Origin of the sequence: Streptomyces sp. NPDC056452, from assembly GCF_042796085.1 — a bacterium.
In the GTDB taxonomy this organism is placed as follows: Bacteria; Actinomycetota; Actinomycetes; order Streptomycetales; family Streptomycetaceae; genus Streptomyces.
This window is the reverse complement of sequence record NZ_JBHTRI010000013.1, coordinates 1-55,624: the sequence shown is the minus strand read 5'-3', so window position 1 is coordinate 55,624 and position 55,624 is coordinate 1. Positions and strand designations below refer to the sequence as shown.

58 protein-coding genes and 1 tRNA gene are annotated in these 55,624 nt (G+C 67.5%); 31 read left to right on the top strand and 28 right to left on the bottom strand.

Going from position 1 to position 55,624, the window contains the following annotated elements; all coding sequences use genetic code 11:
- The first annotated feature begins 90 nt into the window (after positions 1-90).
- Together ACFQ6X_RS15330 and ACFQ6X_RS15325 are read left to right on the top strand one after the other, a co-directional pair.
- Positions 91-1,350, top strand: a complete 1,260-nt coding sequence (locus tag ACFQ6X_RS15330; protein WP_383181564.1) for a hydrolase — start codon at positions 91-93, stop codon at positions 1,348-1,350.
- A 34-nt stretch (positions 1,351-1,384) separates the two neighbouring features.
- Positions 1,385-2,041, top strand: coding sequence for an SDR family oxidoreductase (locus ACFQ6X_RS15325; protein WP_383181561.1), 657 nt, complete (start codon positions 1,385-1,387; stop codon positions 2,039-2,041).
- Between the two features lie 82 nt (positions 2,042-2,123).
- Here ACFQ6X_RS15325 and ACFQ6X_RS15320 read toward each other — a convergent pair whose 3' ends face one another.
- Positions 2,124-2,699 (bottom strand): histone deacetylase, encoded by a 576-nt coding sequence (locus tag ACFQ6X_RS15320; protein ID WP_383181826.1) that lies wholly within the window; start codon positions 2,697-2,699, stop codon positions 2,124-2,126.
- Positions 2,700-3,292: 593 nt separating this feature from the next.
- Here ACFQ6X_RS15320 and ACFQ6X_RS15315 point away from each other — a divergent pair.
- A complete protein-coding gene (locus ACFQ6X_RS15315) occupies positions 3,293-3,718 on the top strand; it encodes a hypothetical protein (protein ID WP_383181559.1) in 426 nt (141 codons plus the stop codon).
- Positions 3,719-4,088: 370 nt separating this feature from the next.
- Here the strand turns inward: ACFQ6X_RS15315 and ACFQ6X_RS15310 are convergent, their stop codons facing one another.
- On the bottom strand, positions 4,089-5,549 hold the full coding sequence (locus ACFQ6X_RS15310) for a PIN-like domain-containing protein (RefSeq protein ID WP_383181556.1): 1,461 nt from the start codon (positions 5,547-5,549) through the stop codon (positions 4,089-4,091).
- Positions 5,550-6,433: 884 nt separating this feature from the next.
- Here ACFQ6X_RS15310 and ACFQ6X_RS15305 point away from each other — a divergent pair.
- The 3 genes from ACFQ6X_RS15305 (at position 6,434) to ACFQ6X_RS15295 (ending at position 9,704) form a co-directional block, all read left to right on the top strand.
- On the top strand, positions 6,434-8,035 hold the full coding sequence (locus ACFQ6X_RS15305) for a DGQHR domain-containing protein (RefSeq protein ID WP_383181553.1): 1,602 nt from the start codon (positions 6,434-6,436) through the stop codon (positions 8,033-8,035).
- A 665-nt stretch (positions 8,036-8,700) separates the two neighbouring features.
- Positions 8,701-9,282, top strand: a complete 582-nt coding sequence (locus ACFQ6X_RS15300; RefSeq protein WP_383181550.1) for a hypothetical protein — start codon at positions 8,701-8,703, stop codon at positions 9,280-9,282.
- Complete coding sequence (locus ACFQ6X_RS15295) at positions 9,279-9,704, top strand: HIT family protein (RefSeq protein ID WP_383181547.1); 426 nt, start codon at positions 9,279-9,281, stop codon at positions 9,702-9,704. The genes ACFQ6X_RS15300 and ACFQ6X_RS15295 overlap by 4 nt, the downstream gene beginning before the upstream one ends.
- A 132-nt stretch (positions 9,705-9,836) precedes the next feature.
- Here ACFQ6X_RS15295 and ACFQ6X_RS15290 read toward each other — a convergent pair whose 3' ends face one another.
- Positions 9,837-10,841 carry a hypothetical protein gene (locus ACFQ6X_RS15290; protein ID WP_383181544.1) on the bottom strand — a complete coding sequence of 335 codons (1,005 nt, stop codon included), beginning with the start codon at positions 10,839-10,841 and terminating at the stop codon, positions 9,837-9,839.
- An 854-nt stretch (positions 10,842-11,695) separates the two neighbouring features.
- Between ACFQ6X_RS15290 and ACFQ6X_RS15285 the strand changes: the two genes are divergently transcribed.
- The gene (locus ACFQ6X_RS15285) at positions 11,696-12,745 is read left to right on the top strand and encodes an HNH endonuclease (protein ID WP_383181541.1); all 1,050 of its coding nucleotides are present in this window, start codon (positions 11,696-11,698) and stop codon (positions 12,743-12,745) included.
- Between the two features lie 79 nt (positions 12,746-12,824).
- Here ACFQ6X_RS15285 and ACFQ6X_RS15280 read toward each other — a convergent pair whose 3' ends face one another.
- Positions 12,825-13,481, bottom strand: coding sequence for an HNH endonuclease family protein (locus tag ACFQ6X_RS15280; RefSeq protein WP_383181538.1), 657 nt, complete (start codon positions 13,479-13,481; stop codon positions 12,825-12,827).
- A 128-nt stretch (positions 13,482-13,609) separates the two neighbouring features.
- Positions 13,610-13,987, bottom strand: coding sequence for a hypothetical protein (locus tag ACFQ6X_RS15275; protein ID WP_383181535.1), 378 nt, complete (start codon positions 13,985-13,987; stop codon positions 13,610-13,612).
- 313 nt (positions 13,988-14,300) lie between these two features.
- Between ACFQ6X_RS15275 and ACFQ6X_RS15270 the strand changes: the two genes are divergently transcribed.
- Positions 14,301-14,813 carry a hypothetical protein gene (locus ACFQ6X_RS15270; protein WP_383181532.1) on the top strand — a complete coding sequence of 171 codons (513 nt, stop codon included), beginning with the start codon at positions 14,301-14,303 and terminating at the stop codon, positions 14,811-14,813.
- 175 nt (positions 14,814-14,988) lie between these two features.
- Here ACFQ6X_RS15270 and ACFQ6X_RS15265 read toward each other — a convergent pair whose 3' ends face one another.
- The 4 genes from ACFQ6X_RS15265 to ACFQ6X_RS15250 all read right to left on the bottom strand — a co-directional run bounded on the left by ACFQ6X_RS15265 (position 14,989) and on the right by ACFQ6X_RS15250 (position 17,546).
- The gene (locus ACFQ6X_RS15265; protein ID WP_383181529.1) at positions 14,989-15,252 is read right to left on the bottom strand and encodes a hypothetical protein; all 264 of its coding nucleotides are present in this window, start codon (positions 15,250-15,252) and stop codon (positions 14,989-14,991) included.
- A 593-nt stretch (positions 15,253-15,845) separates the two neighbouring features.
- Complete coding sequence (locus ACFQ6X_RS15260) at positions 15,846-16,319, bottom strand: lamin tail domain-containing protein (protein ID WP_383181526.1); 474 nt, start codon at positions 16,317-16,319, stop codon at positions 15,846-15,848.
- A 526-nt stretch (positions 16,320-16,845) separates the two neighbouring features.
- On the bottom strand, positions 16,846-17,187 hold the full coding sequence (locus ACFQ6X_RS15255) for a DUF6233 domain-containing protein (protein WP_383181523.1): 342 nt from the start codon (positions 17,185-17,187) through the stop codon (positions 16,846-16,848).
- A gap of 2 nt (positions 17,188-17,189) precedes the next feature.
- Entirely contained in the window at positions 17,190-17,546 is a 357-nt protein-coding gene (locus ACFQ6X_RS15250; protein WP_383181520.1) for a hypothetical protein, read from the bottom strand.
- A 662-nt stretch (positions 17,547-18,208) separates the two neighbouring features.
- Here ACFQ6X_RS15250 and ACFQ6X_RS15245 point away from each other — a divergent pair.
- Entirely contained in the window at positions 18,209-19,255 is a 1,047-nt protein-coding gene (locus ACFQ6X_RS15245) for a DUF3800 domain-containing protein (protein WP_383181517.1), read from the top strand.
- A 73-nt stretch (positions 19,256-19,328) separates the two neighbouring features.
- Here the strand turns inward: ACFQ6X_RS15245 and ACFQ6X_RS15240 are convergent, their stop codons facing one another.
- Positions 19,329-20,156 (bottom strand): DUF4231 domain-containing protein, encoded by an 828-nt coding sequence (locus tag ACFQ6X_RS15240; RefSeq protein ID WP_383181514.1) that lies wholly within the window; start codon positions 20,154-20,156, stop codon positions 19,329-19,331.
- 349 nt (positions 20,157-20,505) lie between these two features.
- Between ACFQ6X_RS15240 and ACFQ6X_RS15235 the strand changes: the two genes are divergently transcribed.
- The 3 genes from ACFQ6X_RS15235 to ACFQ6X_RS15225 all read left to right on the top strand — a co-directional run bounded on the left by ACFQ6X_RS15235 (position 20,506) and on the right by ACFQ6X_RS15225 (position 22,275).
- Positions 20,506-20,937: a hypothetical protein gene (locus tag ACFQ6X_RS15235; protein ID WP_383181511.1), complete on the top strand. Its 432-nt coding sequence runs from the start codon at positions 20,506-20,508 to the stop codon at positions 20,935-20,937.
- A 301-nt stretch (positions 20,938-21,238) separates the two neighbouring features.
- Positions 21,239-21,706, top strand: a complete 468-nt coding sequence (locus ACFQ6X_RS15230; protein WP_383181508.1) for a GntR family transcriptional regulator — start codon at positions 21,239-21,241, stop codon at positions 21,704-21,706.
- The gene (locus ACFQ6X_RS15225; RefSeq protein WP_383181505.1) at positions 21,703-22,275 is read left to right on the top strand and encodes an HD domain-containing protein; all 573 of its coding nucleotides are present in this window, start codon (positions 21,703-21,705) and stop codon (positions 22,273-22,275) included. The genes ACFQ6X_RS15230 and ACFQ6X_RS15225 overlap by 4 nt, the downstream gene beginning before the upstream one ends.
- Here the strand turns inward: ACFQ6X_RS15225 and ACFQ6X_RS15220 are convergent.
- Both ACFQ6X_RS15220 and ACFQ6X_RS15215 read right to left on the bottom strand, forming a co-directional pair.
- The gene (locus tag ACFQ6X_RS15220) at positions 22,263-22,736 is read right to left on the bottom strand and encodes an NUDIX domain-containing protein (RefSeq protein ID WP_383181502.1); all 474 of its coding nucleotides are present in this window, start codon (positions 22,734-22,736) and stop codon (positions 22,263-22,265) included. The genes ACFQ6X_RS15225 and ACFQ6X_RS15220 overlap by 13 nt on opposite strands.
- A gap of 2 nt (positions 22,737-22,738) precedes the next feature.
- Positions 22,739-23,497, bottom strand: coding sequence for a helix-turn-helix domain-containing protein (locus ACFQ6X_RS15215; RefSeq protein ID WP_383181499.1), 759 nt, complete (start codon positions 23,495-23,497; stop codon positions 22,739-22,741).
- 622 nt (positions 23,498-24,119) lie between these two features.
- On the opposite strand from ACFQ6X_RS15215, the gene ACFQ6X_RS15210 reads away from it, so the two are divergent.
- The 12 genes from ACFQ6X_RS15210 to ACFQ6X_RS15155 all read left to right on the top strand — a co-directional run bounded on the left by ACFQ6X_RS15210 (position 24,120) and on the right by ACFQ6X_RS15155 (position 35,484).
- Entirely contained in the window at positions 24,120-24,428 is a 309-nt protein-coding gene (locus tag ACFQ6X_RS15210) for a hypothetical protein (RefSeq protein ID WP_383181496.1), read from the top strand.
- Positions 24,425-24,637, top strand: a complete 213-nt coding sequence (locus ACFQ6X_RS15205) for a hypothetical protein (protein ID WP_383181493.1) — start codon at positions 24,425-24,427, stop codon at positions 24,635-24,637. Before ACFQ6X_RS15210 ends, ACFQ6X_RS15205 begins: the two co-directional genes overlap by 4 nt.
- Positions 24,627-25,505: a hypothetical protein gene (locus ACFQ6X_RS15200; protein WP_383181490.1), complete on the top strand. Its 879-nt coding sequence runs from the start codon at positions 24,627-24,629 to the stop codon at positions 25,503-25,505. Before ACFQ6X_RS15205 ends, ACFQ6X_RS15200 begins: the two co-directional genes overlap by 11 nt.
- Complete coding sequence (locus tag ACFQ6X_RS15195; RefSeq protein ID WP_383181487.1) at positions 25,505-26,317, top strand: phosphoadenosine phosphosulfate reductase; 813 nt, start codon at positions 25,505-25,507, stop codon at positions 26,315-26,317. Before ACFQ6X_RS15200 ends, ACFQ6X_RS15195 begins: the two co-directional genes overlap by 1 nt.
- Positions 26,314-26,622: a hypothetical protein gene (locus tag ACFQ6X_RS15190; protein WP_383181484.1), complete on the top strand. Its 309-nt coding sequence runs from the start codon at positions 26,314-26,316 to the stop codon at positions 26,620-26,622. Before ACFQ6X_RS15195 ends, ACFQ6X_RS15190 begins: the two co-directional genes overlap by 4 nt.
- Before the next feature lie 96 nt (positions 26,623-26,718).
- Positions 26,719-28,293 (top strand): hypothetical protein, encoded by a 1,575-nt coding sequence (locus ACFQ6X_RS15185; RefSeq protein WP_383181481.1) that lies wholly within the window; start codon positions 26,719-26,721, stop codon positions 28,291-28,293.
- A gap of 1 nt (position 28,294) precedes the next feature.
- Positions 28,295-30,364, top strand: coding sequence for a hypothetical protein (locus ACFQ6X_RS15180; RefSeq protein ID WP_383181479.1), 2,070 nt, complete (start codon positions 28,295-28,297; stop codon positions 30,362-30,364).
- 203 nt (positions 30,365-30,567) lie between these two features.
- Positions 30,568-30,870: a hypothetical protein gene (locus ACFQ6X_RS15175; protein ID WP_383181476.1), complete on the top strand. Its 303-nt coding sequence runs from the start codon at positions 30,568-30,570 to the stop codon at positions 30,868-30,870.
- 201 nt (positions 30,871-31,071) lie between these two features.
- Entirely contained in the window at positions 31,072-31,911 is an 840-nt protein-coding gene (locus tag ACFQ6X_RS15170; RefSeq protein ID WP_383181473.1) for a bifunctional DNA primase/polymerase, read from the top strand.
- A 2-nt stretch (positions 31,912-31,913) separates the two neighbouring features.
- Positions 31,914-33,389: an ATP-binding protein gene (locus tag ACFQ6X_RS15165; protein WP_383181470.1), complete on the top strand. Its 1,476-nt coding sequence runs from the start codon at positions 31,914-31,916 to the stop codon at positions 33,387-33,389.
- 457 nt (positions 33,390-33,846) lie between these two features.
- Positions 33,847-34,038, top strand: coding sequence for a helix-turn-helix transcriptional regulator (locus ACFQ6X_RS15160; protein ID WP_383181467.1), 192 nt, complete (start codon positions 33,847-33,849; stop codon positions 34,036-34,038).
- Between the two features lie 66 nt (positions 34,039-34,104).
- Entirely contained in the window at positions 34,105-35,484 is a 1,380-nt protein-coding gene (locus ACFQ6X_RS15155; protein ID WP_383181465.1) for a tyrosine-type recombinase/integrase, read from the top strand.
- A gap of 88 nt (positions 35,485-35,572) precedes the next feature.
- Here the strand turns inward: ACFQ6X_RS15155 and ACFQ6X_RS15150 are convergent, their stop codons facing one another.
- Positions 35,573-36,088, bottom strand: a complete 516-nt coding sequence (locus tag ACFQ6X_RS15150) for a hypothetical protein (RefSeq protein WP_383181462.1) — start codon at positions 36,086-36,088, stop codon at positions 35,573-35,575.
- Positions 36,089-36,397: 309 nt separating this feature from the next.
- Positions 36,398-36,479 (bottom strand) — tRNA-Tyr (locus ACFQ6X_RS15145).
- A gap of 164 nt (positions 36,480-36,643) precedes the next feature.
- On the opposite strand from ACFQ6X_RS15145, the gene ACFQ6X_RS15140 reads away from it, so the two are divergent.
- From ACFQ6X_RS15140 to ACFQ6X_RS15130, 3 genes are all read left to right on the top strand, one after another.
- Positions 36,644-37,132, top strand: coding sequence for a YajQ family cyclic di-GMP-binding protein (locus ACFQ6X_RS15140; protein ID WP_056796691.1), 489 nt, complete (start codon positions 36,644-36,646; stop codon positions 37,130-37,132).
- A 186-nt stretch (positions 37,133-37,318) separates the two neighbouring features.
- Entirely contained in the window at positions 37,319-37,834 is a 516-nt protein-coding gene (locus ACFQ6X_RS15135) for a methylated-DNA--[protein]-cysteine S-methyltransferase (protein ID WP_383181458.1), read from the top strand.
- A gap of 14 nt (positions 37,835-37,848) precedes the next feature.
- Positions 37,849-38,562: an alpha-ketoglutarate-dependent dioxygenase AlkB family protein gene (locus ACFQ6X_RS15130; RefSeq protein WP_383181456.1), complete on the top strand. Its 714-nt coding sequence runs from the start codon at positions 37,849-37,851 to the stop codon at positions 38,560-38,562.
- Between the two features lies 1 nt (position 38,563).
- On the opposite strand, the gene ACFQ6X_RS15125 is transcribed toward ACFQ6X_RS15130, so the two are convergent.
- The 14 genes from ACFQ6X_RS15125 to ACFQ6X_RS15060 all read right to left on the bottom strand — a co-directional run bounded on the left by ACFQ6X_RS15125 (position 38,564) and on the right by ACFQ6X_RS15060 (position 51,130).
- Positions 38,564-38,836 (bottom strand): GlsB/YeaQ/YmgE family stress response membrane protein, encoded by a 273-nt coding sequence (locus ACFQ6X_RS15125; RefSeq protein WP_383181453.1) that lies wholly within the window; start codon positions 38,834-38,836, stop codon positions 38,564-38,566.
- Positions 38,837-38,916: 80 nt separating this feature from the next.
- Complete coding sequence (locus ACFQ6X_RS15120; RefSeq protein WP_383181450.1) at positions 38,917-39,309, bottom strand: YccF domain-containing protein; 393 nt, start codon at positions 39,307-39,309, stop codon at positions 38,917-38,919.
- Positions 39,306-40,169, bottom strand: a complete 864-nt coding sequence (htpX, locus tag ACFQ6X_RS15115) for a zinc metalloprotease HtpX (RefSeq protein ID WP_329208378.1) — start codon at positions 40,167-40,169, stop codon at positions 39,306-39,308. The genes ACFQ6X_RS15120 and htpX overlap by 4 nt, the downstream gene beginning before the upstream one ends.
- A gap of 265 nt (positions 40,170-40,434) precedes the next feature.
- Positions 40,435-40,899 (bottom strand): large conductance mechanosensitive channel protein MscL, encoded by a 465-nt coding sequence (gene mscL, locus ACFQ6X_RS15110; protein ID WP_383181447.1) that lies wholly within the window; start codon positions 40,897-40,899, stop codon positions 40,435-40,437.
- A 90-nt stretch (positions 40,900-40,989) separates the two neighbouring features.
- Positions 40,990-42,525 carry an NADH-quinone oxidoreductase subunit N gene (locus tag ACFQ6X_RS15105; RefSeq protein ID WP_383181444.1) on the bottom strand — a complete coding sequence of 512 codons (1,536 nt, stop codon included), beginning with the start codon at positions 42,523-42,525 and terminating at the stop codon, positions 40,990-40,992.
- Positions 42,522-44,090 carry an NADH-quinone oxidoreductase subunit M gene (locus ACFQ6X_RS15100; RefSeq protein ID WP_383181825.1) on the bottom strand — a complete coding sequence of 523 codons (1,569 nt, stop codon included), beginning with the start codon at positions 44,088-44,090 and terminating at the stop codon, positions 42,522-42,524. The genes ACFQ6X_RS15105 and ACFQ6X_RS15100 overlap by 4 nt, the downstream gene beginning before the upstream one ends.
- Before the next feature lie 27 nt (positions 44,091-44,117).
- Positions 44,118-46,112, bottom strand: a complete 1,995-nt coding sequence (locus ACFQ6X_RS15095; RefSeq protein ID WP_383181441.1) for an NADH-quinone oxidoreductase subunit L — start codon at positions 46,110-46,112, stop codon at positions 44,118-44,120.
- Positions 46,109-46,528, bottom strand: a complete 420-nt coding sequence (nuoK, locus tag ACFQ6X_RS15090) for an NADH-quinone oxidoreductase subunit NuoK (protein WP_329208384.1) — start codon at positions 46,526-46,528, stop codon at positions 46,109-46,111. Before nuoK ends, ACFQ6X_RS15095 begins: the two co-directional genes overlap by 4 nt.
- Positions 46,528-47,085, bottom strand: coding sequence for an NADH-quinone oxidoreductase subunit J (locus tag ACFQ6X_RS15085; protein WP_383181438.1), 558 nt, complete (start codon positions 47,083-47,085; stop codon positions 46,528-46,530). The genes nuoK and ACFQ6X_RS15085 overlap by 1 nt, the downstream gene beginning before the upstream one ends.
- Positions 47,082-47,696: a NuoI/complex I 23 kDa subunit family protein gene (locus tag ACFQ6X_RS15080; RefSeq protein ID WP_383181435.1), complete on the bottom strand. Its 615-nt coding sequence runs from the start codon at positions 47,694-47,696 to the stop codon at positions 47,082-47,084. Before ACFQ6X_RS15080 ends, ACFQ6X_RS15085 begins: the two co-directional genes overlap by 4 nt.
- The gene (locus tag ACFQ6X_RS15075) at positions 47,696-48,664 is read right to left on the bottom strand and encodes an NADH-quinone oxidoreductase subunit H (RefSeq protein WP_383181432.1); all 969 of its coding nucleotides are present in this window, start codon (positions 48,662-48,664) and stop codon (positions 47,696-47,698) included. Before ACFQ6X_RS15075 ends, ACFQ6X_RS15080 begins: the two co-directional genes overlap by 1 nt.
- Entirely contained in the window at positions 48,661-50,106 is a 1,446-nt protein-coding gene (locus tag ACFQ6X_RS15070) for an NADH-quinone oxidoreductase subunit C (RefSeq protein WP_383181429.1), read from the bottom strand. Before ACFQ6X_RS15070 ends, ACFQ6X_RS15075 begins: the two co-directional genes overlap by 4 nt.
- Positions 50,103-50,738 carry an NADH-quinone oxidoreductase subunit B gene (locus tag ACFQ6X_RS15065; RefSeq protein WP_383181426.1) on the bottom strand — a complete coding sequence of 212 codons (636 nt, stop codon included), beginning with the start codon at positions 50,736-50,738 and terminating at the stop codon, positions 50,103-50,105. Before ACFQ6X_RS15065 ends, ACFQ6X_RS15070 begins: the two co-directional genes overlap by 4 nt.
- Positions 50,729-51,130, bottom strand: coding sequence for an NADH-quinone oxidoreductase subunit A (locus tag ACFQ6X_RS15060; protein WP_383181423.1), 402 nt, complete (start codon positions 51,128-51,130; stop codon positions 50,729-50,731). The genes ACFQ6X_RS15065 and ACFQ6X_RS15060 overlap by 10 nt, the downstream gene beginning before the upstream one ends.
- Before the next feature lie 167 nt (positions 51,131-51,297).
- On the opposite strand from ACFQ6X_RS15060, the gene ACFQ6X_RS15055 reads away from it, so the two are divergent.
- The 4 genes from ACFQ6X_RS15055 to ACFQ6X_RS15040 form a co-directional block, all read left to right on the top strand.
- A complete protein-coding gene (locus ACFQ6X_RS15055) occupies positions 51,298-52,488 on the top strand; it encodes a sensor histidine kinase (protein WP_383181420.1) in 1,191 nt (396 codons plus the stop codon).
- A 180-nt stretch (positions 52,489-52,668) separates the two neighbouring features.
- Positions 52,669-54,024 carry a sensor histidine kinase gene (locus tag ACFQ6X_RS15050; protein WP_383181417.1) on the top strand — a complete coding sequence of 452 codons (1,356 nt, stop codon included), beginning with the start codon at positions 52,669-52,671 and terminating at the stop codon, positions 54,022-54,024.
- Between the two features lie 229 nt (positions 54,025-54,253).
- Complete coding sequence (locus tag ACFQ6X_RS15045; protein ID WP_383181414.1) at positions 54,254-54,913, top strand: LuxR C-terminal-related transcriptional regulator; 660 nt, start codon at positions 54,254-54,256, stop codon at positions 54,911-54,913.
- A gap of 247 nt (positions 54,914-55,160) precedes the next feature.
- Positions 55,161-55,624: 2-oxoacid:acceptor oxidoreductase family protein (locus ACFQ6X_RS15040; RefSeq protein ID WP_383181411.1), on the top strand; the 464-nt coding region annotated here is incomplete at its 3' end.

The window sequence follows — 55,624 nt, the reverse complement described above, 5'->3', positions numbered from 1 at the left end:
GGTACGACTATTCGGCTCCTCCTCGAAGCGCACCCGGCGCCCCCATAGGCTCGGCCCACTCTGCGTGATCTTGTCTCCCTCTGGAGTGCGATGGCCCACAGTGAGCCGCACCGGCCGGACACCAACGCGGCGGGCCCCGGAGCCACCCCCGGCGCAGCCGCACTCCTCCTCAGCGGCGCCCGGCTCACCGACGGGCGCACCGTCGACGTACGGATCCGTGGCCACCACATCGAGTCCGTGGCCGCGGCAGGCACCCTGACCGCCGACGGAACGCGCCTGGACCTGCGCGGCCACCTCCTGCTCCCCGCGCCTGCCGAACCCCACGCACACAGCGACACGGCACTCACCGCCGACAGCCCCGGCCCCGCGTCGCACCTCGTCGAGGACATCCGGCGCCGCACCACCGAAGCCGCCCTGATCCAGCTCAGCCAGGGCGCCACCGCCGTGCGCAGCCATGTACGCATCGGGGACGGGCAGGGCCTCGCGTCCCTCGAAGCCGTCCTCCAGGCCCGCCGCTCCCTGCGGGGGCTCACCGAGATCGTCGCCGTCGCCGTACCCGGGCTCCTCACGGGCACCGCGGGCGCCGACAACCTCGCCATGCTCCGCGACGCCATGGACATGGGTGCGGGCGTCATCGGCGGCCGCCCCGGCCTGGACCCCGACCCGGACGGCTACACCGAAACGGTCCTGGACATCGCCGCCGCCCACGACCGCCCCGTCGACCTCCACACCGACGGTGACGACCCCGGCCGGCTGACCCGCCTCGCCGCCATGGCCCAGGGGCTGCGCCAAGGCGTCTCCATCGGCCCCTGCGCGGCCCTCTCCCGGCTCCCCGCCGACACCGCGGCCCGCACCGCCGACCGGCTGGCCTCCACCGGCGTGGCGGTGGTCTGCCTCCCCCAGGGCGGCTGCTCGGGCGCCGCACACCGCGGAACCGCGCCCGTCCCCCTGCTGCGCTCCGCAGGGGCACGTGTCGCCGCAGGCAGCGGGGCCCTGCGGGACGCCACGAACCCCGTCGGCCGCGGTGACCCCCTGGAGGCCGCCTACCTCCTCGCCTCGCAGCACGGCCTGAGCGCCGAGCACGCGTACGACGCCGTCTCCACCGCTGCCAGGTCGGCCATGGGCCTTCCGGGCGTACGGATCGAGGCCGGCTTCCCGGCCGAACTCCTCGCCGTACGCGGAGAACGGCTCTCCGGGGTGCTCTCCCTCGCGTACAGCCGGATCGTGGTGCACCGGGGACGCGTGGTCGCGCGGACCAGTGCGGTGCGCGAGTACTGCGACTCCGAGACCACCCCCCTGGGCCTCCCCCGCCAGGGGCGCACCGATTCCGGCCCCGGCGGCGGACCTTGAGCGCGAACGCGCGCTCCGGCGTACGGTCGTGAGCATGCGCATTGTCATTGCAGGCGGACACGGTCAGATCGCGCTGCGGCTGGAGCGGCTGCTCGCTGCGCGCGGAGACGAAGCGGTGGGCATCATCCGCAACCCGAAACAGATCGAGGACCTCCGGGCCGCGGGGGCCGAACCCGTGGTCCTCGACCTCGAATCGGCCTCCGTCGAAGAGACCGCGGAGGTCCTGCGCGGGGCGGACGCGGTGGTCTTCGCCGCCGGTGCGGGCCCGAACAGCGGCAGCGAACGCAAGGACACGGTGGACCGCGGTGCGGCGGTGCTCTTCGCGGACGCCGCGGAACAGGCAGGGGTGCGCCGCTACGTCGTCGTCTCCTCCATGGGCGCCGACCCCGACCACCCGGGCAACGAGGTGTTCGACGTCTACCTGCGTGCCAAGGGCGCCGCGGACGCCGACGTACGCTCCAGGGCCGCACTCGACTGGACGATCCTGCGCCCCGGGATGCTGACGAACGACGCGGGCACCGGCCAGGTGCTGCTCGCCGCCTCGACGGGCCGCGGCCCGGTCCCGCGTGACGATGTGGCAGCGGCTCTGCTGGAGTTGCTGGACACGCCCGCGGCTGCGGGCCTGACCCTGGAACTGATCTCCGGGAGCGTGCCGTTGACGGTCGCGGTGAAGGACATCGCCGGGAACTGATCCCCCGGCAGCCCCTACGACGCCCCGGGCGCCCGGGAGTTGGGCCCGGGGAGTTGAGCGAGTCGAGCCCGCGCACGCCCGCTCACTCGATCAGCTCCCGGATCGCGCGCTCGGACCATTGGCCTGCCGCCCCTCGCGCAGAGGCGAGGTAGGCAGCCACCGTTGCCGCGTCCCAGGCCCCCGCGTCCAGCAACCCCGAAGCGATGAAGCGCAGATAGTCACGGGACGGCGGCACCGGGGCCACTTCGTCCGCGCTCCACGGGGCCGTGAAGGTGAGCACCGGCAGCCCGTCCAGCCGGCCCGCGCAGATCAACGTCTCGTACCGCCCGACCCCGAGCCCGGCCCTGCCCTCGGCGAGCACCTCACCGAGGTCCAGGTCCTCCCCGGGCTCCCGGTACATCTCCTGGGCGGCGATGTCCGCGAACTGCGACGCCGAGACGAGGTGGGCGCGGGCGTGGAGCCGCCCTTCGCCGTACGGGTCGTAGAAGGCCCGCCCGCCGCCCCAGACCGGCGACACGGTCGCGAAGTAGAGGGCTCCCGTCAGCTCCACAGGTACGGACCGACCGGGCAGCCGCTGGTCCCGGCACCCCGGATACGCCCTGCCGGCCCCGGGCGGCCGGCCGCCCTTGATGTAGCAGGCAAGCCGGTCCAGGTGCATGTTGGAGCCGTAGGAGGCGTACCAGACGCGCCGCGGCGCGGCCTCCTCCACGAGCGCCGGCTCGATCCGATGTGCGCCAACCACAGTGCCTCCCGCCGATCGGCGTGGTCCACCGTCACACTTGCACACACGCAGAAACCCCGCCCGACCTGTTGTTTAAGCAGGTCGGACGGGGTTTCCCGTCCTGTGGCGGCGCCAGGGTTCGAACCTGGGTAGGCTGAGCCGGCAGATTTACAGAGGGCTACCCCTGGTACATCTGAGCTGCGGTTCCTCCGCTGGTGAGCGTTCTCGGGACACACCTGGGGGAAGGCACAGCCCGAGAAGGTGCACCCTCGGCTGGCCAGGAGCCAGAAATACCGTCGCCCGGCTCATGCCGACGGAGAACAATGCCGGGTATGGGGACAGACATACACGGCTTCATCGAGTGCCGCTGGGATCGCTGGCTGGACGAGGACGACCGCGCGTGGAACCAGGTCATCAACCTTTCGCACCTCTACAACGGGCGCGACTAGGTTGCCTTCGGATCCCTGTTCGGGGTCCGCGACACCACCTCATTCCGCGCACTTGCCGATCACCGGGGCCTCCCCCATGACGTGTCGAAAGAGGTCCTCGCTGACTTCGAGCCCTGGAGTGACGAGCTGCACGGCGAGTCATGGATCACCTGGGCGGAGCTGGCAGCCGCCAACTGGGGCGAGTTCTCAAACGAGGTCGACGGCTGTGTCCACGAGTACCACCGGAACACTGACGGCAGCTGGAAGATGCACGGACGGAACTCCGGCCTCAGCCGCTTTGCCGAACTCTCCGGCCTCACCGATGCCCGGCAGCTCTACTCCGCGGGCACCGTCTATCCCGAGGACACCGAGTGGCCGGACGGCGACCGACTCTTCCGCGTCGGCCGCCTACAGCGAAAGGACGCCGTACCCGACGGCGAATGGGGTGCCGTCTGGTCGGTCATGCGCACGCTGGCAAACCTGCACGGCGACGAGGGAGTCCGCCTGGTCGTCTGGTTCGACGGCTGACTCCACCAGAACACTGCCCGGTAACCGGCTGCGCCAAGAAGGCTGGCCCAGCGCTGAACTGGGGCACGTACCGATCGTGGCAGACCTGTGGTGGCTCGCTGCCACGACGGCATTACAGTCAGCGCCCAGCGCACCCAGAGACCAGGCACTTCTGCATCCGCTGGATGCAGCGCCCCACACGAACCCCACAGGGCACCATGAGAAGTTGCAGAGCGATACGTCAGGACCCACTTGCACACGGGGTGCCGGTGACTCAACCCACCAGCGTCCCCCTCGGTTGCCTGACCTCTGAAGTTCGGCGTCAGCCGCATCGGCGGAACTTCGGATGGCGTACGAGCTGCTGGTTGTGCCGGGCTTTAGTTGCGCTGGGTCACGTGGTCAGGAGTTCCAGCTTTCCCATCCACCTCAGCAAGAGCTCGCTTTGGGTGGCACTGAGTTCCAGGTCCGGCTGCTGGTCCAGCAGGTGCTTTACCTCAGCCACCGAGGCTCCTGTGTCAAGCATCTGGCGGGCTTCCTGAGCTCCGAGGATGCGTTCCATGAATAGCCGGCGCAGCAGCTGCGCGTCGCGATTCCCAACGAAGTTGCGACCATGGGCGGTGAGAAGGATCTGCTCGCCCTGCACGACGGCCAATCCGAGTGAGACCAGGTTCATGAGCCTTCTGCGCGCCTCGGGCTCAAGAGTGACACTCGTGAAGAATTCCATGAACTTCTCAAGGCAGGTCTTCAGCTGAGGGTTCTCTTCGACCAACTGGGCCATGAGCCATAGCGTCTCGACGTAGTCGTTGCTGCGGCCTCCGGGTACTTGGGCTAGCCGGTAGCGCGAGCGGGTCGCAGCATGTCGCAGTTCGTCGGCGTCGGCTTCGACTGTCTCAAGGTGACGCAAGGCGTCCACAGAGTTTCGGTCGACCTGCTTTTCGAGATGGAAGACAGTGCTGACCTGCTGCATCAAGGTGCTGGGCTCAACCATGAAGAGTTGCAGGCCAGTGAGATCACGCAGCTCATTCACCAGTTCAACGCGCGGAAGCCGGACGGCCTTAGCGGAGGCCTTCCGCCACCAGTCCTCCTTCAGGTCCCGAGTAACGAACAGGATGTTCGTCTCATGGATCCGGGCCGCGTCCATCAGCTGACGCCAGACCAGATAGTCGCCGGCCGCTTCCTCGTCTTCCTTCTTTCCGCTCTCAAAGTCCTTGTAGCCAGGCGGTACTTGCTGGTCAGCTCTCTCCTTAGCCCGCTGCACCTCCTGAGCGTACTGCTGTGCGGAGTAAGGGGATCCGACGCGCTGGTCGAGGAGCTGCTCCAGTGCCTTGATGACCGGGTCGGTGTGGGTGTGACGGATCCCGGGGACCGTGTCCTTGCTTGCCTGGTGCTCCAGGCTGTCGACGATGTCCTGGTAGAGCTTCTCCGCGCCACCGAGCTTCTCGTGCATCGGTGAAACAATGTCAATGTTGTCGCCTATGTGAACATTCCTAGCCCACTCGTCTAGAGCGCTGCGCGCCCGATTGATGGAGTTCTTCAGGACCTCTGCCGCGGTAGCGGCCTTCTTGTCGTGGTAGGTGATGAGCTCTTCGCTCTGCCGGTTGCGCCAGAACTCGACCAGCACTTGGTGGGGGACCCACAGGCGTTCGGAGATCGTCTTGAGGACGGTCAGCATGTCCTCACGAACGCGCGCGTTCATGCGATACAGGTCAAGCAAGACGTTGGTGTCTAGGACGACGAGGCCTTGCTGTAGGACACACCGGTAGTCGCGCTCGGCGGGTGTGCGGTAGGCCTCGAATCCGTCGAACATGCCCCGTGCGGTGGTCACAACGCTCCCCTCCCCCAGAAAGTACATGCCCATGATCCCAGAGGCGCGAGGCCGAAGTCCGGGTATTTTCGGTGCCGTACGCGCGATCTGGTCTTGCCAGCGGGTGCGCCCCGGGCGCTTCCGTGGGCTGGCCCGAGGTGCCATCGCGCGGACCTCCAGCCGACCAGCAGCTATACAGCAGTCCGATTCCGCGCGCTCCTGAGCAGCCGCCACACCAAGCCCGTCGACTCAGGGGGGCACCTGAGGGCAGCGCCGACCGCTCCGTGCGCAACGCCACTCCCCTACCAAATCCGCCCTCGGGGCACCTGCCGCTCACGACTTAGCCCTGCCTCTCCCATCACCGGATCGCGGCGCCGCGCCTCTATGGGTTGAGCGCGCCATCACCCGCCCACCGGCCCGGCGCAGCAGGCGCAACTGCCGCACCGGTTCTGTGGGAACCCGAACGTTTAACATCAACTTGGCGCATTTTTTAAAAACTTGACGCTGCGCCAGATGTGCTGCCATGCTGATGGCATGTCACTGGGGGGAAGTTTCCAAAAACTTGACTGGCGCAGCACTCGCTCAGTCGCACTGGCTCACAAGGTGGTCCCGGACGCTCCCGGCGTCTACGCCTACGTAGAGCTCGCAGAGCTCAGGGGGCTGACCGTTACACAGACGTGGATGTATGTGGGTCAAGCCCGGTCGCTCTCTGTCCGGTTGAGTCGACACCAGGTGCACATGGAGACCAACCGCCATCTCCGCGACTGGTTGCACCGCAATGGAGAGCGGCAGTTGCACTACGCAGAGGTCGACGTCGCCATGCTCGACCAGGTGGAGCGTGACCTCATCAGTCAGCTCCGGCCGCTCTTCAATCGAAATCTCTTCCCCCAGCACTCTCTGTCGACCTGAGCACTCACCGTGCAGGAGGAAAAATGGACATGCCAGTGGCTCTCAGCCATGCCACAGACATCGAAGCGATTGCAGCAGCCCGCAGGAAACACGATGAAGTGATCGCCGAGCTGCTCGAGGCCTCTATCTCCAGGGAGGATGCACTGTTCGTCGAGGTGGCCCACATGGGTGGGACCCCCTCCTACATCGCTTCTGTGTCCCTTGAGTGGATTCGCCGCCAGGTCAACCTCACCGACACCATGCCGCTACTTAAAAGGAGCATCGACAAGGAAACGGGAAAACTTCGGATCGACGAGGAAAGTATCGAGATCATCTCGCAGCGGTCCATCGACTGGTCCCGGGAGGCGGTGCTCGCCAAGTACCTCATTGAGCGCGATACCCATAAGTTTCCGCCCATCCTGGCCGTCCTCAGTCAGCCATGGGTGGATGACCCGGACAGCCAGATGTGGGACGAAGAGGGGTGCGCCAAGGAGGCGTCCGTCGCTTTCAGGGCTCTCGACCTTCGTGGCCGCCTGGGCCTGATCGACTTGAGTGCCAAGGCCAGGTTGTATGCGCTTGATGGGCAACACCGGGTGATCGGCATCAAAGCAGCTCTCGAGCTGATCAGCACTGGGCGCCTGGATGTCAGGGACAAAGATCGCAAGGTCAAGCGCGACGAGATGCTGAGCCTAGACGATCTCATCTCTGACAATGGGCTTGACGAGGCACAACTTCAGCAGCTCGGTGACGAACGGATGGGCATCGAGATCATTCCAGCCGTGCTCAAGGGGGAGTCACGGACGGATGCCCAGCTCAGAGTCCGGACAACGTTTACCCACGTCAACAAGCAGGCGTCTCCACTGACTCCGGGAGAGATCGCTCAACTGGACGAAGACGACGGCTTCGCCATCGTCGCACGACGGGTGGCAGTGAGCCATCCCTTCCTCAGCAGCGTCAAGAGCGCAGTTAACTTCAAGAACAGCACGATCTCTTCACGCTCTGTCCCCATCACCACGCTGCAGACTCTGACATGGATGGCGCGGACCTACCTCCTCGCACACAACGATTACGCGAGCTGGGGAACCAAGGGTAAGGAACTGGCACGCCGGCCCGGGAAGGCCGATCTGACCCGTGGCGTTGCCGACTACACCGCGCTGTGGGACCACATTGCGGAACTGCCGACGTTCCGTGCAATCGCAGCTGGAGAGTCAGTGGTCCTCCACAGGCGCTTCGCTCACGAGGACAAGAGTCAAGGAGTTGGCGGCGGCCACCTTCTACTACGGCCAGTAGGCCAGCAAGCGTTGGCCCAGGCAGTCGGACTACTCCACGCCGAGGGCATGGCCCTGGACTACATCTTCGCCAAGCTGGGCACTCTCGATCGCGAAGGAGCACTAAGGCTCGATGCTGTCGAGAATCCCTGGTGGGGGGTCCTCTACGACATGAATGGCAAGCGCATCAGCATCAAGGGGCGCGATACCGCGGTCAAGATCCTCCGTCACGTCGTCGGTGGGCTTCCAACCGACAAGGAGCGGAAGGTGCTGCGTGAGGCGATCGCTGACGCCCGCTTCATCGGCGATGGCGATTACCGCGACTACAACAACAGCATCGTCTCCAAGTCCAAGATCAGCTTGCCGGATCAGCTGTAAAAGTGACGCGGCTTCGACCCTGATACGACCTGCCAGCAACAGCGGCACAGGGTCGAAGCCAACCACATCGCGCCCTCGCAGATCCTCTTGCGTGCCCCCAACCGGACACTCTCGCCCTCAGGAGGCGATCAACGCTAAAACGAACCTCCCCGGAACGAGCAGCGCGGGCGGCAGGCGCCCGGTCATGGTGCGTTCCGTGCTCTAGTAGTAACGGTCTGGGCGAGTTGCTAGTGGAAGCGGATTGGCCTCAAACCCTCTGATCAGCCGTTGCCTCGAGTCCGCCAACTTCTAGGGGGAGCCTGGGGACATCTGCGACGCCTGCTCAAGAGCTCGCAGGTATCTGTCGTAGACGAAGCGGCGGAACCAAGAGATATGACAGGCAGTCCGCGGTAGCGCACTGCGGCGCGACAGCAAGCGTCGCCTATCGCAGAAAGAGCCCATCAGACGCGTAGGCGTGCGGGCCCCGCCGGCGCCATAGTCCGCACGCCTCGATGCCATGGTCAGAGCCCGCCGCGCCTTGACGCCTGCGGCCAGGCACTCAAACGCGAACATTGCACACAGACATGGCGATACGAAGTGCGCTGCGATGGGTAAGTTTTGATTACGGGACGACGCGGCTCCCCCTGCGGGGCCGCCCTGTCAGTCCTTGACGCTAACTTGAAGACATGATCACCGCACTTGCCGCCACCGGTGGGACGACTCCACCCCCCGAGGGCATCTCAGCGCCCACCGCAACCATCATCAGCGCCGCCATCGCCTTCGCCACGGCCGGGATCGTCAGCCTGGTAACCAATGCTTTGACGCACAAGAGGGAACGAAATTCCTACCGCAGAGAATTGAATCTCAAGCGACTCAATGAGCTTTATGGCCCGCTGAAACTGCTCCTGGATCAGAACAGAGTTCTGTCTGGCCAACTAAAGGAAGGGAGGCCCGAAGACTGGCACATCCTTGACCACGTACCTGAAATCCAAGCAAGCGCTGACGACAAGGCAATCGTTGATCAGATCTTGGCCATCAATAAAAAAATTGTGGACATCTTGGAGGGTAAGTCCGGACTCTGCCTGATCCCGATCCCAGATAGCTTCTCCAAGTTTCTCGGACACTACGGCATGCTGTCCCGCGCCTTTGCCGGTCAAAATATTGTACGCAATTCAAACTTCGAGTACTTCCCTAAGGCATTTGAGGTCGATGTAGCGAAGGGTTACGAAACACTCGCAGCCAAGCTCAAGAAGGAGAGCGGAGAATGAATTCCTCGTTTGCGTTGAGTAATCGATGCCTGAGCGACACGGCCACTCCGTGCACGTTCTGCCGCATCGTTCGCAATGGCACAGAGGAAATTCATGACTTCGGAACGATGGTGGCATTCCTGGACTCATACCCAGTGTCCCAGGGGCACTTCTTGGTCGTACCGAAGAGGCATCTATCGGACTACTTTGAACTGAGCGACGACGAGCTGCGCGACAGTAATAGGGCCCTGAGAGACCTTCGCGTTAATCTTCTTAGTGGAGATTCAAGCATCGCCGGATTCAACATTGGCGTCAATTGCGGAGTCGCTGCCGGACAGACAGTCGAGCACGCGCATATCCATCTGATTCCTCGCAGGCAGGGCGACACCCCGAACCCGCGCGGTGGAGTCAGAGGAGTAATCCCTGCCAAGATGACCTACTGACCGGCGCACCCGGCAGCTCCACGCCGTTTCGAAGGCCATCCATCTCATGCCCGAGTAGTCACTCATGAGCTTGCCATGATTGTCAGCCTCGGGTTAGTCACACTGACTGCCATCCTGCCTGATGCGAAGCAGTCAGCTATTGACTTGGCTTGGTGCCAGCGCTCCGAGCTGGAATGTATGAGATCGGTGCCACGCAAAGTAGGGCTCGCGATCGGTCGACCACCATGCAATAGAGCGGCCCGCCAGGTGCTCATCTATGTACTTGGCCACAGCTGGGGCGCTTGCCGCGACGGGGCTAACTTGGAGCCGGCCTCCGTCTTCGACAGCGACGAAGCCGTGCTCAAAGAGGCTGTCGCAACCGAGAAGGCACGCGAGCATTGCAACATTGTTGAGGTCCCATCGCTCCTCCTCGCTGCACGCCGCACGCTTCTTGATGTGCGCGGCGACGAGGAAGGCTCGCGGGAGGGTGCGCCCGCAGAGCGCGCAGTCCCCTTGCACCCCGGGCAACAGCGCCCTCTTCAAACGGCCTTGCTCCGCACGTCGTTGAGCTTCCGCGACTGCGTCAGAGGGAGCCAGCGGCGGCGCCGGGGGTTCCACCGTGGCTGAGGGCGAGCTGACATGAACGCTGTCCTCGAAGCCGATCAGATCTTTGAGGACCGCACCGTCCTCGTCGCGTAGAGCAACAAAGCCCTGGATATTGCGGTTGGGTTTCCACTTCAGCAGGGAGCGGATCTCCTCCATCGGGAAGTCAATGCCGCGCACTCCGGTCAGTGCGTACATGTACTCCCAAGTCTGCTTCGTCCTGTCGTCGACTCCCCATAGACGGAGAGCGAAGTCCGGGTTGTGCCAGGTTGCAGCGACGGTCCCGACAAGGTAGAGACGCTTGCTGCCAGAGAAGAAGACGACGTCGCCAGGTAGCATTTTGCGAATTTGCGGCAGATTTGCGCCCTCGATGCCGGGCGTAACGCCCCACATCTGCGCTTGGCCAGATGGGAAGAGTGCGCTCAGCGTCTGCATGACCTGGGGGTCGATGAGATCCACGTGGTCTGCCAGGTCAACAGGTTGCAGGATGGTGTCTTCGTAATGCTCGCGAACGGTCGGACGCTTCAGGCTTGCTGGTTGGGCAAAGACGGTCACGACGCGTCCCCTCATGGTCTGTACGCCACCAACGGCTATGAGATGACGCTTGGTTGGTAGATCTATCAGCTGGCACTGACACACCACCACTCGCCGCGGGCTCGCCAAAACCAGCGCTCATTCCCCGGCTGTGCCCCCTGGGCCTGTCGGTCACCTCAACGCCGCTCCCCAGGTTCTAGCCGACAACCGCTCCGGCGGCGGGCGCTTCCAACCAGAGGGCCCCCGTGCTGCCAGCCAGCGGCAGACCGAGCACCCGCTGCACGGGCCTGCGCATCGTGGTTCGTAGTCGTTCGTGGGCTGGGCTTCTCGGCTGCCAAAGGAACGCTGAACGTCCGCGAATGAGACTGCTGGCACCTAGGGCTGCAACCGAGCGTGCAAGCCCGGTCAGAGGTCTGAGAACCACTTTAGGAGTTCGACCGCCCGCACCACCTAACAGCTCTCGAGCCGACGACACGACGTAGTGCGCACTGCGGGAAGCAGCCAGGATCCGCTCGCGTCTGCGGACGTTGCCGTCAGGGACTGCCGTCAAAGGCGCGACGAACCGGCATGCGGGCCCCGTCGCCGCGCCCACCTTCACCCACCCGACTGCTCACACGCGACTCGGCTCTAGCCTGCACGCCTCGGCGGGCACCAGCACGCTTTCCAACTGTGCGAGTGACTGTTCGCTGGTCAACCGTGACGGCTTTCAAGACCGCCCCCATCCGCGGCGAACGCCTGGCCCTCTGATCTGCCCATTCGCTGGGACTGCGCCCCAGGGGTGCTTCACTGGCCCACACATGGCCCCACGGCACCCGCCCAACGAGGTCGGTGACGCGACCAAGTGCGGTGTCATACCCGCCCCGTAGGCTCAGCTCATGGAAAAAGGGGCCATCTCCCGCGACGACATCCTGAAGACCCTGCAGGAGTACGACGATCTGGGAGCGGAGTCGTTCCTCAGCCTGTACGGCTTCAAGCCAGCCCGGAAGTTCCTCATCCTGCACAACGGCAAAGCGTACGACTCGAAAGCGGTCGCAGGGGTAGCCCACAAGCATTCCCACGGGAGGGCGCTGGAATGGGACGAGCTCAGCGGCGGCGTCGGCCATGCAGTCGACTGGCTCAAGCGCGAAGGCTTCCAGGTCGGGGTATCCCGGAGTCCCAAGTGGACCCGTGACGAGCTGATCCTCGCGTGCGATGTCGTGACCCGGAACGGCTGGCGAGGGCTTTCTTCTTCGGACCCGCGGATCGGAGAGCTGTCCGACCTTCTGCAACTGCTCGGCGCCTACCCGCCCGAGCAGCGCGCGGCCGAGTACCGCAACCGCAACGGGGCGGCGCTCAAGACGCACAACATCGCCAGCTTCCACCCTGACTACCAGGGCAAGCCCACGAACGGCGGAAAGCTGGACCGTGAAGTGTTGCAGGACTTCCTGGAACGGCCAACAGAAATGGCACGGGCGGCTGAGCTGATTCGTGCAGGACTGCGATCTGGCGAACTCCAGCCAGCGCCGCTCACCGAGGATGAGGACCTGGACGACAACGTCGGCGCACCCGAGGGACGTGTCCTCTACCGTCGCCACCGCACCCGCGAACGCGACAAGGGACTACGCAAGAAGAAGATCGCGTCGGTCCTCAAGCGAGGAGGCGCACTTTCCTGCGAGGCGTGCGGCTTCAACTTCGGCAAGGTCTACGGGGAGCGGGGCGAGGGCTACATCGAGTGCCACCACGTGGTGCCGCTCCACGAAGCTGGAGAGGGCACTACGAAGCTGGCGGACCTCGCACTGATCTGCTCGAACTGCCACCGCATGATCCACCGCAGCGCGCCTTGGCCTACGCCGGCCGAACTGCGCCTGTTGGTTCTGGAGCAGACCAGTGGCCGGGAGGCGCGTCTGCCCATGCCGCGGACTGCGACAGAGGTCGTTGAGGCATGACCGCTACGGACATCTGCGTGGCCTTAAGCGAGGACGTGCCACCCCACACCAACCCCACGAGGATGGGGAGCACTTTTGGCTACTCGACCGCGGTCTCGAACTCGACAGGCTGGTTGCCGCAGGTTTCGGCGAGGGTGGTGAGGGCTTCGGCTTCGGGCTGGTCGACGGTCAGGCCCCAGCGCAGCTTGGTCGCGACCCAGTCCGCTGCGTAGGTGCAGCGTGCGTCGGCCAGCGGAGGCAGCCAGGTGGCGGGGTCCTGGTCGGCCTTGCTGCGGTTGGTCTTCGCAGTGACGGCGACGAGGGAGCGCTCAGCGTCCAGGTCGTTGGCGTACGCCTCCCTGCGAGCCGGCGTCCACTGCGAGGCGCCGGAGTCCCAGGCTTCAGCGAGGGGCACCATGTGGTCGATGTCCAGGCCGCCCGGGGCCGTCAGGGCGAGCCCGTCGTAGTACGAGTACCACTCCCCCGCGGTCACCTTGCACCCCGCTTCGATGGTGGGCGCGATCCGGGACTCTGCGATCAGGACCTCCATACGGCTGTTACATGAGTCCTTGTCGGCGTCGACCCAGTGCTTGAAGGACGAGCGCTCGTAGCCGGTGCGGGACTCCGCAGCCAGCGGCAGCGCCTGGACGCCGTCGGCAAGGGGAGTGACTTCGGCGGCCTGGACCGGAGCGGCGGCGAGCAGGGGCACGAGGGTGAGAGCAGCGGCGGCGAGGCCCCGCGCAACGTTGTTGATCACGAGGATCTTGTACGGGCGATCCACCTCGTTGAGGTGCCGGACGTGCCGTCACATCACTCGGGAGGCTGGTAAGTCGTACTACCTTCCTCGCCCGTGTGTCGGCTGTCCATGTTGGCGCAGGGAGGTTCTCAGCGCTTGATCGTGACGCAGGGCATCCGCTCAGGGTGTCCCTCGAATTCGACACAAAGTTTGGAACGGTGCGGGAATCTCTTGTTGATCTTCCATGTCGCGATTTCGAACTTGTGCCCGGAGGCTTGCTTGGATGTGGTGTATTTCCACCCCCGCACTTGACGGACATAGGTGTCGCCCTTCCAGAGGCTGACCCGGGCCCGGGCGCCTGCCTCCCACCCGTCCAGGAGCGCCCGGACTTCGTTCACCTTGAGTCCTTCGCCGATGACACCGATGCTGACCGGCCCGTCATCGGCGCCACCGCTGGCGTGGGCGGGCGCTTGGCCGAGGCAGCCCAGGGCCATCAGGGACGCCGCAAAACACGTGATCCTTCGCATGATGTGCCCAACGTCGCTCTCCCCCGCTAAGGCATCACTGGAGGCAGCTTCTCACTCATGCGGGCGACCTGGCCGGTGCGGCGAACCGAGTCTCAAAAGCCCCCGCTGACCTGATGAATGGCGCGGGGGCATCTTGAGTGCTCCATCCAGTCCTCGCCCGCGGGGACCCTTATTCATGTGGGCTGCGGTGCACGTGTTCCTGCCCCTGTGATCCGGATAGCTGCGGGCCACGGCCGCGCTCCGGATCAGCCGGGGCCGCAGTGTCTTTCGTCAAGTCACTGTCCGGACGGCGGGCGGGCTGCATGCTCCTGAGGTGCCAATCCCCTTCCGCCGCAAGCACGGGGCCCCCGGGGCCGGTTACACACCGAACCTCTGGCCCGTCTGGATCGTGGCCCCCGTGGCGCTGATAGCTGCCGGTGCCCTCGCCTGGGTCAGCTACCACTACGCCTACGACCACTTCGCCCAGGCGGCTGCCGACCAGAAGCCGCCCAAGTCGGTCAACATCAATGACGTCCTCAAAGCCGCCGTCACCGCACTGACCCTGATCGGTGCCGTCCTCGCCGGTCTCTACGCCTACCGCAAGCAGCTCCTCGCCGAGGGCGACGCACACCGCGCAGACGCAAACCAGCTCGCCGAGCGGTACACCACCGCCGCCGAACAACTCGGCCACGACCAGGCCGCCGTCCGCCTCGCCGGCGTCTACGCCCTCGCCCGCCTCGCCGACGAACTGGGAAGAACAACGCCAGGTGTGCATCGACGTCCTGTGCGCCTACCTCCGCATGCCCTACGAATCCGACCCGACAGCCCCCGAGCACAAGGCCGGTGAGCTGGAAGTCCGGCAGACCATCATCCGCGTCATCCGTGACGTTCTGGTCGAAGGGGGCCACGGAGGCCCTCGGAGACTGGCGCGACCATGACGTCCGCCGGGAGCGGCCCACGAAGTGACTGAGCCCTCCGGGAGTCCTCCGGTGCTTCCTCCCGGAGGACTCCGTGCCGGGTGGTCAGGGCACGTCGCCCTCCCATACCCAGGGGCCGTCAGGACGGCTGAAGGTCGGGCCGTACGAGGTTCTCCCGCCTGGCCCGTACGCGCTGTGAGGGGTGAGCAGCTGTGCGCCGGTGGTGATCTCCTCGTCCGTCCAGGCGGTCACCTCAACCAGTTGCCCGTCCAGTGGCCCGCCGACAAGTTGGCGGTAGGAGTGGCCGGGCTGCGGCCCGGTCGCTGGCGCGTCGTGGTCGGTGCCGTACACCCGTGGTGCCTGTGTCATGCGGGCAGTCTGGCGCAACGTGGGGTGAGGCAGACATGTGTTGAGCGCTGATCGCACTCTCGTTGCTCATGAACGAGGAACCTGCGGATGGGCTCACCGGTTTCGCCCGACGACAAGGTCGATCCCATCGAGTGCTGCTGCCGCGCTGAGCGCACATCAGCCATGACGACGCAGTCGCCTCGCGGCATTGGTGACAGCAAGAATTGTCCCAGCGCTCGCCCGTACTTCCACCCGCACGCACGGGTACGGGGCGCCGCAGGCGAGGTACCCGCCCCGGGCCCGCTCCGTGTTCACCCCGAACGCATGGATCTGCAGGAGCACCTCGGTCGCAAGAGCCCGGCCAGCGGCGAACCTTCCGACGCCATCTTCACGAGAACGGACAGCAGATGTCGGCGGGCCGGAGTTCGACCGATCACGGTCGTGCTCAGTCCCGGCTACGTCGGTGGTCAGCATGGCCGCCGAAATGCCCGCACCGGACGGTGCGGGCATTTGATGATGAGGATGGATCCCGGCTCCGGCGGGGCACATACCTGCCCTCACCCCTCGTGGGGCCCAGCAGGCAGGAGCCGGCTTTCAGCCCGCCATGCCGTTGATCAGCGGCGGTGGTGGTTGCGGCCCCAGGAGTCGGTGTCGATGGTGCGGCCACGGTCGTTGCGCAGGACGGCGGTGTCGGAGTAGTTGTCCCAGACGTAGGAGCGCCGGTCCTGGAAGAGGTCGGTGCGGGTGTCGCGGCCGATGCCGGTGTGGACGCGGACGGTGGCGCGTCCGGCGAGGCGGACGTCGTCGAAGCGGTAGCGGTGACCGTCCTCGTCGCGCAGGGTCCATCCGTCCAGGTTGACCGCGCGGCGGCTCTGGTTGGTGATCTCGACCCACTCGGCGTTCAGCGACCGGTTGCTGCGGTTGTCACGGCCCGGGCTGTCGGCCTGCACGTCACTGATCACGACGCGGGGGCCGGGGCGGTGGCGGTCGCCGTCGTCGGCGGAAGCCGGCAGCGCAATGGCTGAGACAACGGCACCGGCCGCCAGGACGGTAGCGGCTGCGCGGCGGACGGTCGAAGAAGCAGACATAGGTGATGTCCCCTCAATCACAATGCCCCGGGCCCGGTTCAAGGCCCAAGGTCGGTACGAGTTCCCGACCCGTCCTGGGCCGAGAACACACACTCTGCGACCTCGACCGGGACGTCGGGACACCAACCCGACCCCGGTAACCAACTGCGGACATTTCCGTAACGATCGCCTGCATCGGTCAATCGATTGATATCGACATGAACTCGACATTCGATGAGAGCTGCACCCACCCAGCAGTGATCGGCAGCAACCGGTTGCGCACCCCGGCGCACAACCGGTCCACCTACAGGCGCGTCGTCCCCCCGGACGCCACTCAATCGGTAACAAGCGGCCTCCACTGATTCTCGAACACGTGCCACGGGAGTCACACACACGCACGAACTGGTATTCACCACCGTCCAAGCACTGAGGCTCCAAGCCCGGGCGAACTCGCAGTTGTGGTCACAGGCCTGGTGACAGCTTTCTTACCGGCACCCCATCTCCGGCGGCGGTGCCAGACACGACACCACCGGGCGTGATAGTGCCCCTAGCCGTCCTGCAGGTCCGACTGCGGGGCACAGATCTCACACATCACGATGTAGGTCTCATGTGTCACCGCAAGCCGCGCCTGCACTCTGTCCAGCAGAATCCCGTCCTTGGCCCTGTATGTGGCACAGCCACCCCGGTGCAGCACCGGCGGCGCCTCACCGCGTTTCGGTTGGATCTTCCACCCCTGATCCGCGCGCGCCTGCTCCGCACGGTGCCGGTTCCGCTCCTCCTGGGCCGCCAGCTCCCGGATCACCGTGTCCGTCCGCTGCAGCTGATACGCCAGGTACTCGCGCGTGATCCGGAGCTTGTCCAGGCGCGATATCTGGGATGGGTCGGCCATGGCTATCCCTCCGACGGCTGCTCATGGGCGTGCAGGAGTGCCGTGCGGGCCTGTACTACGTCCTCACGGTCGACGTCGCCCCAGAACGGATGCGTCGCCACGGCAATGGACAGGCGCAACAGCTCGGCACGCAACCGGACGATCTCGGCGTGCTGCTCCTCGGTGTAGCCGGGGCTGTCGGGCTTCCCCGACCTGTAGTCGGAATGCAGCTTCTTGTCCGTTTCCCATCCGGGCATCGGCTCCGCCGACCAGGGCAGGGTGCGGGCGTACTCCTCGCACGCGGCGCGGGTGCGATGGAGGGCAACCTGGGCGTCGCGCAGGTCCTGCGGGAAGGGGAAAGCGGGGGCAGTCTTGGGCACGTCCTAATGGTACGTCTGTTCGATTTTGGGATGCGAGCGGGCGCGCCGACCTTGAGGCCACCCGCACCAGTGCGGCGGCAACACGGGGTGCCGCGAAATCTGGCGCCGAGTGGCGTGCGGCGCAACCTGCTGGAGCCCATGACCAGGCGGCCCGGACAGTCCAGGACTGTCCGGGCGTGGCCGCCATGCGTCGTGGTCAGTGGCTCCCAAAGTGGGGCTGGGGGTGCCGAGATGTCCCTCGGCGCTCATGCTGATGACGGCGTCACGGCGCTTTGCCGGGGCTCCCCTCAAGCATCCTCACCCGTGGCTTCTCGATCGCTACGGCCCTCTAGGCACGCCGGGAAGGGCATTGAGAGCACCGCTTTAGGAGTTCGACCTCCCGTACTACTTGCCGGCTGCCGAGCCGATGACACGGCGTAGTGCACACCTCGGGAGGTGGTCAGCGTTCGCTCGCATCTGTGGACGTTGCCGTCAGGGACTGCTGTCAGGCCTGCGACAGAACGACTTTCAAGACCTAACTAGGCCGCCTCGCCCGCCGTCCCGGAAGCGAGATGACCTCGGCAGGCACGCTGTGGCCCACTCCTGGCTGCTCTTCTTGGCCAGAGGTTGGCCAAGAGGGCTGCGGATGTGCCCGGAAAGGCGTCGACAGCACCAGTGTCAGGATGGATGCTGCACTCATGCCAGGAACTCGTACGGTATACGCGGATGAATCGCACTCAACTGGGGAAAACCTTCTCGACCCGGCGCAGCCCGTCTTCTGTGCAGCAGCCGTCTATGTCGACGACGAGCTTGCTCAGCAGATCGTGGACGACGTCAAGGCGAAGCTTCCCTCGGGTCATGGCGAACCGAAGTACACCTTGCTGTCCAAGACACCCAAGGGTCGTGCATCACTCCTATCGGCCTTTGAGTCACTGTCCGACGCAACGATCCAGGCGTACATCGCACACAAGCGGTTCATGGTCACGACCAAAATGATCGATGTCTTGGTCGTAGAGCTGGCACACGAGACCGGTTACAACATGTACGCCGACGGGGCCGCTATCGCCCTGGCGAACCTGCTCTACGCCGGTGGTGGGCTGATGGGGGACGCAACCAGCTTCGACCGGCTCCTTCAAACATTCGTCGATGCGGCCCGTAAGCGCACGCGGGCCAGCGCTGACGACCTGTTCGCTGCGATTTCCGTCTACCAGGCCACTACGCGTCCTGAGTTCTCCGAAGTGTCCGACGTCCTGCAGTACACCCGGACGCAGGCGGACAACATCTTCGCGGAGATTGCCTCCGGAAGGGTGTTGGACAACTTGGACCCCGCATTGCCGTGCTTGGTGGAGGCCTGCCGCGGCATGGGCCGGGCCGTCGGTGACTTTGCCCTGATCCACGACGAGTCCAAGACGTTGGCGCGTCACGCGCAGCTGCTTCTCGCAGTGCACGAGCTGGAGGATCCGGCCCGACCGGGGCGATTGCTTGAGCGCCTGCCCATGACCAGCATCGGATTCTCTGACAGCAGCGCTGTGCCGCAACTACAGATCGCAGACTGGGTGGCGGGTGCGGTGCGCCAGTGGGCTGCGCAGAAGGTCACAGAGCTAACTGATCCCTTTACTGAGGAGTTGGAGGCCGTGGCCATGGAGTGGTGTGTTGGAGGTATCTGGCCCGATCTGTCTGTCGTCGAGAACCCTCGGCGACTGGAGCATGATCCGTTGGATCAGGCCTAGCCGAATCGGCCAGCAGAGCCACCTCGCGTACATCGATCGGGACCGCCGAGAAAGCCTCTACAAGCAGCAGCAACTAGATAACCTGTTGTTGCCCTTGCTGGGGCTGGTCAAGCTGTTGCTCGCGCATACGCTGCTCCGCACGCATGCCCTCTACCGTGGTAGCAAATAGTTCGAGATTTTGAGCTTCGTCAGGCGCATTGTATGGAGCAATTCCCAACTCAAGCGCAGTAGCATGCTGCTCAATGCTGTCGGCCGTCTGCTGAAGATTGAAAGCTCGCTCACGAGGCTTAAAGTATCCCGCTGCTGCCGTGATTACTGTGACAGTGAAGCCGAGACAAATGAGCACCCCTTTAGCGGGCTGGGGAGGGTCATACCATGCAGTTACTGCAGAAATGGCCGCGGAGGTAACGAATAGCAGCCACTGCATTAAGAGATGCAGGCGCCGGTAGTGTCGGGACTCCATGCGCAGCCGGACGACCTCAGGCGGAAGCCTCTCCTTGTAGGATGCCTGCCGATCGGTTGACGGAGGGGTGTGCCGCCTGGTTTCAAGAATATGGTGCTCCTCGGCCAGGGAAAGGTCGAGCCTAAGCTCCCTGACTGATGTCTCAGAATCCTCCCAAACTTGCCCATAGAACTCCGCCCAAAACTGCGCAAATGCAGCAAGCGCCGATAGGGCGGCAATGGCGAAGAAGACGCCATTTATCGCGGTTGGTGTATCCGAATCCAGCCAGATGAAGATTTTCAAGCTGGCCCACGCGAGGAGTGTCAGGGCAAGGAATATCGGTGTTCCGCATAGCCCCAGAACCTGTAGGCGACGATTTTTGATGCGTTGCTTTAAGTCTGCAATATCGCGGCGATGCTGGATCAACACATCAGTGGTCGTCGTGCTGGGAGTACTCACCGGTTCCGCCATCTGTTGCCCCCTCCCCTCGTTCCACGCTGCGCGAGATCTGGGGTAAGAGTCTCCTCGCCTCGACGGCTTGCCGTCCGAATCAGAGCAATAGGCATGGATCGAATCTTACGGATGCTCCGGCCGGCAGGGGTGGGGGTTGGTGCAATTACCCTTCACGGCGCGGCGCCTGCCCCCAACGGGCAAGACGGCTGGGCCTCGTGCCGCCCGTAGGCGGGGACCAGGCTCACCGTCGATTAACCCCAGTATTGGGCAAATCGGTCAACGCGTAGTGGGTGCAGCTCGTGACCTTTTTTGCGGAAGATGAAACAAGGAGAGCCTCGAGACTTATTATCGGCGCATGTCTACTCCAGTAGTGATCGCCAGTATCGCCCTGGCGCTCAGTGTTGCATCGCTCTCATGGCAAGCTTGGAGCTGGTGGTGGTCAGGGCCGATCATCAAGGTCACTGGAGCCTCCGATAGCCCCATTTTTGAGGGACAGCAGAGCGACCTCGGGTATCACTACATTCAGGCCGTGAATACCGGGCGCGCCGCCGCCACGATAGAAGCCTTCGGTATTGTTCTTCCGAGCGGCCTCAAACCTGTCCGGCACCGGCAGGAGGAACTTGATGCCGTAGAGCCGTGCACGCTGCCCTACCGGATTGAACCGCATTCCTCGGCGCGCTGGTACTTCACCCCTCAGATCTTCCAAGGTGAAAACCCGGAAGAGACGCGACCATTCGTGGTGGTAGCAGGCAAAGGTGAACGTGAGGGGAAGAAGTTTTTTCACTGAGAACGCCGCTGCTCTGGCACCAATGAAGGCGCGAGATGGCTCAGCGCCTTAGGTACCAGTTTCAGTTGGTGCTGGGGCTCCAGCAGGGCGAAGCGCTGGGGATCATATGGAAAGCCTCTACCTTGACGCCGGGTACATCCGGATTTCGCAAGAACAGGCTGCGGCCGCTGACCTGCCCCCGCGGCCAAAGTATGGCCCACCGCACGGCTTTGCAGCCTCTGCGGATCGCGCACCTGCCGAGCAGGCGGTCGAGGAGAGGAGCATGGCAGGCTTGAGACAACTACGGAGAGAGGGGGAGCGCGTGTCGCAGCAGGCCAGCCCTCGGGGAACCTTCCTGAAGATTGCTGATGTTGTCCGGGCGCAGATCGATGCTGACGACGAGATGGTTGAACTGCCGTCGGCAGCAGACTTGATGCGCGACCACGGTGTCTCCCGCGGTGTCGCGCTCAGAGTCTTCGGTGTTCTCCAGAAGCAAGGCATCGCGGAGCCAGTACCCGGTGGACGTTGGCGAGTGGTTCGCCGCGAGCAATCCGTCGACCGCCGGCCGTTGGCCGAACGCCTCGCTGATGTGATCACGGATGACGAACTTGGCGTGGGGGCAGCCTTCCCGAGTGCTTCACAGCTGTGCACACGTTTCGATGTCTCACGGCCGACGATCAGCAAAGCGCTCGACAAGCTGCAAGCCGCCGGGCTGCTTTCGGAAGGGAAGCAGGGGAAACAGAGGACTGTGTTGGCCCTGCCGAACCGAGAGGAGAGTTCCAAGCCTTGAGTACTACGGAACTGACCGAGTGGGCCTACCCCCTTGCAGAGTCACTGCTCGCCGAGCCTCTGCCTCGCAGGTGGGCCCATTCTCAAGGGGTCGCAGAGAGGGCCCAGACGATTGCTTCGATCCTGGGTAAGGATGCCGATCTGATGGAGGCCGCCGCGGTGCTGCACGACATCGGGTACGCGCCAGACCTCGCCAAGACCGGCTTTCACCCCCTGGACGGCGCGCGGTACCTCCGGGACGTGGCCCACGCTGATGAACGAGTGGTATGTCTCGTCGCGCACCACTCGTGCGCGTGGATGGAAGCCGAGGCACGCGGGCTGAGCGAGGAGCTGGAGGACGAGTTCCCGCGGTCGCATCCCCACCTTGCCGATGCGCTCTGCTACTGCGACATGAACACGACCCCGGACGGCGCCCCGACAAACCCGGTGGACCGGGTGAACGAGATCGCTGGGCGCTACGGACCGGACAGCCTGATCGGTACGTTTATTCGCCGCGCCGAGCCGGAGATTCTCGCCAGCACTGCGAGGGTCGTCGAGAGGCTCGCCGCTACCAAACGTCAACCGATGTAGGGCGCTGTTCGTCCCTGGTCCATCGCATGCTCGATCCTGAGCCGCATGGTGGGGTGGACATCGAAATCGTTCAGGTCCGCTGGGGACACCCAGCGGACCTGTGTCGTTTCGTCGCTCGTGCGGACATCCCCACCGACCGGACGTGCACGGAAACAGATGCTGAATTGCTGCCGCGCTTCACCGTCGTCGTACAGCATCACGTGGCCTGGGTCGGTGTAGATCCCGGACATGTCGATGACTTCGGCTTTGATCCCCGTCTCTTCCCAGACCTCGCGCACCACGGTGTCGCTGATGGACTCGCCCACGTCGTGGCCCCCGCCGGGTAGGGCCCAACGGCCGTTGTCGGAGCGTTGGATGAGCAGGACATCGCCTGCGTCGTTCTGTACGAACGCCACGACGGACGGCACGACCGAGTTGGCCGGTGGGGCGTCGGGGTCGTGCAGGTAGTCGATGCGTCCCATGCTCAAGCTCCCGTGATGTCGTGATCCGCGACCGGGCGTGCGCTGCCCCAAGTCTGGTCGATGCTATTCGCGTAGGTGTCGAAGAGCCCACCGCCGGGGAGCCGCCGCAGGTGCAGGACAGGCGCCATGTACGCCCCGATTCCGTAGACGTGGGTGTTCACGAGCATCTCGTTGTCGGACCGGAAAAGGGAGTTGTAGAGCGTCCCGTCGTGCAGGCGAAAGCCGATATCGGGGTGGCTCGTGAAGAGGGGGCGGTAGTTCACCAGAGCATTGCGAATCTTGCCGTCCATGATGCGGTGGCCCTCGTCTATGCCGCGTTGGTGGACCGCCGCGCAACCGGGGTCTCCCAGCAGGATTCGGATCTGGGTCGCCCTCTGGACCTTCTTCCTCAGAAGGTCATGGAACAGCGGGTCTTCCGATAGCCACAGGCCGGAGTAGACGAGAACGTCGATGCGCGTCTCCGCGCGTTCGTAGATCTCACGCCACAGGGTGGTGGGCACCATGTGGCGGTGCGGATAGATGGTGACGATCTCCGCTTTGCTCAGGTCAGTTGCCGTGTCCACGCTGCGGGAGTCGTCCCACAAGGTGGTGACATCCACCTTGAGCAGGGACGCCGTGGCGTACTGGTGCCGCCGGTACGGAACCTTCCCCTGAGTGATCCAGCGTTCGACCGTCTTCGGGTTGACCTCGATCGAATCGGCCAGTTCCTGCACGGTCATGCCCTGCGCGAGCAGCGCCGACCGCAAGCGTTCGTTGGACATCGCAACCTCTGGTGGGACGTCTAGGGACTCTCGAAGGTAGCCAGATGAACCCGAGCTGTCTACGTATCGGGTAACCAACGCCCCTGGCCTGCACCGATGCTGATGGTGCGCCAGAAATTCCCGGCGCAAAGCCAAGAAGCTCCACTGCGCTGCTTGACGAACCGTCATGCAGAACCTGTAATACAGGTACCACATTGGTTCGCCGAGTCGGGATCGCTCAACAACTGCACAGCGTGATCCACCGCAGTACGACGGCCGTGACAGCTCCGGCCGGTGGCGAGTGGAGACCAGCCGATCGAGAACGGGCCCGGAGTCACAACCGGGCCCTACACCCCACATGGGGGACACGCCACCGGCTCTAAAGAACCGCACGGCACACCTGCTGCGATGACTTCCGGGACTTCGGACCTCCCCGGAACGAACAGCACCGTGCGCATCGGAGATCCGAAGTACCAGCGCTCACGGTGCCCGGCATTCGGGCCTGCCTCCTCGGCGGGCTGCGGTGTCGGGTCGCCGCGGTCGCTCGTAGTCCACGACCGACCCTCAGACGGCGCGCGGCCCCGGTGGTGACACACCGGGGCCGCTGTTTTGGGCCGTCCACCGACTAAGGAGAAAACGACCCATGAAGACCATCGTTGCTGGTCGCGAGCCCGTTACCCCCGCTGAGTTCATCGAACTGGCCCTGGGTATCGACCTGGAGTTGTTCACCGGAACGGCCACCGAGTCCCTGATGGACCGGGCGGCCCGTCTGGACGTCGCCCACGAGGTTCTCGCAGAGTTCCGCGAGAGCGACCCGGAGACCGCCACGTACGCGGAAAGCCTGCTGCGGACCCTCCCGCTCAAGCAGCCGCACCCGTCTGGCCGGCGCCCCCGCCGCACGGCCCGCCGATCCCTGAACGGCCGCGCGGCCGGTACGGCGGTGGCGGCATGAACGCCCCGAATACCGCCCTGGGTGCATGGTGGCTGCGGCACGGTGGTGCGCTGCTGGTCGCGGCGGCCGTGCTGTCGTGGCTGCTGCCACTCCCGTCGTGGGTTCAGTTCCTGGGGAACCTGCTCGTGGTGGCCGGCTGCTTCCACCTGATGGCCTCACACCGGGCTCACCGCAGCCGAGGCGGGGACGGGGGCGGTGATGAGGCATAAGTCGAGTCCAGCCGAGCAGATCGCCGCCCTACAGGGCATCCAAGCGGGCCTGACGAAAGTGCTCGTGGCGGTCGCGGTGGTGGCTTTGGCGTTCACCGCGACGAACGTGACGCTGTTCGCGATCGACCACCACATCAGCGTATGGATCGCCTGGCTCCTGGACCCCATGGTCGCGGTCGCTCTTGGGGCGGTCCTGATCGTGGACGGCCGGTTGTCGGAGCACGGGGTGCAGCCGTCCGGCTGGGCCACCGGGTTGCGTTGGTTCGCCGGGTTGGGCACGTGGTTGATGAACTGCTGGGGCTCGCTCTGGCCGGCCGGTACCCCGTTCGGGGTACCCCGGGAGATCGACCCGGCCGGCCTCGTCCTCCACTCCATCCCCCCGGTCCTGTTGATCGTTCTCGCCGAGGCGATCACGTACTACCGGCGCGCGATCCTCGACCGGATCGCCGAACTCCGCCACCAGATCGACCCGGTGGTGGAACGGGTGGAAGCCCCGCCCGTCCACCCCGCTTCCACCACGGCATCCACCCCGCCCGCGACAAGCACCCCCGCCCAGGTAGCCGTCGCTGCCAAAAAGCCTTCGGCGCTAGTCATCTGCGGTGGACACCAGGTGTTCCCCCTCACCGTTCCACCCCCTTCCACCCAAGACAGCGGGAAGGGACAGGAGCCGGTCAAGCTGCCCGCGGACGAGGCCGCCCGGGTCATCCGCGAGTGCTGGGTGGAAGGCGTCACCATCCCCGCTGCGGCGCTGCGTTCCACCCGTTCCACCTCCTACGTCCACAAGGTCTACAAGCAGCTCGAAGAAGACGGTCTGCCGCGCCGTCCCCGGTCTGTGGTGGCGCCAGAACCGGCGGGGGTGAGCCTGTAATGGCCACCCTCGATTCCTTCAGCTACGGCGGCGGCGTGCAGTCCACCGCCGCGATGGTGCTCGCCGCACAGGGGCGGATCGACTGCCGTACGTTCCTGATGGGCAACGTCGGTGACGACTCCGAGAACCCAGCAACGCTCCACTATCTCGACGAGTACGCCCGCCCGTTCGCTGCCGAACACGGCATCGAACTCGTGGTCTTGAGCCGGGTGATGGTCCGAAGCGGTGAGACCCGCACCCTGCACAGCGAGATCACCCGCGAAGGCTCCAAAGCGCAGAAGATCCCGGTGCGGCTGACCAATGGGAAGCCGGCGTCCCGGGCCTGCACGGTCGACTACAAAATCAAGGTCGTGGGCCGGGAGCTCAAGCGGCGCGGTGCCAGCGCCAAGAACCCGGCGACCATCGGGATCGGGATCACGCTCGATGAGATCTACCGGGCGAACACGACGCGGGCCGAGCCGCACGAGGTCATCACCTACCCGCTACTGGAGATGCGGCTACGACGTATCGACTGTGCCCGGATCGTTCGGGACGCAGGCCTGCCGATCCCGCCGAAGTCGTCGTGCTGGTTCTGCCCGATGCACAGCCTCAACGCCTGGCACGACCAGCGCCGCAACCAGCCGGAACTGTTCGAGAAGTCCTGCCAGCTCGAAGAGCTCATGAACAAGCGCCAAGCCGCCATGGGCAGGAAACCGGTCTACCTCACCCGCCTCGGCAAACCGCTGCGTGACGGGATCCGGGACGGGGTGGATGTGCTGCCCGGGTTCGAGGACTCGGACGGCATGTGCGACTCCGGGTGGTGCATGACATGACCCCCGAACCCATCGCCGCAGTCGACCTCTTCCGCACCGTCCTCACCGCGGCCGGCAACCGGTGCCAATGCACGGGCACCTGCGGCCAGGCACACGCCCAGTCCGGCGGGCGCTGCCCACGTCAACACGGCCAGCAGGCCCCGCTGATGGCCGCCCCCGCCGACCCGACCACCCCGGAACGCATCGCGGTTTCCCTGCCTGCCAACAGGCTGCGGGCCTGGTGCCCGGGCTGCCACAGCGCGGCCCGCCGCACCGCGAAAAGACCGGTCATCGAGGCGCTTCAAGACGGCCTCTTCGATCTGTGACTCTCCACTGCAAGTGCCGCATACATGCGCAGGGTCCGGCCCTCTCCACCACAGATCCGGCCGGACCCTCCAACTCCGCAAAGGAGTGCACGCAGCATGACCGACACCACCATCACCCCGGTAGCAGCCCCCGCGGCCGCACCGGACATCCCGCCCCCAACACCCGAGCAGAAGCCCACGCCGGCCACGGCTGAGGTGGAGCACACCCCGGGCGGCTGGCCGGTCGTCCCGCTCGCGGTGACCGGCACCAACGCCACCACCTCCCTGCTCGCCGCCGCCGCGCTCGTTGGAGGCCCGGCCGCCCTGGCCCTCGCCGCCACCGGCGCCGTCGTTCTCGGCACCGCCGCAGCGACCCGCAAGCGCCGAGCCAAGAGCAAGCCCCGCAAGGCGGCCACCGGCCGTACCTCGCGGTCTGTGGCCGCGACCGGATCGGCCGGCCGGTCCTCCCGTCACGGCGGATCTGGTCGGGTACCCGGTCAGGTCCGTAACGGGAACGCCGGCACCAGTAAGACCGCAGGCCGCGGCCGGGGGAAGGCAGGCCGCGGCGCTGTCGGTTCCTTGCTTGGGACCGGCAAGTCGAACCGACCGACGAGCGGCTCCGGCAGCCCCGGAAAGACTCCGACCAAGCACGGCTCCGCCGGAGGTACGGGCAAGTCGCGGCGCCGTGCGGGGCAGGTCAAGGCGTTGCGGGACTCGGCCCGCAAGTCGTCCCCGTCTCGGGCCGACCGCCGGTCCGAGACGGCCGGGGCACGGCGTGCCCTGGCGGATGCCCGCCGGGGTGCCAAGACGGCGGCCCTGACGGCGTCCATGGCTCGCAAGGGGCCGATTGGCAGGTCCGTCGGCAAGGCCGCGGGCCGGATCGGTGCGGCCAAGGCCAGGGCGATCGAGCGCAACCGCCAGGTACGCGACCAGCGGACCGCCGGGACGGTCGCTGCTCAGCGTGGCGACGTGCGTAAGGCACCGGCCAGGAGTAAGGCCCGCAAGGCGCTGTGGCGGTCCGCGGCCCGGTTCCAGGGGCGCCGACTGCTCGCCGCGCTGCTCGCCGGAGCCCTCGGGCTGGTCGGGATGGTCTCCACCCCGCTGGACCGGAAGCTCCGTTGGGCTTGGCTGCAGTACCCCGGGCGCCGCCTCTACGCCCGGATGACCCGCACCGCCGGAGAGCAGCGCAACGACCGGGATGACGCCATACGCGCCGCCCTGCAGGACGACGAAGCCGCCGCCGACCAAGAGGCGAACGACAACGCCGACCAGATCAGCGACACGGCACAGCGCCCCGCGGGGCTGACGCCGGCAGCACCCACCACCAGTGCGAGTGAGGGAGAGAACGTGTCTGGTTTCCGATTCGAGGAGTATGCCGCGGAGATGGAGTCCGCGGCCGGTCAGTACGACCCCGAGGACGCCATGGAGATCCTGGCCATGGTCGAGGGGCTCCCGGCCGCGCTCACGAGCGTGGCGAATGTGATGCGGGTCCTGGCCGAGCGTGCCGACAGCGAGTTCCCGCTGGAGAAGGACGTCGCGGACGGCTTCAACGACATCTTCGGCGCCGTCATGAGCGCGGTCGCGGTCGCGGAGGACATGGGGCCGCTGTTCCGGCAGTCCCATGAGCAGGACATCGCCCGCCACGAGGACCCGCGCAACGGGTCCGAAGCCGAGAAGGGATGGAACGTCTGAGATGACCACCACCACACAGGCCAGCACCGGGCCGGTGTGGGACTGGGCTGCCGGTCACGGACCCGTGACCGGCGCCTTGTCCGCCACCACCGGATGCCTCGCCATCGCCACCACCGGAGCAGCCACCGGCATGCCCCCCGGCTGGGCCCTCACCATAGGCGCGGCCGGTGCGATCGGCCACACCATCAGCAGCCTGCGCGAACGCCTCGCCGCACGCACCATCGCCATGCGCTCCGCCTCCTGGCTCATCGGCGCCGGATGGACCACCTGGGCCATGACCACCGGCCCCCTCACCTGGGCCGCCCTCGGATCACTCGCCACCATCGGCGTCGGCATCGGCGCCGCCGCCCGCTCCACCCTCCTCTACGAAGAGGCCCGGGAGCTGGAAGCCATCGCCGCCGATGAACGCCAGGTCAACCGCGAGCTCAGCGCGGAGCGTCGGGCGATCGCCGCGGAGTGGGTGGACCGGGTCCAGCGGGTCTGCAACCTCACCCTGCGGATCCTCGCGGTGGAGATCTGGCCCACCGGCACCGGCTTCACAATCGACGCCGAACTCCCTCCGGGCGGCACCACCTACGACCGGATCGCGCAGCACTCCGCCGCGCTGTCCGCCGACGCCCGCCTCCCGCACGGCTGCACCGCTGTCGCCTCCCAGGGCATCCACCAGGGTCGCGTCCTGATCGATGTGACCACGGTCAACGTGCTCTCAGAGGAGCGCACTTACCCGTCCGACTACAGCCCGTTGTCGATCTACACCGGCATCCCGTGGGGCTACCGCACCAACGCCGAAGAGATCTGCGTGTTCCTGCGCGAGCAGTGCGCGCTGGTCGTCGGCCCCACCGGGTCCGGGAAGACCAACATGGTCCACGTCATCCTCGCCGGGTTCGCCCGCACCACCGACGTTCTCACCTGGGTGATCGACCTGAACGCCGGATCGGCCGGCCTGCCCTGGGTCCGCCCCGCCCTCGACACCAACGGTGCCCCGATCGAGGGAGTACGGCCGGGCATTGACTGGCTCGCCTCGACCTATGAGGAGGCCGTGCTGATGCTCGATGCGGCCCTGGCGATCGGGCTGCGCAGGAAGGTCGCCTATCAGGACTTGATGGTCGAGCGAAACACCGACCAGCTCCCCATCAGCGCGAAGATCCCGCAGATCATGCTGGTCGTCGATGAGGGTGCGGAGATTCTAACCAGCACGGACCGGCGCATGAAGGATCTCGCGAAGAAGATCCTCGAAGTGATCCGGATGCTGCGGGCCATGGGCGTCCGCACGGTCCTCACCGCGCTCGGTGCCACCGGGTCCGTGCTCGGCAACCTGATGATCCGCCGCGAAGCCAAAGCCCGCGTCTGCCTCACTGGTGGCGAGGTGGAGGGCATGGACCTCAGCAAGGTCTTCCCGGGGGCCCGCGGGCTCCGGGTGGACCAGGCACCGTTCAAAGGTGCTGGTTTCATGGGGACGCCGGAGTCTGCGGCTGCCCTGTTCAAGAACTGGCGGATCCTGCCCAACCAGATCCGCGACATCGTCCACGCCACCACCGACATGCACCCGACCCTGGACGACGTCTCCCGCAAGGCGGCGGGCGACGTCTACACAAACCGGTGGGATCCCGAGCGCACCGCGTGGATGCGGGACACCACCCACACATCGGCCATCGACGCCCCGGCGACCGATATCGCTGGTGGGCTGAACCTGTCCGCCCTCCGCGGCGAGCAGGCAGCGCCGGTGACGGATGAGGACGCGGCCGTGCGCGCGTTCATGGAGCAGATCGACGCCCAGTTCGCCACCGCCCCGGAACCCACGGGCACGCCGAAGCCCCCGGCGGCACCGGGGCTGAACCTGTCCGCCCTGCGCGGCAGCGACGAAGAGGGCGGCCCCGCGTGGATTGCTGACGCGGTCGCCGCGATCAAGGCAGCGGGGCCGGCAGGGATGAAGCCGTCCGCCGTCGCCGATCTCGTGCGACGCAGTCGACAGGCCGTGCGGGCCGCGCTGAAAGCAGCAGCCGAGCGAGGCGAACTGGTCTATCGGGACAACGGACCGCACTCCGTCTACGTCCACCCCGATCACGCCTGAGCGGCTCACAGAGCGCTACTGGCTAGTGCCAACTTGCCACTAGCCACTAGAACACCCCTCTACTGGCAACCAGGGGGCCCCAACAGGCCGTTTCAGCTTGCCAGTAGGCAGTAGCCACTAGCCAGTACAACCACACACCGTCACCAACGGGCCCCGCCGGAACACCCTCCGGGGGGCCCGTCCGCACCCGGAAGGAGCACGTCATGAACGACCGCGAACCGCCGGGAACCACCATCCGGCACATACCCGCCGACGACTGGAACCGCGCGCAGGCCAACGGGAAGCCCGTCGTCATCGTCATCCGCGACCGCCACGGCGTCGAGTGGCGCCGCTGCCTGTTCCCGTTCGCCGTCGCCGGCGCCGTCGTGCTGGGTTGCTGGGGGCTGGTGGCCGTCCTGTGTGCGCTGCTCGACTTCGCCGCCCACACCGTCACCGTCATCGCAGGCGCCGCCGGACCGATCGGCATCGGGGGCGGCGTCACTCTCAGGCTCGCCCGCAGGCGCTAACTGTGCCAAGGGCGGCCCCCGTCTCACGCCAATGATCCGGGGCCGCCCTTGCCTGCCAGCACTCAACACAGAACTGGAGACATCCAGCATGACCTACCCCACCCCCATCCGGCGAGCGCGTGACCATCGGCCTCGCTTACTGGACCTCTTCTCCCCCGGCGGCGGCAGCACCCGGCGCACCTCCATGCGGGCGGTGGCGACATGACCAACCACCTGGAAACGGCCCTGTCCCTCGCATCCGGCGGCATTCCCGTGTTGCCGCTCCGAGCAGGCAAACTTCCGTTCGGCAACTGCCTCGCCTGTGCTGGCAACGCCTGCGGCGGGCGCCCCACTATGAAGAACGCCGGAGCATGCTCCTGCCCCGGCGTCTGCCACGGTTGGGCAGCGGCCACAACTGACATCGCTACCCTCACATCCCCGCTGTGGGCGGGCTTCTGGCTCCAGGCTCAGGCGGTCGCCTATCACCCGGCAGGCGCCCGACTGACCGTCTTGGACCTGGACGACAGGAACGCCATCACCTGGGCTCACCGGATCCTGCCCGCCACCCGGATCGTGCCCACTACCCGTGGGGAGCACTGGATCTACCTCGGTGCCATGCAGTCCGTGAATGCGGTTCGGCCCGGCGTGGACATCAAGTCATCCATGGCCTACGCCCGATGGCTCGGCCCTGGCACCGGCACCATGACCGACCTACCCGAGGCCGTGCGCGCGCTGACCGTAAGAGAGCCCGCCACCGTCCGGCCCGCACCACACAGCATCACGGTGCCCGCGGGCGTCGGAGAACAGCGCTGCCCTCACCGCACGCCCGCCTACCTGGACCGTGGCATCGCCATGGCCGAGCAGCGCATCACCGAGACCCGCAGCGCGATTCACGCGACCGTCTACCGGACCTTCCTTGCTGTGCTGTCCGCTCACGGTCGGTGTGGCTGCCTGACCGACGCCCACATCGGGCGGCTGTTCGCCGCCGCGCAGGCCAAGGGTGAATCCCCGCGGCACTGCACCGACGCGTGGACCAACGCCCTGACCAGGTTGGGACTGTAACCGTGGCTGACGACGAGAAGAACCCCGCCCGCGAGGTCATCACCGACTACGCGCAGCAGCACTTCCGGTACTTCCGCACCGCAGACGGAACCGTCTACGCACAGAAGAACGGCCACCCCGTGGCCCGCCCGATCCGCTCGCAGGGCACGACAGGCAGCCACCGCCAGGAACTCATGGTCGGCCTGTACAAGGACGGGCGCGGCATGTTCAACGGTACGGCTCTCAAGGAGGCGTTGGACTTGATCGAAGCCCTCGCGCTGACCGAGGACACCCAGGCAGTCCACATCCGCGTCGCCCCCGGATTCGACGGAGCGACGTGGCTGGACCTGGGCCGCAGTGATGGGCAGTCCGTCCGCATCCACCCCACCGGCTGGGGCATCACCATCCCCGACCCGCGCGAGGTGTGCTGGCGGCGCACTCAGCTCACCGGGGAACTGCCCTTGCCGTCCAAGGACACCGACGGCAAGGGCATCGACCTCCTGATGCGGCTGTGCAACTTCGCGAACGCGGAGACCGAATGCCTGGCGATCGCGTGGCTGATCGGCTGCCTCGGACCGTCCGTGCCCGTCCCCGCACCGTTCCTCACGGGGCCGCAGGGGGCGGGGAAGTCCACGGGCGGGCGCATGCTCATCCGGGTTGTCGAGGGAATGAGCGGGGACCTGCGTCGGGCGCCGAAGGACGAGGAGAACCTGATCGCGGCGGTCGCGGCCGGATGGGTCACCGCTCTGGATAACCTCTCCCACATGACGCCTGACCTGTCCGACGCCATGTGCTGCATCGTCACCGGGGCCGAGAGCGTCAAGCGTGCTCTGTTCACCGACGGGGACGTTTTCCGGGCCCGCTACCGCCGCCCCCTGCTCCTGACCGGTATCGACGTCGGTGTCATCCGGCCCGACCTCGCAGAGCGACTCCTGCCCCTGCGGCTGGAGCGTCCCCGCATCCGGCGCACCGAAGCGGAACTTTGGGCGGAGTACGCGGAGGTTCTGCCCGTCGTTCTCGGCTCCCTCCTGGACCTCGCGGTCAAGGTCCGTGCGGCCGAGGCGGAAACCCCCACCGATCTACGGATGGCCGACTTCGCCCATCTGTGCGCGCAGCTGGACGCGGCAACCGGCCTGGGAGCGCTCAACGCTTACCGGGCCAGCCTGGACGACCTGAACGACGACGTGATCGAGGGTGATCTCCTCGCGCAGACCGTACTCACGCACGCCGACAGCATCGAACCGGGCGGCGAGCAGCGGATGACCTCCACCCAATGGCTGCACTGCCTCAGTCGCCTCTACAGCGGTGACGAACTGCGTCCCCTGCCCAAGGGCTGGCCGACCACGGGCAAGGTCCTCTCCGACCGACTCAAGCGCCTCCAACCCACTTTGGCCGCCAGGGGTGTCCTCATCGACACCGGCCGCACCAGCGAGGGTCGCTACCTCGAAATGACCCGCCGGAACACCCCTCCCCCACACCAGCAAAAGGGGGTGTTCTGACCCGCAGCCCCGCTCGCCCGGACAAGCAAGAAGAGCACCCGGGCAAGCGTGCTCTTCTTGCTCTTCGGCGGAACGCCGCCCGGTGGTCGCGCCGCGCAGCGGCTCCTTCTTCACGCCCCTGAGGCGCACCAGACCACAGCAGACACCCCCTCTCTGTCCTAAGGGGGAAGACCCTGCGTCATCTGCGTCATGCAGACGGAAAAAGAGCCCTTGACCTGTGACTACGGCCATGACGCAGACGACGGCCCCTGCGTCATCCTGCGTCATCTGCGTCACCGATGACGCAGCCCATAACGCGCCAATGACGCACCCCACATCACCGCGTCACACAAAGTCGCAGGTCAGAAGCCCGGATGACGTTGATGACGCAATGACGCAGAAATCCGCACCTAGGACTGGTACAGCCCCGGAAAGCCCACAGTTCGACGCCACTGTCGCCCTCCCAAGGAGTCGCACCATGGCCCGCCCCAAGATGCTCAAGCTCCCCGAAGTCCTCGAAGAGATCGACATGAGCCGCGCCGCCTTCTACCGCATGCGCGCCCGCGGCCAGGCGCCCCGCCTGCAAAAGCTGCCCAACGGCCAACTCCGCGTGAGCCGCGCAGACCTGGACGACTGGTGGGAGCGCTGCAAGCAGCGCGCAGCCGCCTGAACCGAAGCAATCACATACCCGAGGGCCCACCAATCCGGTGGGCCCTCGCCCCGTTCCAGGAGAGTCATGCCCCTCACATACGACGTGCGCCTGTACTCGATCGAGGTGCGCAGGGACCGGCCCAAGCCCTACCGGCTGCGGTGGGTGGTCGGACAGCGCAAGCATTCCAAGAGCTACCAAATCAAGGCTCAGGCTGACGGGCGCCGCTCGGAGCTGATGGCCGCCGTCCGGCGCGGTGAGCAGTTTGACGAGGAGAAGGGGCTGCCGACCTCCGAACTCCGAGCGCTCCAGGGGTCAATCACCTGGTACGCGCACACTCGCGCCTACATCGACCGCAAGTGGGCAGCAGCGCCGGCCAAGTCCCGGAAGAACTACGCAGATGCTCTGGCCACCATCACCCCGGCGCTCGTGAAGTCGGGCGCCGGGAGGCCGGACGCGGCGCTGCTCCGGCGAGCGCTGTACGGGTGGGCGTACAACCGCAACCGGTGGAACGAGGAGCCGCCTGAGGACGTGGCTCAGGCTCTGAAGTGGCTGGAGAAGAACTCCCTGCCGGTGTCGGTGCTCGAAGACGCGGCCATCGTCCGTCTGGCGCTGGACGCCCTGGGGCTGAAGATCGACGGTAAGCCCGCGGCGCCTCGCACCGCCCGCCGCAAGCGCGCGTGCCTCAGCGACGTCTTGGGCCTGGCCGTCGAAGAGCGGTACTTCACCATGCCGGTGAATCCGCTGTCGACCGTGAAGTGGGTCGCGCCGAAGTCCGCCGAGGAAGTCGACCCGCAAAGCGTCGCGAACCCGCGCCAGGCGCGCTCGCTACTCCAGGGGGTCCGCGAGCAGGGACCTCGCGGCGAGCACCTCGAAGCGTTCTTCGGGTGCCTGTACTACGCGGCCATGCGGCCGGCCGAGGCGACCGCCCTCCGGGACTCGCAGTGTCACCTGCCAGAGACAGGGTGGGGTGCCCTGACGCTCCGCGAAGGGGCAGTGCGGGCCGGTCGGAACTGGACCGACGACGGTGAGGCGCACGAGATGCGGCACCTGAAGGCACGGGCGGTCAAGGACTCCCGGCCCGTGCCGATCCCGCCCCACTTCGTACGGCTGCTGCGACAGCACATCACCACGTACGGCGTCGCCCCTGATGGTCGGCTGTTCCGCACGAGCCGCGGTGGACTGCTCCAGGAAACCGGATACGGCGAGGTCTGGGCGCGGGCCCGGAAGGAGGTGCTGACCGAGCGGGAACATGCGTCGCTCCTCGCTCGCCGCCCATATGACCTACGTCACGCAGGAGTTTCCTTCTGGCTTAGCTCCGGTGTGGACCCGATGGAGTGCGCACGGCGGGCCGGCCACACGATCGCCGTCCTCTTCCGTGTCTACGCGAAGGTGCTCGCGCAGACGCAGCAGCGGGCCAACGACCAGATCGACGCAGCGCTGCGTGAATGGAACGAGCCCGAGTAGCGACACCTTCGCGGACACTCCGGCCGGGAGCCTTCATGGACCGGCTGCGACCTGGCCCTTGGCGACCTCATCGCGGTGTCCGGGGGCGCTAGCGGAGCCGGTAGGTGCGGCCGTTGATGCAGGCCTTCCTGGGGTTGCCTCTGCGGGGCATACGAGTGAGTTTCCGGTCGTGCAAGCTGCGCAGCCAGCGAACGCCGTCGGCGTCGGTGAAGGAAACTGCGTGGGGGGCCCACTTGATCCGTGTCATGCCGTCACCCTGCGCGACCATGTAGGTGGCCTCATAGGTGAGCGTCTGGCGGAATCCGGGCGTCATGGAGTGGGACGCGGGTTGGGCAATACCGGCGAGGCGGCCGGGAGGAAATTCGGCGAGGAAGTGGACGCTCACCTCCAGGATGGGCCTCTCAGCAAGGTTGGCGACGATGAGGGCGTGGCCGTCGCCTTCCGCAACGTCGGGGTCCGCGGTGGTGACAGTGAGCAGACGGGCGTCTGCGCTCTGGTGTTTGCGCCGGTCATTCCAGACAACGCCGGCCGTCACACCTAGGGCGATGGTGGTGACAAGGGAGCTGATCCAGGTAGGGGCGGTGCCCCAGTCGATACTGCTCATGACATACATCCCACCGCAGCGGCCCGCAGTGCCGCCGTCCACTTGAGCGGATTCTGAGCAACAGGCACCAACCGGCAAACGAGCAGAAGCTGTCTGCGGTCGCACGCACCACAGACTTCCCGCAACAGCTACGGACTAGCTTGAAACCCGGGGGACAGCTGGGGGACACACCCTGATCAGAGGTGGGATTCGGGTGAGACAACGTGGGATACGGGGGCCGATCGGCCCGCTCCATGGTCCTACTTGCACACATGCAGAAACCCCGCCCGACCTGTTGTTTAAGCAGGTCGGACGGGGTTTCCCGTCCTGTGGCGGCGCCAGGGTTCGAACCTGGGTAGGCTGAGCCGGCAGATTTACAGTCTGCTCCCTTTGGCCACTCGGGCACACCGCCTGGAACGACGCGTCGGAGCCCGTATCGGGGCTCCTTGGCGACGACGTAAACGATACCCGATGCCCAGGGGTGCTCCGCCACCTGATTGATCAGTGCTCGCGACGTGCGGGGGTGGCTAGGCTTTGTGCCGTACCCACCGCATACGACGCAAGGAGCCACACGTCATGGCCGACTCCAGTTTCGACATCGTCTCGAAGGTCGAGCGGCAGGAGGTCGACAACGCCCTCAACCAGGCCGCCAAGGAGATCTCCCAGCGTTACGACTTCAAGGGCACGGGTGCCTCGATCTCGTGGTCCGGCGAGAAGATCCTGATGGAGGCGAACGGCGAGGAGCGGGTCAAGGCGATCCTCGACATCTTCCAGTCCAAGCTGATCAAGCGCGGGATCTCGCTGAAGTCGCTGGACGCGGGAGAGCCTCAGCTCTCCGGCAAGGAGTACAAGATCTTCGCCACCATCGAGGAAGGCATCTCCCAGGAGAACGCCAAGAAGGTGGCGAAGATCATCCGCGACGAGGGTCCGAAGGGCGTCAAGGCACTCGTCCAGGGCGACGAGCTGCGGGTCAGCTCGAAGAGCCGGGACGACCTGCAGACCGTGCAGGCGCTGATCAAGGGCAAGGACCTCGACTTCGCGGTGCAGTTCGCCAATTACCGGTAGGCGGTTCGCCGCTGTGTGCGGCGGTTCTTGTGCGGGGCGGGTCGTGCCGGTCGGTGCGGGTCGCCCCGCCGTCGTATGTGATGTCCGAATACCGCCGGTCGTGGCGCGGCGCGGGTCGCAGACTCGTGGGTACGGGATGTGATCGGGCCGCTGGTGCGGTCCGCCGGGCAGGGAGTGTGACGAGTCATGGCAACGGTGTACGCGAAGGTCGGCAGCCCGCTGGGTGAGCTGCTGCTGGTCGGTGAGGAGCGGGCCGGTACGGCGGATGGTGTGGCACTGGTTTCGCTGTCCCTGCCCGGACAGAAGGGTGCCGCTGTCGTGGAGGACGGATGGCGGCACGCGCCGGAGCTGTTCGGCGGTGTCGCCGGGCAGTTGGCGGCCTATTTCGAGGGGCGGCTGACCCGGTTCGACATTCCGTACGCCGACGGTGCGGGTACGGAGTTCCAGCGGCGGGTGTGGAAGGCCCTGGATGCCATTCCGTACGGGGTGACGGTCTCGTACGGGCAGATCGCGGAGCAGGTGGGTTCCGCGGGGGCCGGGGTGCGGGCTGTCGGGACGGCGATCGGGCGCAATCCGCTGCTCGTCGTGCGGCCGTGCCACCGGGTGATCGGTGCGGACGGGGCCTTGCGGGGCTATGCGGGCGGTGTGGAGCGCAAGGAACAACTGCTGGGGCTGGAGGGCGCCCTGGCGGTGGGGCGCTGAGGGTGGCGGGCCGGATGGCGCCGGACGGGGTCCCGCCGTCGCAGGACGGACTGTTCCCGAGGTCGCGCAGGGAGGTCGCTCCGGGGGCGGTGCATGTTCCGGGGTGGTTGTCTCCGGAGCGGCAGCGGGAGTTGGTGGCAGCGTGCCGGGAGTGGGCGCGGGGGCCCGTGCCGTTGCGGCGCACCGTGCTGCCGGGTGGTGGCGTGATGTCGGTGCGGACGGTGTGCCTGGGATGGCACTGGCAGCCGTACCGGTACGCGCGTACGGCGGACGACGTGAACGGGGCGCGGGTCGCGGCGTTCCCGCCGTGGCTGGCGGAGTTGGGGCGGGCGGCCGTGGAGGAGGCGTACGGGGACGCGGGGCGGGCCCTGGCGTACGCGCCGGATGCGGCGTTGGTCAATTTCTATGACGGCGCGGCGACCATGGGGATGCATCAGGACAGGGAGGAGCGGTCGGACGCTCCTGTGGTGTCGCTGAGTCTCGGCGACACGTGTGTGTTCCGCTTCGGGAACACCGAGGACCGGGGGCGCCCCTACACGGATGTGGAGCTGGTCTCCGGCGACCTGTTCGTGTTCGGTGGTCCGTCGCGCTACGCGTTCCACGGGGTGCCGCGGGTGCTCGAGGGGTCGGCCGGTCCCGCGTCGGGCATGCGGGCCGGCCGGCTCAATCTGACGTTGCGCGAGACCGGGTTGGGCGAGACCGGGTCGGGCGAGCGGCCTGCGACGTAGCTCAGCGGCGGTCGCGCGAGTTGCCGAACAGCAGCCGGTAGGCGATGAGCAGCACGAGAGACCCGGCGATGGCGGCGATCCATGTCGCGGTGTCGTAGAAGTCCGTGCTGATGGGGCGGTCCAGGAAGCGGGAGGAGAGCCAGCCGCCGAGGAAAGCACCCACGATGCCTATGAGAGTGGTGCCGATGATGCCGCCGGGGTCCCGGCCGGGGAGCAGGAGCTTGGCTACGGCACCGGCCAGGAGCCCGAGGATGATCCAACTGATGATGCTCATGTTCGCGAACCTACCCGTCACATCGTCGTACAAGCCAGGACGGATGTGGGGTGGGCGCGGTTGCGGTCCGGAGAGCCGTTCTACCTCGACGCGAAGGGCTCGTCGGTGCGGACGATCTCCTTGCCGAAGGGCATCAGGGACACCGGGATGAGCTTGAAGTTCGCGATGCCCAGGGGGATGCCGATGATCGTGATGCACAGGGCGATGCCGGTGAAGATGTGGCCGAGTGCGAGCCACCAGCCGGCCAGGATCACCCAGAGGACGTTCCCGATCAACGAGCCGCCTCCGGCGTCGTGGCGGTCGACGACCAAGTAGCCGAAGGGCCAGAGGGCGTAGACGCCGATGCGGAACGCGGCCACGCCGAAGGGGATGCCGATGATCGTGATGCAGAGCAGGAGTCCCGCGACGATGTAGCCGAGGAACATCCAGAAGCCGCACAGGATCAGCCATATGACGTTCAGGATTGTCTTCACGGTCGGTAACCTGCCATCTGCTCGAGTCGGGCGATGCGTTCCGCCATGGGCGGGTGGGTGGAGAACATCTTGGACATGCCCTGGCCCGGCCGGAACGGGTTCGCGATCATCATGTGACTCGCCGTTTCGATCCTGGGTTCGGGCGGCAGCGGAAGCTGTTTGGTGCCGGCGTCGAGCTTGCGCAGGGCGCTGGCGAGGGCGAGTGGGTCGCCGGTGAGCTGGGCTCCGGAGGCGTCCGCTTCGTATTCGCGGGACCGGCTCACGGCGAGCTGGATGACGCTTGCGGCGAGCGGGCCGAGGATCATGATCAGGAGCATGCCGACGATGCCGGGGCCCTCGTCGTCGTTGGACCGGCCCACGGGGATCAGCCACGCGAAGTTGACCAGGAACATGACGACGGAGGCCAGGGCGCCCGCGACCGACGAGATGAGGATGTCGCGGTTGTAGACGTGGCTGAGTTCATGACCGAGGACGCCGCGCAGCTCGCGTTCGTCGAGGATCTGGAGGATTCCCTCGGTGCAGCAGACCGCGGCGTTACGCGGGTTGCGGCCGGTGGCGAAGGCGTTGGGTGCCTGTGTCGGGGAGATGTAGAGCCGGGGCATGGGCTGACGGGCCGCGGTCGACAGCTCACGGACGGTGCGGTACAGCTGCGGTGCTTCGAACTCGCTGACGGGCCGGGCACGCATGGCCCGCAGGGCGAGCTTGTCGCTGTTCCAGTATGCGTACGCGTTGGTGGCGAGCGCGACGAGGAGGGCCACGATCAGGCCGATGCGTCCGAAGAGGCTGCCGATGACGATGATGAGTGCGGACAGGCCCCCGAGGAGTACGGCGGTTTTCAGCCCGTTGTGCCGGCGGTGCACGGTACGCCCTCCAAGTGGTGCAGCAGGGGAACCCTTGCTTGGTGGTGCTCCACTCCCCAGTGGAGCCTCCCGTACTGGTCAACGCGAGGCGAGGAGAGCTAGTTCCCTTGTGCGTGGGGCCGCAGGCAAAGGCCGAAGGGGCGGATCCGGGTGGATCCGCCCCTGGGCCGTACGGGTGGTGGGGTGCGTTTCGGCAGCCTGTGGGGCTGCCGGTGCGCTTCCGGTGTGCTGCCGCTCCCCTGCCCTGTGGAGGGGAGCGGAGCGGTCAGCGCTGCGCGGGGAGGCCTGCGAGCGCGCGTGCCTCGGAGTCCGGCTCGACGTCGCTGGTGCAGTGGGCGCAGCGGCTGGCGACGGCGGGGATCTCGGTGAAGCAGCGGGGGCAGTCGCGCAGGGCGGCCTTGATGTCGGCCTTCGCTTCCTCTTCCTTGGCCGTGAAGCGGTTCTGGACCTTGGCCATGGGGACGACGACGAGGAAGTAGAGGACCCCGGCGGTGATGAGGAAGGCGATGGCGGCGCTGATGAACAGGCCGTAGGGGAAGATCGCGCCTTCGACGGTGAAGGTGGCCTTGCTGAAGTCGCCGGTTCCGCGGGTGAAGAGCCCGATGAGCGGCACGATGAAGGCGTTGCTGAAGCCCGTGACCACAGCGGTGAACGCGGCTCCGACGGCGAGGCCGATGGCCATGGAGATGACGTTCCCGCGCAGGATGAAGTCCTTGAACCCGTTCAGCACCGCTTTGGCTCCTCTTTGCTCTTTTCGTGACGTTTGCAGGCAAGACCATGCCCTGTCCGGGGCTCCCCGGGCAAACCGATCTTCCGAGCGTCAGAAGAGGCTGACTGCGGCGAAGCGGAGGACGAGCTGGGGCGCCCCCGAGAGGGCGATGCCGGCCACTGCGGTGAGGGCGATCGCGAGGGTGAGGGGGGCGGGGACGTGATGGGTACGGGGGGCGGCGGCCGGCTCGTCACCGGGTGCCGTCTCCGGTGTGCGGAAGAGTGCCGCGGTCCACTGGAGGTAGTAGTAGAGCGCGATCACGACGTTGACGGCCATGACGACGGCGAGCCAGCCCAGCCCGGCGTCCACGGCCGAGGAGAAGACGGTGACCTTGGCGAAGAGGCCGATGATGCCCGGGGGCAGGCCGGCCAGGCAGAGCAGGAAGAAGCCCATGGCGAGCGCGGCGAGGGGCCGGGTGGCATAGAGGCCGCGGTAGTCGCTGAGGCGGTTGCCGGGGTGGGTACGGGCGACGAGAGCGGCGACGGCGAACGCGCCGAGGTTCACGACGGCGTACATGAGGGCGTACGCGACGGTGGAGCCGATCTGCTCGTCGCTGGAGTACGCGGCGGCGGCGATCGGGACGAGCAGGTAGCCGGCCTGGCCGACGGACGACCAGGCGAGGAGGCGTACGGCGCTGCGGGCGCGGGTCGCCGTCTGCCGGAGTGCGGCGACGTTGCCGACGGTCATGGTGAGGGCGGCGAGTACGGCGAGGGCGGGTCCCCACACGTCGGCGTAGGACGGGAAGCCGATCACGGTGACGAGGATGAGGCCGGAGAAGCCGACCGCCTTGCCGACGACCGAGAGGTACGCGGCGATCGGGAGGGGGGCTCCGACGTAGGTGTCGGGGACCCAGAAGTGGAAGGGTGCGGCGGCCGTCTTGAAGGCGAAACCGACGAGGGTCAGGACGACGCCCGCCGCGGCGAGGGTGTCGAACCGGCCGGGTACGTCGTCGAGGCGGTCGGCGATCTCCGTGAGGTGCAGGCTGCCGGTGGTCGCGTAGACGAAGCTGACGCCGAGGAGCATCACGGCGGTGGCGACGACGGAGGAGAGGAAGAACTTCAGCGCGGCTTCGGAGGATCGCCGGTCGCCGCGCTTGATGCCGACGAGGGCGAAGGCGGGGAGTGAGGCGACTTCGAGGGCGACGACGAGGGTGGCGAGGTCGCGCGATGCGGGCAGGAGGGCGGCGCCCGCCGCGGAGGACAGCAGCAGGAACCAGAACTCCCCTGCGGGCAGTTTGCGGGTGTCGCCGATCGAGAGCAGCGCGGTGAGCAGGGCTCCGCCGAGCACGAGGGCCTGGATGACGAGGGCGAAGTGGTCGGCGGTGTAGCTGCAGGCCTGGGTGCCCCCGGTGAGGCAGAAGGTGGAGCGGTCTCCGGCGCGGAGCGGGATGAGGAGGGCGAGCGCGGCAACGAGTCCGGCGACGGCTCCGTACCCGAGGAGCGGCTTGCGCCGTTCGCTGACGAAGAGGTCGGCGACGAGGACGGCGAGCGCCACCACGGCGGCGATGACGGGCGGTGCGATCGCGAGCCAGTCGACGGACTGGACGAGGTTTGCCGCCCCGGTTGCGCTGTCGGCTGCCACGGTCACGACTTGCCTCCTGCGAGGAGCTTCTGCACGGCCGGGTCGGTGAGGCCGAGGAGGACGGCGGGCCACAGCCCGGCGAGGACGGTGAGGGCGGCGAGCGGGGTCCAGGCAGCGAATTCGTAGTTCTGGATGTCGGCCACCGGGCGCTGCTCCTCGCGGTCACCGCCCGTTTCGGGCGTCCCGCCCATGCAGACGCGGCGTACGACGATGAGCATGTACGCGGCCGTGAGCAGGGTGCCGAAGGCGCCGATGGACATGAAGGTGAGGAAGGCGGGTCGGCTGAGGCCTTCGGCGGGGTCGAAGGCGCCGAAGAGGGTGAGCATCTCGCCCCAGAACCCGGCGAGGCCGGGGAGCCCGAGCGAGGCGACCGCTGCGAACGCGAGAAGGCCGCCGAGGCGGGGGGCCCGGCCGTACAGAGCGGCTCCGGTGGCTCCGGCGAGCGTGTCGAGGTCCGCAGTGCCGTACCGGTCCTTGACGGCGCCGACGAGGAAGAACAGCAGTCCGGTGATGAGGCCGTGGGCGATGTTCGCGAAGAGTGCGCCGTTGACGCCGGTGGGGGTCATCGTCGCGATACCGAGGAGCACGAAGCCCATGTGGCCCACGGAGGAGTAGGCGATGAGGCGCTTGAGGTCGCCCTTCGCGCCGGGGCGGGCCAGGGCGAGGCAGGCGAGGGACCCGTAGATGATTCCGACGACGGCGAACGCGGCGAGGTAGGGCGCGAAGGTCTGCATCCCGTCGGGCGTGATGGGCAGCAGGATCCGGACGAAGCCGTACGTCCCCATCTTCAGCAGGACGCCGGCGAGGAGGACGGATCCGACGGTCGGCGCCGCGGTGTGGGCGTCGGGGAGCCAGCTGTGCAGCGGCCACATCGGGGTCTTCACCGCGAGGCCGATGCCGATGGCGAGTACGGCGATGACCTGCACGGACGCGGTGAGTCCACGGCCGTTGTCAGTGGCGAGTGCCACCATGTCGAAGGTGCCGCTCTTCAGTCCGATGAGGAGCAGCCCCAGCAGCATGAGCACGGAGCCGAGCAGCGTGTAGAGGATGAACTTCCAGGCGGCGGGCTGCTTCCGGTCGCCGCCCCAGCGGGCGATGAGGAAGTACATCGGGATGAGGACCATCTCGAAGGCCAGGAAGAACAGCAGCAGGTCGAGGACGGCGAAGGTCGCGAGGGTGCCGGACTCGAGGACGAGGACGAGTGCGACGAAGGCCTTCGGGGAGGGGCCTGCGGGGAGCTTGAAGTAGCTGTAGAGCGCGCAGAGGAAGGTCAGCAGCGCGGTCAGTACGAGGAGGGGGAGCGAGATGCCGTCGGTACCGAGGTGGATCCGGACGTCGAGTGCCGGGATCCAGCTGATGTCCGTGGTGGCCTGCATCTTCGACGGGTGGTCGTGGTCGAAGCCCGCGGCCAGGACGAGTGCGGCGACGAGGACGGCGCCGGTGACGGTCACGCCGTGGCGGAGCACGGCCTGGTCGGGGTTCCTGCCCTTGAGTCCGGGCGGGGCGGGCAGGAGCGCGGCGACGGCACCGACGAGCGGGCCGACGACGATGAACGCCAGAAGGAACTGCATCACGGACGCGCTGATATCGATCACGGTTCACGCCCCGGCGTTGACGTTGGCAAAGACGACGGCGGCGATCGCCAGGACAAGGGATCCGGCGAGCAGCGCGCCGAGGTAGGTCTGCACGTTGCCGGTCTGGGCGCGGCGGACCACGGTGCCGAGCCCGCGGGCGATGCTGCCCGAGGCGCGGACGTACGTGTCGACGACCTCGCGGTCCAGGAAGCGGACGAGGAGTGCGGCTGCCTGGACGGGGCGGACGAAGAGCCTCGTGTACAGGGCGTCGAGGTGGAAGCCGGTGACGGCGTGCCGATGGAGGGGGCCGAGCAGGAGACGTCCGGGGTCCGAGGGGTCGGGCGCGTCCGCGATGGTGCCGTAGGCGGCGGTGTGGGAGGTCATCGCCTCGACCTCCACCAGGGCCGGTTCCGCGTCGGGGTGGGCGGCGACCGCGCCGACCGGGGGACGGTCGGCCATCGCCGTGGTGTGGCGCCAGGCCCCGTAGGTGACGAGGCCGCCGACGAGGCCGACCCCGGTGGAGAGCACGGCGGTCGTGAGGGACGGGGTGAGGCTGTGTCCGTCGAACCAGTCGGCGATGACACCGACGGTGAGGCCGAAGGCGATCGTGGGGACGGCGAGGACCCACAGCACGGAGGTCATCGCGACGGGCTGCTTGCCGTGGTCGGGGGCCTCGGTGCCGCGCCCGCGGAAGGCCAGGAGCCACAGGCGGGTGGCGTAGGCGGCGGTGAGGACGGCGGCGAGGAGTCCGGCGACGAGGATCGTCCAGCCTGCGGCCGCGGGCGCCACGTCACGGTCGCCGAGGGCGGTGTGCTCGGCGGCGACGAGCACGGCTTCCTTGGAGAAGAAGCCGGCGAACGGGGGGATGGCGGCGAGGGCGAGGAGGGCGACGGTCATCGTCCAGTAGGCGTCGGGGATGCGCTTGGTCAGGCCGCCCATGCGGGACATGGCGGCCAGTGAGTTGGTTCCCGCGGCGTGGATGACGACGCCTGCGGCGAGGAAGAGGACCGCTTTGAACGCACCGTGCGAAATGAGGTGGAAGACGGCGGCACCCCGGTCGCCGACGGCCAGGGCTCCGGACATGTAGCCGAGCTGTCCGATGGTCGAGTAGGCGAGGACGCGTTTGATGTCGTCCTGGGCCAGAGCGGCAAGTCCGGAGCCGATCATCGTGACGGCGGCCATCACGGCGAGGACGACGAGGGCGGCGCCGGATTCCGCGAAGACGGGGAGGAGCCGGGCCACGAAGTAGATACCGGCGGCGACCATCGTCGCGGCGTGGATGAGCGCGGAGACCGGGGTGGGGCCGGCCATCGCGTCGGGCAGCCAGGTGTGCAGGGGGAACTGCGCGGATTTGCCCGCGACGCCTGCGAGGAGCAGCAGGGCGATGAGGGTGGGGTGGTCGAGCCCGCCGTTGGCGACGGCGCCGAGGATCCCGGTGATGCGGAAGGTGCCGGTGTCCGCGGCGAGTGCGAACAGGCCGATGAGGAAGGGGACGTCGCCGAGCTTGGTGACGAGGAAGGCCTTGAGGGAGGCGGCGCGGGCCTCGGGCGTCTCCCAGTAGTGGCCGACGAGGAAGTACGAGCAGATGCCCATGATCTCCCAGCCGACCAGGAGCACCATCAGGTCGCCGGAGTAGACGACGAGCAGCATCGCGGAGGTGAAGAGGGAGACGAGGGCCGCGTAGGAGGGGTAGCGGGCGTCGTCGCGCAGGTAGGCCGTCGAGTAGATCTGCACACAGGTGGCGACGAGTGCGACGAGGACGGCGACGAGGACGGCGAAGCCGTCGAGGTACAGGGCGAGGTCGATGGGGACCGAGCCCGTGGGGGTGAGTTCGGTCGCGGCGACGATGGCCGGGCCGCCGCCCTGGCGTACGGCGACGACGACGGCGATGACGCCTGCGGCGAGCGTGGACAGTACGGCGAGCGGGCGTGCGTAGCCGGTCCTGCCGAGGAGGAGTCCGGCGGCAGCGCCCAGGAAGGGGAGGAGGGGGACGAGGACGGCGAGGGTCGTGGTGGTCACGCGGTGGCCTCTGCCTTCTTTGCCTTCCCTGCCGGAGCAGTGGCCGGGTCTGCGGTGCCGTGGGCGGCGTCGTCGGTGTCCTCGTCGCCGGGGAGGGTCTCGGCCTCGTCGGTCTCCGCGGTGTCGCGGAGTCGGTCGACGTCCGAGCTGCCCCGGTTGCGGTAGACGGCCAGGACGATCGCCAGGCCGATGCCGATCTCGGCTGCGGCGATGGCGATGGTGAAGAGGGTCAGGGCCTGGCCGGAGTGGAGCGCGTCCCGGAGCCAGACGTCGAAGGCGACCAGGTTGAGGTTGACGGCGTTGAGCATCAGCTCGACGGACATCAGTACGAGGATCGCGTTGCGGCGGGCGAGGACTCCGTACAGCCCGGTGCAGAAGAGGAGGACGGCGAGCACGGCGGGATAGGCGAGGTGCATCAGCTCTTGTCCTCTCGGTCCTTGCGGGACAGGACGATCGCGCCGACGAGAGCGGCGAGCAGCAGGACGGAGAGCGCCTCGAAGGGCAGCACCCAGTGCCGGAAGAGGAACTCGCCGGTCGCCTTGGTGGAGCCCTGGGCGGGTCCGTCCAGGTCGATCCAGGTCGTACGGAATGCGTCCACGACGACCCAGACGAGGGCGGCTGCCGAGGCCACGGCCACACCCAGGGCGACCCAGCGGTTGCCCGAGTCTGCGTCCGGGGAGCGGCCGATGGGGGCCCGGGTGAGCATCAGCCCGAACAGGAGGAGGACGACGATGGAGCCGACGTAGATCAGCACCTGCACCCAGGCGATGAACTCGGCCGTGAGCAGGAGGTACTCGACGGCCAGACCGCCGAGCGCCACGACGAGCCAGAGGGCGGCGTGCACGAGCTGCTTGGTGGTGACGGTGACGAGTGCCGCGCCGAAGGTGGCGAGTCCTACGAGGAGGAAGGCGATCTCGACGCCGGTCGGGGAGAGGAAGCCGGGGTGACCGGCGGCGGCCGCTGCGAGGCTCACTCCTGTCCCCCCTGTTCGACGTCCGGTGCCGCGTTCTGTCCCGCGTCCTGTCCCGTGGCCCGGTCAGCTACGGCCTGTTCCGCTTCCTGGGCCGCCTGGAGCTTCTCCGCCGTCTTGCGGGCGGCTGCGATCTCCTTCGGCTCCTCGGCTCCCGGGTCGAGCGCGGGCGGCTCGGGCACGGTCCACATCCATTCGCGGAGCTTGTCGCGCTCGTGGGTGAGTTCGTGGATGTCCGTCTCGGCGTACTCGAACTCCGGTGACCAGAAGAGTGCGTCGAAAGGACACACCTCGATGCAGATACCGCAGTACATGCAGAGGGCGAAGTCGATCGCGAACCGGTCCAGGACGTTGCGGCTGCGCTCGCGGCCACCGGGGGCGGCGGCGGGCACGGTCTCCTTGTGGGAGTCGATGTAGATGCACCAGTCGGGGCACTCGCGTGCGCAGAGCATGCAGACGGTGCAGTTCTCCTCGAACAGCCCGATGACGCCGCGGGTACGGGGCGGCAGTTCCGGCTGGACGTCCGGGTACTGGGCGGTGACCGTGCGCTTCGTCATGGTCCGCAGGGTGACGGCGAGACCCTTGGCCAGGCCTGAGCCGGGGATCGGAGGCACTAGTTGATCGCCACCTTCACGATGCCGGTGAGCGCGATCTGCGCGAGAGCGAGGGGGATGAGCGTGGTCCAGGCGAGCTTCTGCAACTGGTCCTCGCGCAGACGGGGATAGGTGACACGGAGCCAGATGACGACGAAGGCGAGGACGGCCACCTTGAGCAGGGTCCAGACCCAGCCGAGCCCGTCGGCACCGAGCGGGCCGTGCCAGCCGCCGAGGAAGAGAACGGTGGTCAGCCCGCACAGGACGACGATTCCGGCGTACTCGGCGAGCAGGAACAGGGCGAAGCGCAGGCCTGTGTACTCGGTGTACGCACCGAAGATGATCTCGGAGTCGGCGACCGGCATGTCGAACGGCGGACGCTGGAGTTCGGCGAGTCCGGCCACGAAGAACACCAGGGCCCCGACGATCTGCCAGGGCAGCCACCACCACTCGAAGGCGTTCAGGATGCCGGGGAGCGAGACGGTGCCTGCCGCCATGGCCACGGATGCGGCGGCGAGCAGCATCGGCAGTTCGTACGCGAGAAGCTGCGCGGCGGTGCGGAGGCCGCCGAGGAGCGAGAACTTGTTGGCCGAGGCCCATCCCGCCATCAGCGAGCCGAGTACGCCGATGCCCATGACGGCGAGCACGAAGAAGATGCCCGCGTCGACGACCTGGCCGACCGCGCCCTCGCTGGGCCCGATCGGGATGGCGACGAGCACGAGGAGGTACGGCAGGAGGGCGACGGCGGGGGCGAGCTGGAAGACGCGGCGGTCGGCATCGGCCGGGACCACGTCCTCCTTCTGCGCGAACTTCACGCCGTCCGCGACGAGCTGGGCCCAGCCGTGGAACCCGCCCGCGTACATCGGGCCGAGCCGGCCCTGCATATGGGCCATCACCTTGTGCTCGGCCTGTCCCACGACGAGCGGGAGGACCATGAACACGGCGAAGACGATGACGAGCCGGATGGCGACGTCGAGTACGTCGTTCACGCGGTATCGCCTCCGGCGGGACGGTCGGTTCGGGGGTCTGGCTCGGGCTCGGGCTCGGGCTCGGGGTCGGGCTCAGTCTCAGCCTCGGGGCCCGGCTCGGGCTCGGCCTCAGGGCCGGGTTCGCCCTGCGGCGCGGGAGCGGGTGCCGTAGGCGGCTCGGGCCGCGCACCGGAATCCCCCTCGGCCTCGGGCTCGGCGACTCCGGCTTCGGGCTCGGCGACTCCAGCCTCGGGCTCGGTCGCTTCGGCCTCGGTGGTCCCGGATCCCGCGGCCCGGTCCTGCTCCGGAGCAGCCTCCGGAGCGGGGCCCGCGTCCGGCGCGGGGGCGGCGGGCGCGGCGCCGCTGCCCGGAGCCTCGTCGAAGGCGGGGCGCGCGTGGTGCCAGGGTGCGTCCGTGCTGCGGACGGCACGGGACACACGCGTGCTCGTGGGCTCGGCGTCCGTGGGCTCGGTGCCTGTGGGCTCGGTGCCTGCGGGCCCGGCGTCAGCCTGTGCAGGTGCCGCGTCCGCCTCGGTGGCCCGGGGTGCCGGGGCCTGCGCGGCCTCGGAGGGCGGTGTGGCCTCCCCGCCGGTGGCCGCAGGCGGCGGCCCGGCCGGAGCTGAAGGCTCGGTGGCCGGGGCGGCAGACTCCGCCGACTGGCTCGCCGAGCCCTGGGAGACACTGCGGCTCCGCCGCGGCGGCGCGGCCTGCGGAGTCGCCGTGGCATCCGGCGCAGTGGCATCCGGCGCCGTATCCACCGCGGCGTCCGGCGCCGCGGTGCGCTGCGCCGCCGAGCCTTCACCCGCGGTGCGGGCCCGGCGTACAGGACGGTCGCCCGCCGCCCGGGCGCCCCTGGCCGGGCGGGCCGGGGCGGGCGGGAGCTGGCCCTTGAGCGGGCCCCACTCGTTGGGGTCGGGGACACCCGGCGGCAGCATGGTGCGCCGCTTGGGCCCGCCGTGTTCGGACTCGCCCGGCTCCTTCGCGCCCGGCCACGCCTTGGCGACCCGGGCGGCCAGGACGAAGTCCTTCCGCAGCGGGTGGCCTTCGAAGCCCTCGGGCAGCAGGAGCGGAACCAGATGCGGGTGGTCCTCGAAGCGGACGCCGAACATCTCGTGCGTCTCACGCTCGTGCCAGGCCGCACCCGCGTACACGTCGATCGCGCTGGGCAGTACGGGCGCCTCGTGCGGGACCGTCGTACGGACCAGCAGGCGCCGGACCCGGCCGCTGCTCGGAGCGGCGACGTGGGCGCACACGAGGAACCCGGTGCCCGGCTCGTCGACCGCGCTCAGCCAGTCGAAGTAGCGGCAGCCCAGCTCGTCACGGGCCGTTTCGAGTGCGGCGATCCAGGAGGAGGCGGGAACGTCGACGGTCAGCAGGTCGTACGCGTACGCAGCCGTCGCGTCCTCGCCGAAGATGTCGGCGACGGCATCCGGCAGCCGGTCGTACGTGTCCGCGGCGGTCACTTCTGCTCCTCCCCCGGTGTCTTCGGGGCGGCGACGAGACCGCTGCGCAGCGCGGCGGTCGAGGGGCGGGCGGTGTCCTCGGTGGCGTACCGCTCGGCGAGCGACTCGCGGGCGATCTTCTCCTGGAGCTTGAGAATGCCCTGGAGCAGGGCTTCGGGCCGGGGCGGGCAGCCGGGTACGTACACGTCGACGGGGATGATCTGGTCGACACCCTTGGTCACGGAGTACGAATCCCAGTAGGGGCCGCCGCAGTTGGAGCAGGCGCCGAAGGAGATGACGTACTTCGGTTCGGGCATCTGCTCGTAGAGCCGCTTCACCGCCGGGGCCATCTTGTCCGTCACGGTGCCGGACACGATCATGAGGTCGGCCTGCCGCGGGCCGGGGGCGAACGGGATCACGCCGAGCCGGATGAAGTCGTGGCGCGCCATGGAGGCGGCGATGAACTCGATGGCGCAGCAGGCGAGTCCGAAGTTGAAGACCCAGAGGCTGTAGCGGCGGCCCCAGTTGAGGACCACCTTCATCGGTTCGGGCGCGAGCCGGGACAGCACACCGAGCTTCTTCGGCTCGGGCAGCAGCGTCGGATCGGGCAGCGGAACGGGAGGTTCGGGGTTCGGCCGGCTCGTCACGCCCATTCGAGGACGCCCTTCTTCCATGCGTAGAGCAGTCCTACGGCCAGGAAACCGAGGAAGATGAACATTTCCACCAGCGTCGTCGCACCGTATCCGGGTGCCGCGAACACCGTTGCCCACGGGAACAGGAAGATCGAGTCGACGGCGAAGATCACGTACAGGAAGGCGTAGACGTAGTAGCGGACCTGGGTGTGGGCCCAGCCCTCCCCCACGGGGTCCACGCCGCACTCGTAGGTGAGAAGTTTCTCCGGCGTCGGGACCACGGGCCTGAGCAGTCGGCCGGCCCCGAAGGCGACGGCGACGAACAGCACGCCGACCAGGGCGAGCAGTCCGATCACTGAGTAGCTCTGGAAGTAGTCCGACGCGAGAACGGTCGGTCCCGGCACGTCCGCCACGTCCGCCCCTCGCTCCCTCAGCCTGTCCGACGTCTGTACGCACGGGAGTCTAGGCCCTGTTAAAGAGAGGGTAAGCAGCCGCGTCGGACAAGTGGTGGGGTTATCCCTACTTCGCCCCACCCACGAACCCCATGGCGTGCGCGGGTTCCGCCCGGCAGGCTGGGTCCATGACCATGAGCCCCTCCCTGCCGGACAACGACCGGCCGCCGCCCGTGCGCTTCGCTTTCGACCGGCAGACGTGGAAGGAGATCGCGTATCTCCTGGCCAACCTTCCGATGGCAATTGCCGGATTCGTCTACACCGTGTTCCTGGTCGGTGTGGGCGTGGGGCTCTCCGTCACCGTGGTCGGTCTGCCGTTGCTCGCCCTCGGGCTGCAGGGCGCGCGCGGGCTCGGCCGGGCGGAGCGGGCGCGGGCGCGGGGGATGCTCGGGGTGCGGATCGACGAGCCGAGCCCGATGCCGCGCAGCCGCCGCGACCGGGGGTTCTTCTCCTGGCTGTGGTCGGGGCTGAGGGATCCGGTGGGCTGGCGGGCCTTGTTGTTCTCGTTCATGCGGCTGCCGTGGGGTGTGGCGACGTTCGCCGTGACACTGGTGGGCCTCTTCGTGCTCTGGCCGGTGCTTCCCTACATCGCACGGGGGCTGACGAACGCGGACCGGGCGATGGTGCGGGGGCTGCTCTCCCCGTCCGACGAGTTGGAGGCCCGGATCGCCGAGCTGGAGTCGGACCGCGGGGTGGTCGTGGACACGGCCGCGGCGGACCTGCGCCGCATCGAACGGGACCTCCACGACGGCGCCCAGGCCCGCCTCGTCGCCCTCGCCATGGACCTCGGCCTCGCCAAGGAGAAACTGACCGCCGACCCCGAAGCGGCCGCCCGCATGGTCGACGAAGCCCACGGCGAAGTGAAGGTCGCCCTCCAGGAACTCCGCGACCTCGCCCGCGGCATCCACCCCGCCGTCCTCACCGACCGCGGCCTCGACGCAGCACTCTCCGCCATCGCCTCCCGCTGCACCGTCCCCGTGAACGTGTCGGTGGAGCTTCCCGGCCGGCCCGCGGAGGCCATCGAGGGCATCGCGTACTTCACGGTCTCCGAGCTCCTCCAGAACGTCAGCAAGCACAGCCGCGCCCGGTCGGTTTCGGTCGAGGTGTGGCGCTCGCACGAGCGGCTGCTCATCCAGGTGACGGACGACGGGGTCGGCGGTGCGCGGCTGGACGGCGGCACGGGCATGGCAGGTCTGGCGGAGCGGCTCGGCGCGGTCGACGGGCTGTTCGTGCTGGACTCTCCGGAGGGCGGGCCCACCACGGTCACCGCGGAGCTGCCGTGGCGCGACCGTACGGACGCCACGTCGAAGACCCTCTGACGGCGCTCCGCGGGAGGAGGGGTGGGGAAAACCCCCGGCCGGATACGGAGACCGCCCTCATGGTGCGGATCCTCCCGGCGCAGCAGTCTTGAGATAGCAGCCGTTGTATCGGCCCGCGGGGAGCTCCCGCCCAGCAGAAGCGGGAAGCTCCCGCCCAGAAGAAACGGACGGACGCCACTGATGGCCACGGCATACGGACCGGACACACGGGACCACCACCGGCCCGGTGCCGGATCGGGCGGCTACCCCCCGGAGAAGCACTTCTTCCCGGCGGCCCTGCGCGCGCCCTTCGAGGCGCGGACGTGGCGCGAGCTCGCCTATCTGGTACTGAGCCTGCCGATCAGCGTGGTGCTGTTCAGTTTCGCGATCACGATGATGTCGCTGGGCCTGGGCATGCTGATCACCTTCCTCGGCATTCCGATACTCGCCGCGGGTCTGGTCATGTGCCGCGGCTTCGGCGCGATGGAACGGGTCCGCGCGCGTGGGCTGCTGAAGCTGGACGTGGCCGATCCCGCGCCGGTACGGGGGAGGACGGGCGGCCTGATGTCCTGGGTCGGTGCGGTACTGAAGAGCGGGGTGTCCTGGCGGCATCTGCTGTACGCGCTGCTGCACTTCCCGTGGGCCCTGTTCGCCTTCGTCGTCTCGGTGACGTTCTGGACGTACGGGTGGGCGATGTTCACCTATCCGCTGTGGCGCTGGGTCTTCCCGGCGTACGCGGGCATCGACGGGGTCCAGCTGTACGGCGACAGCACCCATCAGGTCTACCTCGACTCCGCCTTCGAGATGGCGGTCACCAGCGGTCTCGGCCTGGTCCTCGTCCTGGTCACGCCGTGGATCATCCGCGGTCTGGCGTCCGTGGACCGGGTGATGGTCGGCGGCCTGCTCGGCCCCTCGCGGCTGGCGACCAGGGTCTCGGAGCTGGAGTCGGACCGCGGTGTGGTCGTGGACACGGCCGCGGCGGACCTGCGCCGCATCGAACGGGACCTCCACGACGGCGCCCAGGCCCGCCTCGTCGCCCTCGCCATGGACCTCGGCCTCGCCAAGGAGAAACTGACCGCCGACCCCGAAGCGGCCGCCCGCATGGTCGACGAAGCCCACGGCGAAGTGAAGGTCGCCCTCCAGGAACTCCGCGACCTCGCCCGCGGCATCCACCCCGCCGTCCTCACCGACCGCGGCCTCGACGCAGCACTCTCCGCCATCGCCTCCCGCTGCACCGTCCCCGTGAACGTCGTGGTGGACCTGGAGTCGCGGCCCGCCCAGGCCATCGAGGGCATCGCGTACTTCACGGTCTCCGAGCTCCTCCAGAACGTCAGCAAGCATGCGCGGGCCACCCGTGCGGGGGTCGATGTGTGGCGCGCAGCGGACCGGCTGATGCTCCAGGTGACGGACAACGGGCGCGGCGGGGCCGACCTCACGTCGGGCAGCGGGCTGGCCGGTCTGACCGAGCGGCTGGACGCGGTCGACGGCGTCCTCGTGGTGGACTCCCCCGCCGGCGGCCCGACGACGGTCACGGCCGAGCTGCCCTGGCGGGGCTGAGAGTTCCCCGCCGCGCACGAACCACTCCACGCAGCGCCCCGGCCGCCTCGACGGCGGTACGGGGCGCTGCGCTCGGCGTTTGCGGCAGACGAAAGCTGCTTGTACGGCCCGTCCGGGCGCCGATCCTGGGATGCTGGACGTCGCGGGGACGGCGCGTTCGGCGGCGTACACACGGATCACCATCAAACGTTGAACAGACAGTGGGGGACACAGCGTCGTGGAGGAACGAGTGCGGGTTGTCATTGCCGAGGACTCAGTACTGCTTCGGGAGGGACTCACCCGGCTTCTGACCGATCTCGGGCACGACGTCGTCGCGGGGGTGGGGGATGCCGAGGCGCTGATCAAGACCGTGAGCGACCTCGCCGCCCAGGATGCGCTGCCCGATGTGGTGGTCGCCGATGTGCGGATGCCACCGACCCACACCGACGAGGGGGTGCGGGCCGCGGTGCGGCTGCGCAAGGAGTACCCGGACATCGGGGTGCTGGTCCTCTCGCAGTACGTCGAGGAGCAGTACGCCACCGAGCTGCTGGCCGGCAGCAGCCGGGGGGTGGGTTATCTGCTGAAGGACCGGGTCGCCGAGGTCAGGGAGTTCGTGGACGCCGTGGTGCGGGTGGCCCGGGGCGGGACCGCGCTGGACCCCGAGGTGGTGGCGCAGCTGCTGGGCCGGAGCCGCAAGCAGGACGTGTTCGCGGGGCTCACTCCGCGCGAGCGGGAGGTCCTCGGTCTGATGGCGGAGGGGCGGACGAATTCGGCAGTGGCCAAACAGCTGGTGGTCAGCGACGGCGCGGTGGAGAAGCACGTCAGCAACATCTTCCAGAAACTGGGTCTGTCACCCAGTGATGGAGATCACCGGCGTGTTCTGGCTGTTCTCACCTATCTCAAGTCGTAATGATCCGACGATGTAGTGGCAGTGCAGCGAAATCCCAGGCCTAGAACGAAAGGATGAGTGCCGAAGGCGTTCATCCGACGGCTGGGGGGTCCGAGAAATATGGCAAAGCGTGACGAATCCGTGTCCCGAAAACGCGTCCACCATATGATCGGTCCAAGGAAGGCGACCCTTACAGAAGTAGGGTGGGGCCTGGACCGCCGGCGGGCCGGCCGGTCCCGAGCCGCCGCCCCGAGGGAGGTCCAGTTCAGTGACCAGCCAGGTCAGTAGCCCAGCCGGAAAGACCGATGAGGCCAGCGAGGCTGTCGTCGGGGAGCAACGCGCCCCCCAGCCAGATCAACCGGGCGCCACTGAGAAGGAAATCCGCCGTCTGGACCGGGTGATCATCCGCTTCGCGGGTGACTCGGGTGATGGCATGCAGTTGACGGGTGACCGGTTCACGTCGGAGACGGCGTCGTTCGGGAACGACCTGTCGACGCTGCCGAACTTCCCGGCCGAGATCCGGGCGCCTGCCGGCACGCTGCCGGGTGTGTCGTCGTTCCAGCTGCACTTCGCGGACCACGACATCCTGACCCCCGGCGACGCGCCGAACGTCCTGGTGGCGATGAATCCCGCCGCACTGAAGGCGAACATCGCCGATGTTCCGCGGGGTGCGGACATCATCGTGAACACGGATGAGTTCACGAAACGCCCGATGGCGAAGGTCGGTTATGA

Coding starts and splice junctions, on each gene's coding strand:
- ACFQ6X_RS15305 (WP_383181553.1), top strand. CDS start 6,434: ATGGACATGCCAGTGGCTCTCAGCCATGCCACAGACATCGAAGCGATT.
- ACFQ6X_RS15050 (WP_383181417.1), top strand. CDS start 52,669: ATGGCCACGGCATACGGACCGGACACACGGGACCACCACCGGCCCGGT.
- ACFQ6X_RS15310 (WP_383181556.1), bottom strand. CDS start 5,549: ATGTACTTTCTGGGGGAGGGGAGCGTTGTGACCACCGCACGGGGCATG.
- ACFQ6X_RS15220 (WP_383181502.1), bottom strand. CDS start 22,736: ATGGGACGCATCGACTACCTGCACGACCCCGACGCCCCACCGGCCAAC.
- ACFQ6X_RS15125 (WP_383181453.1), bottom strand. CDS start 38,836: ATGAGCATCATCAGTTGGATCATCCTCGGGCTCCTGGCCGGTGCCGTA.
- ACFQ6X_RS15235 (WP_383181511.1), top strand. CDS start 20,506: ATGTCTACTCCAGTAGTGATCGCCAGTATCGCCCTGGCGCTCAGTGTT.
- ACFQ6X_RS15135 (WP_383181458.1), top strand. CDS start 37,319: ATGGCAACGGTGTACGCGAAGGTCGGCAGCCCGCTGGGTGAGCTGCTG.
- ACFQ6X_RS15170 (WP_383181473.1), top strand. CDS start 31,072: ATGACCAACCACCTGGAAACGGCCCTGTCCCTCGCATCCGGCGGCATT.
- ACFQ6X_RS15200 (WP_383181490.1), top strand. CDS start 24,627: ATGAGGCATAAGTCGAGTCCAGCCGAGCAGATCGCCGCCCTACAGGGC.
- ACFQ6X_RS15265 (WP_383181529.1), bottom strand. CDS start 15,252: ATGACACAGGCACCACGGGTGTACGGCACCGACCACGACGCGCCAGCG.
- ACFQ6X_RS15190 (WP_383181484.1), top strand. CDS start 26,314: ATGACCCCCGAACCCATCGCCGCAGTCGACCTCTTCCGCACCGTCCTC.
- ACFQ6X_RS15130 (WP_383181456.1), top strand. CDS start 37,849: ATGGCGCCGGACGGGGTCCCGCCGTCGCAGGACGGACTGTTCCCGAGG.
- ACFQ6X_RS15175 (WP_383181476.1), top strand. CDS start 30,568: ATGAACGACCGCGAACCGCCGGGAACCACCATCCGGCACATACCCGCC.
- ACFQ6X_RS15100 (WP_383181825.1), bottom strand. CDS start 44,090: ATGCAGTTCCTTCTGGCGTTCATCGTCGTCGGCCCGCTCGTCGGTGCC.
- ACFQ6X_RS15325 (WP_383181561.1), top strand. CDS start 1,385: ATGCGCATTGTCATTGCAGGCGGACACGGTCAGATCGCGCTGCGGCTG.
- ACFQ6X_RS15295 (WP_383181547.1), top strand. CDS start 9,279: ATGAATTCCTCGTTTGCGTTGAGTAATCGATGCCTGAGCGACACGGCC.
- ACFQ6X_RS15195 (WP_383181487.1), top strand. CDS start 25,505: ATGGCCACCCTCGATTCCTTCAGCTACGGCGGCGGCGTGCAGTCCACC.
- ACFQ6X_RS15155 (WP_383181465.1), top strand. CDS start 34,105: ATGCCCCTCACATACGACGTGCGCCTGTACTCGATCGAGGTGCGCAGG.
- ACFQ6X_RS15255 (WP_383181523.1), bottom strand. CDS start 17,187: ATGGCCGACCCATCCCAGATATCGCGCCTGGACAAGCTCCGGATCACG.
- ACFQ6X_RS15320 (WP_383181826.1), bottom strand. CDS start 2,699: ATGCACCTGGACCGGCTTGCCTGCTACATCAAGGGCGGCCGGCCGCCC.
- ACFQ6X_RS15275 (WP_383181535.1), bottom strand. CDS start 13,987: ATGCGAAGGATCACGTGTTTTGCGGCGTCCCTGATGGCCCTGGGCTGC.
- ACFQ6X_RS15140 (WP_056796691.1), top strand. CDS start 36,644: ATGGCCGACTCCAGTTTCGACATCGTCTCGAAGGTCGAGCGGCAGGAG.
- ACFQ6X_RS15330 (WP_383181564.1), top strand. CDS start 91: ATGGCCCACAGTGAGCCGCACCGGCCGGACACCAACGCGGCGGGCCCC.
- ACFQ6X_RS15180 (WP_383181479.1), top strand. CDS start 28,295: ATGACCACCACCACACAGGCCAGCACCGGGCCGGTGTGGGACTGGGCT.
- ACFQ6X_RS15215 (WP_383181499.1), bottom strand. CDS start 23,497: ATGTCCAACGAACGCTTGCGGTCGGCGCTGCTCGCGCAGGGCATGACC.
- ACFQ6X_RS15245 (WP_383181517.1), top strand. CDS start 18,209: ATGGATGCTGCACTCATGCCAGGAACTCGTACGGTATACGCGGATGAA.
- ACFQ6X_RS15300 (WP_383181550.1), top strand. CDS start 8,701: ATGATCACCGCACTTGCCGCCACCGGTGGGACGACTCCACCCCCCGAG.
- ACFQ6X_RS15185 (WP_383181481.1), top strand. CDS start 26,719: ATGACCGACACCACCATCACCCCGGTAGCAGCCCCCGCGGCCGCACCG.
- ACFQ6X_RS15205 (WP_383181493.1), top strand. CDS start 24,425: ATGAACGCCCCGAATACCGCCCTGGGTGCATGGTGGCTGCGGCACGGT.
- ACFQ6X_RS15055 (WP_383181420.1), top strand. CDS start 51,298: ATGACCATGAGCCCCTCCCTGCCGGACAACGACCGGCCGCCGCCCGTG.
- ACFQ6X_RS15260 (WP_383181526.1), bottom strand. CDS start 16,319: ATGTCTGCTTCTTCGACCGTCCGCCGCGCAGCCGCTACCGTCCTGGCG.
- ACFQ6X_RS15160 (WP_383181467.1), top strand. CDS start 33,847: ATGGCCCGCCCCAAGATGCTCAAGCTCCCCGAAGTCCTCGAAGAGATC.
- ACFQ6X_RS15150 (WP_383181462.1), bottom strand. CDS start 36,088: ATGAGCAGTATCGACTGGGGCACCGCCCCTACCTGGATCAGCTCCCTT.
- ACFQ6X_RS15285 (WP_383181541.1), top strand. CDS start 11,696: ATGGAAAAAGGGGCCATCTCCCGCGACGACATCCTGAAGACCCTGCAG.
- ACFQ6X_RS15065 (WP_383181426.1), bottom strand. CDS start 50,738: ATGGGCGTGACGAGCCGGCCGAACCCCGAACCTCCCGTTCCGCTGCCC.
- nuoK (WP_329208384.1), bottom strand. CDS start 46,528: ATGCACCTCGCCTATCCCGCCGTGCTCGCCGTCCTCCTCTTCTGCACC.
- ACFQ6X_RS15210 (WP_383181496.1), top strand. CDS start 24,120: ATGAAGACCATCGTTGCTGGTCGCGAGCCCGTTACCCCCGCTGAGTTC.